Annotated in this window: 50 protein-coding genes and 1 tRNA gene (2 of these 51 only partly in view); 27 read left to right on the top strand and 24 right to left on the bottom strand. The window is 67.8% G+C overall.

Annotated elements, in window-relative coordinates:
* On the top strand, positions 1-1,225 hold the 3' portion of the coding sequence (locus QRN67_RS17415) for an AsmA family protein (RefSeq protein WP_285412840.1). It extends 809 nt beyond the left edge of the window; 1,225 of the gene's 2,034 nt are visible here — the last part of the coding sequence; its start codon lies off the left edge, out of view; its stop codon occupies positions 1,223-1,225.
* 7 nt (positions 1,226-1,232) lie between these two features.
* Here the strand turns inward: QRN67_RS17415 and QRN67_RS17410 are convergent, their stop codons facing one another.
* From QRN67_RS17410 to gpmA, 3 genes are all read right to left on the bottom strand, one after another.
* On the bottom strand, positions 1,233-2,000 hold the full coding sequence (locus QRN67_RS17410) for a HesA/MoeB/ThiF family protein (RefSeq protein ID WP_285412839.1): 768 nt from the start codon (positions 1,998-2,000) through the stop codon (positions 1,233-1,235).
* 12 nt (positions 2,001-2,012) lie between these two features.
* A complete protein-coding gene (locus QRN67_RS17405) occupies positions 2,013-3,455 on the bottom strand; it encodes a S41 family peptidase (RefSeq protein WP_081266027.1) in 1,443 nt (480 codons plus the stop codon).
* Between the two features lie 103 nt (positions 3,456-3,558).
* Positions 3,559-4,302, bottom strand: coding sequence for a 2,3-diphosphoglycerate-dependent phosphoglycerate mutase (gene gpmA / locus QRN67_RS17400; protein WP_081265992.1), 744 nt, complete (start codon positions 4,300-4,302; stop codon positions 3,559-3,561).
* A gap of 105 nt (positions 4,303-4,407) precedes the next feature.
* Here gpmA and QRN67_RS17395 point away from each other — a divergent pair, with 105 nt between their 5' ends.
* The 6 genes from QRN67_RS17395 (at position 4,408) to nadA (ending at position 8,774) form a co-directional block, all read left to right on the top strand.
* Complete coding sequence (locus QRN67_RS17395) at positions 4,408-4,791, top strand: rhodanese-like domain-containing protein (RefSeq protein WP_409196369.1); 384 nt, start codon at positions 4,408-4,410, stop codon at positions 4,789-4,791.
* 20 nt (positions 4,792-4,811) lie between these two features.
* The gene (gene grxC / locus QRN67_RS17390) at positions 4,812-5,072 is read left to right on the top strand and encodes a glutaredoxin 3 (RefSeq protein ID WP_106937051.1); all 261 of its coding nucleotides are present in this window, start codon (positions 4,812-4,814) and stop codon (positions 5,070-5,072) included.
* A 127-nt stretch (positions 5,073-5,199) separates the two neighbouring features.
* Positions 5,200-5,664, top strand: coding sequence for a protein-export chaperone SecB (secB, locus tag QRN67_RS17385; protein WP_285412837.1), 465 nt, complete (start codon positions 5,200-5,202; stop codon positions 5,662-5,664).
* A 24-nt stretch (positions 5,665-5,688) separates the two neighbouring features.
* Complete coding sequence (locus QRN67_RS17380) at positions 5,689-6,723, top strand: NAD(P)H-dependent glycerol-3-phosphate dehydrogenase (RefSeq protein ID WP_285412836.1); 1,035 nt, start codon at positions 5,689-5,691, stop codon at positions 6,721-6,723.
* 24 nt (positions 6,724-6,747) lie between these two features.
* The gene (nadC, locus tag QRN67_RS17375; RefSeq protein WP_285412835.1) at positions 6,748-7,626 is read left to right on the top strand and encodes a carboxylating nicotinate-nucleotide diphosphorylase; all 879 of its coding nucleotides are present in this window, start codon (positions 6,748-6,750) and stop codon (positions 7,624-7,626) included.
* Positions 7,627-7,637: 11 nt separating this feature from the next.
* Entirely contained in the window at positions 7,638-8,774 is a 1,137-nt protein-coding gene (gene nadA, locus QRN67_RS17370; RefSeq protein ID WP_285412834.1) for a quinolinate synthase NadA, read from the top strand.
* Positions 8,775-8,898: 124 nt separating this feature from the next.
* Here nadA and QRN67_RS17365 read toward each other — a convergent pair whose 3' ends face one another.
* The 6 genes from QRN67_RS17365 to QRN67_RS17340 all read right to left on the bottom strand — a co-directional run bounded on the left by QRN67_RS17365 (position 8,899) and on the right by QRN67_RS17340 (position 13,671).
* Positions 8,899-9,261 carry a 6-pyruvoyl trahydropterin synthase family protein gene (locus tag QRN67_RS17365; RefSeq protein ID WP_285412833.1) on the bottom strand — a complete coding sequence of 121 codons (363 nt, stop codon included), beginning with the start codon at positions 9,259-9,261 and terminating at the stop codon, positions 8,899-8,901.
* A gap of 39 nt (positions 9,262-9,300) precedes the next feature.
* On the bottom strand, positions 9,301-9,939 hold the full coding sequence (gene queE / locus QRN67_RS17360; RefSeq protein ID WP_285412832.1) for a 7-carboxy-7-deazaguanine synthase: 639 nt from the start codon (positions 9,937-9,939) through the stop codon (positions 9,301-9,303).
* Positions 9,936-10,778, bottom strand: a complete 843-nt coding sequence (gene panC, locus QRN67_RS17355; RefSeq protein ID WP_285412831.1) for a pantoate--beta-alanine ligase — start codon at positions 10,776-10,778, stop codon at positions 9,936-9,938. Before panC ends, queE begins: the two co-directional genes overlap by 4 nt.
* Positions 10,779-10,941: 163 nt before the next feature.
* Positions 10,942-12,516: an L-aspartate oxidase gene (gene nadB, locus QRN67_RS17350; protein WP_285412868.1), complete on the bottom strand. Its 1,575-nt coding sequence runs from the start codon at positions 12,514-12,516 to the stop codon at positions 10,942-10,944.
* A gap of 33 nt (positions 12,517-12,549) precedes the next feature.
* Positions 12,550-13,386: a segregation and condensation protein A gene (locus tag QRN67_RS17345; RefSeq protein WP_081265981.1), complete on the bottom strand. Its 837-nt coding sequence runs from the start codon at positions 13,384-13,386 to the stop codon at positions 12,550-12,552.
* A 78-nt stretch (positions 13,387-13,464) separates the two neighbouring features.
* Positions 13,465-13,671: a DUF3460 family protein gene (locus QRN67_RS17340; RefSeq protein ID WP_081265980.1), complete on the bottom strand. Its 207-nt coding sequence runs from the start codon at positions 13,669-13,671 to the stop codon at positions 13,465-13,467.
* 69 nt (positions 13,672-13,740) lie between these two features.
* On the opposite strand from QRN67_RS17340, the gene QRN67_RS17335 reads away from it, so the two are divergent.
* Positions 13,741-14,217, top strand: coding sequence for an outer membrane protein assembly factor BamE (locus QRN67_RS17335; RefSeq protein WP_285412867.1), 477 nt, complete (start codon positions 13,741-13,743; stop codon positions 14,215-14,217).
* A gap of 13 nt (positions 14,218-14,230) precedes the next feature.
* Here QRN67_RS17335 and QRN67_RS17330 read toward each other — a convergent pair whose 3' ends face one another.
* Together QRN67_RS17330 and metG are read right to left on the bottom strand one after the other, a co-directional pair.
* On the bottom strand, positions 14,231-15,910 hold the full coding sequence (locus QRN67_RS17330) for a SulP family inorganic anion transporter (protein WP_285412830.1): 1,680 nt from the start codon (positions 15,908-15,910) through the stop codon (positions 14,231-14,233).
* Between the two features lie 62 nt (positions 15,911-15,972).
* Positions 15,973-18,072 carry a methionine--tRNA ligase gene (metG, locus tag QRN67_RS17325; RefSeq protein ID WP_285412829.1) on the bottom strand — a complete coding sequence of 700 codons (2,100 nt, stop codon included), beginning with the start codon at positions 18,070-18,072 and terminating at the stop codon, positions 15,973-15,975.
* A gap of 225 nt (positions 18,073-18,297) precedes the next feature.
* Here metG and QRN67_RS17320 point away from each other — a divergent pair, with 225 nt between their 5' ends.
* The 4 genes from QRN67_RS17320 (at position 18,298) to QRN67_RS17305 (ending at position 21,456) form a co-directional block, all read left to right on the top strand.
* Positions 18,298-19,332: an isocitrate/isopropylmalate dehydrogenase family protein gene (locus tag QRN67_RS17320; RefSeq protein ID WP_285412828.1), complete on the top strand. Its 1,035-nt coding sequence runs from the start codon at positions 18,298-18,300 to the stop codon at positions 19,330-19,332.
* Between the two features lie 86 nt (positions 19,333-19,418).
* Positions 19,419-20,105 (top strand): YceH family protein, encoded by a 687-nt coding sequence (locus tag QRN67_RS17315; protein ID WP_285412827.1) that lies wholly within the window; start codon positions 19,419-19,421, stop codon positions 20,103-20,105.
* An 88-nt stretch (positions 20,106-20,193) separates the two neighbouring features.
* Positions 20,194-20,658, top strand: a complete 465-nt coding sequence (locus QRN67_RS17310; protein ID WP_285412826.1) for a hypothetical protein — start codon at positions 20,194-20,196, stop codon at positions 20,656-20,658.
* 201 nt (positions 20,659-20,859) lie between these two features.
* A complete protein-coding gene (locus tag QRN67_RS17305; RefSeq protein ID WP_106937068.1) occupies positions 20,860-21,456 on the top strand; it encodes a DUF4337 domain-containing protein in 597 nt (198 codons plus the stop codon).
* Here the strand turns inward: QRN67_RS17305 and QRN67_RS17300 are convergent.
* Positions 21,453-22,667 (bottom strand): patatin-like phospholipase family protein, encoded by a 1,215-nt coding sequence (locus QRN67_RS17300; RefSeq protein WP_285412825.1) that lies wholly within the window; start codon positions 22,665-22,667, stop codon positions 21,453-21,455. The genes QRN67_RS17305 and QRN67_RS17300 overlap by 4 nt on opposite strands.
* 76 nt (positions 22,668-22,743) lie before the next feature.
* Between QRN67_RS17300 and apbC the strand changes: the two genes are divergently transcribed.
* The 4 genes from apbC (at position 22,744) to QRN67_RS17280 (ending at position 27,044) form a co-directional block, all read left to right on the top strand.
* The gene (gene apbC, locus QRN67_RS17295) at positions 22,744-23,835 is read left to right on the top strand and encodes an iron-sulfur cluster carrier protein ApbC (RefSeq protein ID WP_285412824.1); all 1,092 of its coding nucleotides are present in this window, start codon (positions 22,744-22,746) and stop codon (positions 23,833-23,835) included.
* A 2-nt stretch (positions 23,836-23,837) separates the two neighbouring features.
* On the top strand, positions 23,838-24,782 hold the full coding sequence (locus tag QRN67_RS17290; RefSeq protein WP_285412823.1) for a LysR substrate-binding domain-containing protein: 945 nt from the start codon (positions 23,838-23,840) through the stop codon (positions 24,780-24,782).
* Between the two features lie 127 nt (positions 24,783-24,909).
* Complete coding sequence (locus QRN67_RS17285; RefSeq protein WP_081265965.1) at positions 24,910-26,607, top strand: OFA family MFS transporter; 1,698 nt, start codon at positions 24,910-24,912, stop codon at positions 26,605-26,607.
* Between the two features lie 89 nt (positions 26,608-26,696).
* Entirely contained in the window at positions 26,697-27,044 is a 348-nt protein-coding gene (locus tag QRN67_RS17280) for a winged helix-turn-helix domain-containing protein (protein ID WP_081265964.1), read from the top strand.
* Positions 27,045-27,130: 86 nt separating this feature from the next.
* On the opposite strand, the gene QRN67_RS17275 is transcribed toward QRN67_RS17280, so the two are convergent.
* Positions 27,131-27,361 carry a hypothetical protein gene (locus QRN67_RS17275; RefSeq protein WP_106937705.1) on the bottom strand — a complete coding sequence of 77 codons (231 nt, stop codon included), beginning with the start codon at positions 27,359-27,361 and terminating at the stop codon, positions 27,131-27,133.
* Between the two features lie 110 nt (positions 27,362-27,471).
* Here QRN67_RS17275 and modB point away from each other — a divergent pair, with 110 nt between their 5' ends.
* From modB to QRN67_RS17225, 10 genes are all read left to right on the top strand, one after another.
* Positions 27,472-28,155: a molybdate ABC transporter permease subunit gene (modB, locus tag QRN67_RS17270; protein ID WP_285412821.1), complete on the top strand. Its 684-nt coding sequence runs from the start codon at positions 27,472-27,474 to the stop codon at positions 28,153-28,155.
* Positions 28,156-28,182: 27 nt separating this feature from the next.
* Positions 28,183-28,932, top strand: a complete 750-nt coding sequence (gene modA, locus QRN67_RS17265) for a molybdate ABC transporter substrate-binding protein (protein ID WP_285412820.1) — start codon at positions 28,183-28,185, stop codon at positions 28,930-28,932.
* Complete coding sequence (locus QRN67_RS17260; RefSeq protein ID WP_285412819.1) at positions 28,929-29,720, top strand: ABC transporter ATP-binding protein; 792 nt, start codon at positions 28,929-28,931, stop codon at positions 29,718-29,720. The genes modA and QRN67_RS17260 overlap by 4 nt, the downstream gene beginning before the upstream one ends.
* An 82-nt stretch (positions 29,721-29,802) precedes the next feature.
* Positions 29,803-32,151 carry an FdhF/YdeP family oxidoreductase gene (locus QRN67_RS17255; protein WP_285412818.1) on the top strand — a complete coding sequence of 783 codons (2,349 nt, stop codon included), beginning with the start codon at positions 29,803-29,805 and terminating at the stop codon, positions 32,149-32,151.
* The gene (locus QRN67_RS17250; protein ID WP_285412816.1) at positions 32,148-32,438 is read left to right on the top strand and encodes a hypothetical protein; all 291 of its coding nucleotides are present in this window, start codon (positions 32,148-32,150) and stop codon (positions 32,436-32,438) included. Before QRN67_RS17255 ends, QRN67_RS17250 begins: the two co-directional genes overlap by 4 nt.
* An 18-nt stretch (positions 32,439-32,456) precedes the next feature.
* Positions 32,457-33,335, top strand: a complete 879-nt coding sequence (fdhD, locus tag QRN67_RS17245) for a formate dehydrogenase accessory sulfurtransferase FdhD (RefSeq protein ID WP_285412815.1) — start codon at positions 32,457-32,459, stop codon at positions 33,333-33,335.
* Between the two features lie 219 nt (positions 33,336-33,554).
* Positions 33,555-35,321, top strand: a complete 1,767-nt coding sequence (locus QRN67_RS17240; protein ID WP_285412814.1) for a ShlB/FhaC/HecB family hemolysin secretion/activation protein — start codon at positions 33,555-33,557, stop codon at positions 35,319-35,321.
* 72 nt (positions 35,322-35,393) lie between these two features.
* Positions 35,394-36,239 (top strand): hypothetical protein, encoded by an 846-nt coding sequence (locus tag QRN67_RS17235; protein WP_285412812.1) that lies wholly within the window; start codon positions 35,394-35,396, stop codon positions 36,237-36,239.
* A 94-nt stretch (positions 36,240-36,333) separates the two neighbouring features.
* A complete protein-coding gene (locus QRN67_RS17230; protein ID WP_285412811.1) occupies positions 36,334-45,300 on the top strand; it encodes a hemagglutinin repeat-containing protein in 8,967 nt (2,988 codons plus the stop codon).
* A complete protein-coding gene (locus QRN67_RS17225) occupies positions 45,291-45,701 on the top strand; it encodes a hypothetical protein (protein WP_285412810.1) in 411 nt (136 codons plus the stop codon). Before QRN67_RS17230 ends, QRN67_RS17225 begins: the two co-directional genes overlap by 10 nt.
* 64 nt (positions 45,702-45,765) lie before the next feature.
* On the opposite strand, the gene mnmH is transcribed toward QRN67_RS17225, so the two are convergent.
* Genes mnmH through QRN67_RS17200 form a run of 5 tightly spaced genes read right to left on the bottom strand, consistent with a single transcriptional unit; the run spans position 45,766 to position 50,162 of the window.
* The gene (mnmH, locus tag QRN67_RS17220) at positions 45,766-46,815 is read right to left on the bottom strand and encodes a tRNA 2-selenouridine(34) synthase MnmH (protein WP_285412809.1); all 1,050 of its coding nucleotides are present in this window, start codon (positions 46,813-46,815) and stop codon (positions 45,766-45,768) included.
* A gap of 24 nt (positions 46,816-46,839) precedes the next feature.
* On the bottom strand, positions 46,840-47,649 hold the full coding sequence (gene phnE, locus QRN67_RS17215; RefSeq protein WP_285412808.1) for a phosphonate ABC transporter, permease protein PhnE: 810 nt from the start codon (positions 47,647-47,649) through the stop codon (positions 46,840-46,842).
* Positions 47,646-48,437 (bottom strand): PhnE/PtxC family ABC transporter permease, encoded by a 792-nt coding sequence (locus tag QRN67_RS17210; RefSeq protein WP_285412866.1) that lies wholly within the window; start codon positions 48,435-48,437, stop codon positions 47,646-47,648. The genes phnE and QRN67_RS17210 overlap by 4 nt, the downstream gene beginning before the upstream one ends.
* A 44-nt stretch (positions 48,438-48,481) precedes the next feature.
* Positions 48,482-49,294: a phosphonate ABC transporter ATP-binding protein gene (locus QRN67_RS17205; protein WP_285412807.1), complete on the bottom strand. Its 813-nt coding sequence runs from the start codon at positions 49,292-49,294 to the stop codon at positions 48,482-48,484.
* Between the two features lie 10 nt (positions 49,295-49,304).
* A complete protein-coding gene (locus tag QRN67_RS17200; protein ID WP_106937080.1) occupies positions 49,305-50,162 on the bottom strand; it encodes a putative selenate ABC transporter substrate-binding protein in 858 nt (285 codons plus the stop codon).
* A 74-nt stretch (positions 50,163-50,236) separates the two neighbouring features.
* Here QRN67_RS17200 and selD point away from each other — a divergent pair, with 74 nt between their 5' ends.
* Positions 50,237-51,304: a selenide, water dikinase SelD gene (gene selD / locus QRN67_RS17195; RefSeq protein WP_285412806.1), complete on the top strand. Its 1,068-nt coding sequence runs from the start codon at positions 50,237-50,239 to the stop codon at positions 51,302-51,304.
* A 141-nt stretch (positions 51,305-51,445) separates the two neighbouring features.
* Here the strand turns inward: selD and QRN67_RS17190 are convergent.
* The 6 genes from QRN67_RS17190 to fdxH all read right to left on the bottom strand — a co-directional run.
* Positions 51,446-51,541 (bottom strand) — tRNA-Sec (locus tag QRN67_RS17190).
* Between the two features lie 11 nt (positions 51,542-51,552).
* Positions 51,553-53,460, bottom strand: a complete 1,908-nt coding sequence (selB, locus tag QRN67_RS17185; protein ID WP_285412805.1) for a selenocysteine-specific translation elongation factor — start codon at positions 53,458-53,460, stop codon at positions 51,553-51,555.
* Entirely contained in the window at positions 53,457-54,905 is a 1,449-nt protein-coding gene (gene selA, locus QRN67_RS17180; protein ID WP_285412804.1) for an L-seryl-tRNA(Sec) selenium transferase, read from the bottom strand. Before selA ends, selB begins: the two co-directional genes overlap by 4 nt.
* Positions 54,905-55,933 (bottom strand): formate dehydrogenase accessory protein FdhE, encoded by a 1,029-nt coding sequence (gene fdhE, locus QRN67_RS17175; protein ID WP_285412803.1) that lies wholly within the window; start codon positions 55,931-55,933, stop codon positions 54,905-54,907. Before fdhE ends, selA begins: the two co-directional genes overlap by 1 nt.
* A gap of 10 nt (positions 55,934-55,943) precedes the next feature.
* A complete protein-coding gene (locus QRN67_RS17170; RefSeq protein ID WP_285412802.1) occupies positions 55,944-56,567 on the bottom strand; it encodes a formate dehydrogenase subunit gamma in 624 nt (207 codons plus the stop codon).
* Between the two features lie 10 nt (positions 56,568-56,577).
* Positions 56,578-56,588 carry the 3' portion of a formate dehydrogenase subunit beta gene (gene fdxH / locus QRN67_RS17165; RefSeq protein WP_285412801.1) on the bottom strand. Its footprint extends 949 nt past the window's final position, so the window shows 11 of its 960 coding nt (coding positions 950-960); its start codon lies beyond the right edge, outside the window; the stop codon is at positions 56,578-56,580.

Raw genomic sequence — 56,588 nt, 5'->3', positions numbered from 1 at the left:
CTCGCCCTACGCGCTGAGCGGCGACCTGAGCAAGCGCGGCACGCTCTGGGGCGTGGCCGGCCTCAAGGGCAAGCTGGGCCTGTCCGACATCGCCGGCGACATGCGTTTCGAGCAGTCCGGCAAGCTGCCGTACCTGTCGGGTGAATTGCGCTCGCGCGTGATGGACATGGACGACCTCGGCCCGCTGATCGGCCTGCCGCCCACGGCGCGCACCGCCAACACGGTGGAAGGCGTGGCTCCGCCGCCGACCGTGACGCAGGTCAAGCGGGCCGGCGGCAAGGTGCTGCCGACGGCGCCCCTGGATTTCGAGCGCCTGCGCGCCATGAATGCCGACGTGAAATACACCGCCGACCGCATCCAGAACGTGCGCGAAATCCCGCTCGACCGCGGCAGCGTGCAGGTCAAGCTGGACAGCGGCGTGCTCACGCTCGATCCGCTCGACCTGGGCGTGGCCGGCGGCAAGCTGGGCGGGGCGATCCGCATCGACGCATCGAAGAATCCCGCCGACATCCGCGCGTCGCTGGACGTGCGCGCCATGCAGCTGGCCCGCCTGTTCCCCAAGCTGGAAACCACCGGCAACAGCGTGGGGCGGCTGGACGGGCGCGTGAACCTGTCGGGCTCGGGCAGTACCGTGGCCAACTGGCTGGGCGGCGTCTCGGGCGACGTGGCGGTGATTTCAGGACGTGGCCAGTTCGGCAACCTGCTGCCGGTGTTCGCGACGCTGGTGGGCGGCGACATCATCAAGTTCCTGCTGCGCGGCGACCGCAACGTTGAACTGCGCTGCGCGGCCCTGGCATTCGACGTCAACAAGGGGGTGATGACCGGACGCACGCTGGTGGTGGACACCACCAACGCGGTGTTCACGGCCACCGGGCAGGCCAATCTCGCGACCGAAGGGCTGGACTTCGTGATCCGTCCGGAGCCGAAGAGCAAGAACATCCTGTCGATCCGCACGCCGCTGGTGGTTAACGGTACTTTCGGGTCGCCCAAGGGCGGCCTGCAGGTGGCGCCGCTGGCCGAGCGCGGGCTGGCGGCGCTGGCGCTGGGGGCCATCAACCCGCTGCTGGCGCTGGCCGCGACCATCGAGACCGGTCCGGGCGAGAACGCCGACTGCCAGGGTGTGCTGGGCGATGCGAACCGCCCGACGGCGGGTGCGGCGGCCAACGGCGCCGCGAGGGCCAAGGCTGCCAAGGAGCCTGTGAAACAGCCTGCGAAACAGCCCTGATCGAATCCTAGGCGGGTGCGTGAGCGGGGCGTTGCCCGCAGACGCTGCACTGCGGGTCGCGCGCAACCCGCAAGGTGTCGAAGCTGGTGCTGCGCCCGTCGAACATCAGCAGCTTGCCCGCCAATGACGGACCGATGCCGGCGAGCAGCTTGAGCGCCTCGCTGGCCTGCAGCGTGCCGATCGTGCCGACCACCGGGCCGAATACGCCAAGCACCGCGCAGCGCGTTTCTTCGAAAGTCGCATCGGGCGGGAACAGGCAGGCGTAGCAGGGGGAGGCGGCGTCGCGCGTGTCGTAGACGCTCAATTGCCCGTCGAAGCGGATCGCCGCGCCTGCCACCAGCGGCCTGGCATGGGCCACGCAGGCACGGTTGACGGCCTGCCGGGTGGCGAAGTTGTCGCAGCAGTCGACCACCACGTCGGCCTGGCTGACCAGGCGGGACAGCAATGCCTCGTCGGCGCGCACGGCGTGCATCTCGATGGAAATACCCGGGTTGATGTCGCGCATGGCCTGCGCGGCGGATTCGACCTTGGACAACCCGACGCGCGCATGCGTGTGAGCCACCTGGCGCTGGAGATTGGTGAGATCGACTTCGTCGTCGTCGACCAGCACGATGCGGCCGACCCCTGCGGCGGCAAGGTAGAGCGCCACCGGCGAGCCCAGCCCGCCGGCGCCGATCATGAGAACCCGCCCGGCACTGACGCGCTCCTGGCCGTCGATGCCGAATTCCTCGAGAAGGATGTGGCGCGAATAGCGCAGCAGCTGGCTATCTTCCATGCGCCACCAGGCTCAGTTTTCCTTCTTTTCTTCCTTGTTGTCGACGATGACCTGCGTCTTGCTCACGAGCACCGGCTGGCCCTTCAGGCGGTTGAGCGCCTGCACCAGCGGGAAGTCCTTGTCGGTGCCGAACTCGGGCACCTTGCGGTCCTGCGGCGGCTTCTTGGCTTCTTCCTCGAGGCGCTTGCGCGCTTCGTCGCGGGCCTTTTCGCGTTCCGGGTCCTTGACTTCGGGGCCCTGGCCGCTGGCCAGATGCTTCTCGAGGTCGGCCTCGCGCATGCGCAGGGCCGCGAAGGGGCTGCCCTCGGCGCTTTCGTCGACCAGCACGTTGGGCACGATGCCCTTGGCCTGGATCGAGGTGCCGCTCGGCGTGTAGTAGCGCGCCGTGGTGATCTTCAGGCCGGTGTCCGGGCCGAGCGGGCGAACCGTCTGCACCGAGCCCTTGCCGAAGGTCTGGCTGCCCATGATGGTGGCGCGCTTGTGGTCCTGCAGCGCGCCGGCAACGATTTCGCTCGCCGAGGCCGAGCCTTCGTTCACCAGCACCACCAGCGGCACGGTCTTCAGCGCCGCGGGCAGGCTGCGCAGCGGATCGCTGCCCGAACGGCGCTGGTAGAACTCCGGCGCCGCCTTGTAGATCGACTTGCTCTCGGCCAACTGGCCGTCGGTGGTGACGACCGTGACGTTCTCGGGCAGGAAGGCCGAGGACACCGCCACCGCCGCGTCGAGCAGGCCGCCCGGGTCGTTGCGCAGGTCGAGCACCAGGCCCTTGAGGTTCGGGTCTTCCTTGTACATCTCGTCGATCTTCTTGACGAAGTCGTCGACGGTGCGCTCCTGGAACTGCGACAGGCGGATCCAGCCATAGCCGGGTTCGATGATCTTGCCGCGCACCGACTGCGTGCGGATTTCCTCGCGCGTGATCGTCACCGGGAAGGTGCGGCTCTCGTCCTTGCGGAAGATGGTCAGCAGCACCTTGGTGTTGGCTTCGCCGCGCATGCGCTTGACCGCCTCGTTCAGCGACAGGCCGCGCACGGCGGTGTCGTCGATCTTGGTGATCAGGTCATTGGGCTTGAGGCCGGCGCGGAAGGCCGGGGAGCCCTCGATGGGCGAGACGACCTTGATCAGGCCGTCTTCCTGCGAAATCTCGATGCCCACGCCGACGAACCGGCCGGTCGTGCCTTCCCTGAATTCCTTGAAGGACTTCTTGTCGAAGTACTGGGAATGCGGGTCGAGCCCGGCGACCATGCCGGAAATGGCGTCGGAGATGAGCTTTTTCTCGTCGACCGGTTCGACGTAGTCACTCTTGACCATGCCGAAGACGGCAGCGAGCTGCTGCAATTCCTCGAGCGGCAGTGGCGCAAGCGAACCGCGTGCGACTGTCTGCAACGAGACGGTGGTCAGGACGCCTGCAACGGCGCCGGCGGCGACCCAGCCGGTGATCTTCAGTTTCTGGCCCATCATGAGTGGTTGTCCTTGTCGGCGGCTGTCGAACCAATATACACAGCTTGGAAGCAAATTGCCTGCCGGGGTTCCACGAATGGGCCGGCGGGAGAGGGTTTCTTCAGCCTTTACCCTGCGAGGCCACCGCGGCGGCGGCCTTTTCGGCTGCGGCGGCATCGCCGAGGTAGTAGTTGCGCAGGGGCTTGAGATCGTCGTCCAGCTCGTAGACGAGCGGAATGCCGTTCGGAATGTTCAGCCCGACGATCGCGTCGTCGGAAATGCCGTCCAGGTACTTCACGAGAGCGCGGATCGAGTTGCCGTGGGCCGCCACCACCAGGCGGCGCCCGGCGCGGATGGCCGGCGCCATCGATTCGTTCCAGAACGGCAGCACGCGGGCGACCGTGTCCTTCAGGCATTCGGTCAGGGGAATCTGCTCGGGCGACAGCTTGGCGTAGCGCACGTCGGAGCGCTCGCTGCGCGGGTCGTTGGCTTCCAGCGGCGGCGGCGGGGTGCCGTAGCTGCGGCGCCAGACCAGCACCTGCTCGTCGCCGTATTTCTTGGCGGTTTCGGCCTTGTTCAGGCCCTGCAGGCCGCCGTAGTGGCGCTCGTTGAGGCGCCAGGAATGCACCACCGGCAGCCAGGTCCGGTCGAGCTCGTCGAGCGTGTGCCACAGGGTGCGGGTGGCGCGCTTGAGCACGCTCGTGTAGGCGACGTCGAAGTCGTAGCCCTCTGCCTTGAGCAGCCGGCCGGCCTGCTTGGCCTGCTCCACGCCGGTCTCGGTGAGGTCGACGTCCGTCCATCCGGTGAAGCGGTTTTCAAGATTCCAGGTCGATTCACCGTGACGGATCAATACCAGTTTGTGCATGTGGGAGGCCTTTGGCTGCGCTTGCGAAACCCCGCATTCTAAAATCCCCGGTTTGCCATTCAAGGAACCCCCGTGAAATTGATCGAATTCGTCACCGCGAACTGGATGCTGATCCTGATCGCGCTCAGCTCGGGTGCCATGCTGGCCTGGCCGCTGGTGCGGGGGGCGGGCGGCGGAACGCTCACCGCGCAGGGCGCCGTGCAACTCATCAACCGCGAGCGTGCGGTGCTGGTCGACGTGCGCGAACCCGAAGAGTTTGCCGCCGGCCACATGATCGGCGCCAGGAACGTGCCGCTGAACCAGCTCGAGGAAAAGCTGACCGGCGCGGTCAAGAACAAGAACGTGCCGCTGCTGCTGGTCTGCGCCACCGGTGCCCGCGCCCAGCGCGGCGTGGCCATCGCCAAGAAGCTCGGTTACGAGCAGGCCCAAGCGGTAGCCGGCGGGCTGAAAGCCTGGAAAGAGGCTAACCTGCCGGTTGAAAAGGCCTGAACCTCCCCGAGATGAATCGTATGCAAGCAGTCAAGATGTACACCACCGCCGTTTGCCCCTACTGCACGCGTGCGAAGCAAATCCTCAAGTCCAAGGGCGTCGAGCAGATCGAAGAGATCCGCATCGACACCGACCCTCAGGCGCGCAACACCATGATGGAAATCACCCAGCGCCGCACGGTGCCGCAGATCTTCATCGGCGACACCCACGTGGGCGGCTGCGACGACCTCATGGCCCTCGACAGCCGCGGCGGCCTCGTGCCCCTGCTGCAGGGCGCCTGAAACAGAAAGCAACCGGCGTCGCGGGAGCGACCCGGGCGTCGGGCGATAATCGTTCGCCTATTCATCTGCAGCCCGCTGCGGGAACCTCTCCCCGGCGGGCATTGTTTTGATCCTCGAAAGTTCAGCCATGGCCGACCAGCAAGCCCAAGATCCCGTTTTCCAGATCCAGCGCGTCTACCTCAAGGATCTGTCGCTCGAACAACCCAATTCGCCCGCCATCCTGCTGGAGCAGGAACAGCCCACCGTCGACATCCAGCTTGGCGTGGACGCCCAGCCCGTGGCCGACGGCATCTTCGAGATCACCGTGTCGGCCACCGTGCAGACCAAGATCCAGGACAAGACCGTGTTCCTGGTCGAAGCCAAGCAAGCCGGCATCTTCGAGATCCGCAACCTGCCCGAAGAGCAGATGGGCGCCATCCTCGGCATCGCCTGCCCGCAGATCGTGTACCCCTACCTGCGCGGCAACGTGGCCGACGTGATCCAGCGCGGCGGCTTCCCGCCCGTGCACCTCGCCGAAATCAACTTCCAGGCGATGTACGAGCAGCAGCAGGCACAGGCCTCCGGCCAGGCCGCGCCCACGCTGGAACAGTAAACCGGCACGACGCCGCCAACGCCGATGAAGATCTGCGTTCATGGCGCCGGTGCCTGGGGCACGGCGCTCGCCGTCAATGCGGCGGGCCGCCACGAGGTCACGCTCTGGGCCCGCGACGCGGCCCAGGCCGACGCCATCTCGAAGGCGCGGGAAAACACCCGCTACCTGCCCGGGCTGGCACTGCCGGCCTCGCTCGCCGTGCGCGCGGGCGACATCGGCCAGGCACGGGCCGGCGCCGACCTCGTCATCGTGGCCACGCCCATGGCCGCCCTGCGCGAACAGCTTGTTGCACTGCGCGGCACCACCGCGCCGGTGGCGTGGCTGTGCAAGGGCGTCGAGCCCGCGCTCGACACCTCTCCCGAATCCTTCGGCCTGTTCGCCCACGAGATATGGGCGCAGGTCGCACCCGACCTGGCCGCGGGCGTGCTCAGCGGTCCCAGCTTTGCGCAGGAGGTCGCCGAAGGGCGGCCGACCGCACTGGTGGCCGCCAGCCCCCATGCCGCCGTGCGCGATGCGCTCGTCGAGGCTTTCCACGGACCGGCGCTGCGCGTCTATGCCAACGAGGACATCGTGGGCGTGGAAGTGGGCGGCGCCGTGAAGAACGTGCTGGCCATCTCCACCGGGCTTTGCGACGGCCTCGCACTCGGGCTCAACGCCCGGGCGGCGCTCATTACGCGCGGTCTCGCCGAAATGACGCGCCTGGGCCTGGCGCTCGGCGCCCGTGCCGAGACCTTCATGGGGCTTTCCGGTCTGGGCGACCTGGTGCTGACCGCCACCGGCGACCTGTCGCGCAACCGCAAGGTCGGCCTGCTGCTGGCCCAGGGCCGCACGCTGGCCCAGGCGGTCGATTCGCTGGGCCATGTGGCTGAGGGCGTGTACTGCGCCCGCACCGTGGTGCAGCGCGCGCGCGGCCTCGGCATCGAGATGCCGATCTCCGAGAGCGTGGTTGCGCTGCTCGACGGCCGCGTGGGTCCGCAGGACGCCGTCGCGGCGCTCACCGGCCGCGACCCGGTGCCGGAATCCGTGCCGCCCGCGCCGTCCCCCCGCCATTCCTCCTGAAAAAGACTGAAGACAGAAAGAGCCATGAGCCTTCGCTTTGATTTTTCAGCGTCGGCCGTGGCCGCGCTGGCCCGCTCCGATGCCGCTCGTGCGCTGCAGGAAGACGTTGCCGACGGCGACCTGACCGCGTCGCTGGTCGATCCCGCCCGCCGTGCCCGCGCCCGCGTGCTGGCACGCGAAGCCGCCGTGGTGTGCGGCGCGCCGTGGGTCGAGGCCACACTGCGGCAGCTCGACCCCGATGTGCGCATCGAGTGGCGCTGCGCCGAAGGCGAGCGCTGCGCGGCCGACCAGGTCGTGCTCGAGATCGAAGGCGCGGCCCGCGCGCTGCTGACGGCCGAGCGCACCTCGCTCAACTTCCTGCAACTGCTGAGCGCGGTCGCCACCAAGACCGCCCTTTACGCCGAGGCGGTGCGCGGGACGCGCGCGCGCATCGTCGACACGCGCAAGACCATTCCGGGCCTGCGCCTGGCGCAGAAGTACGCGGTGCGCACCGGCGGCGGCCTGAACCACCGCATCGGCCTGTACGACGCGGTGCTCATCAAGGAAAACCACATCGCCGCCGCCGGCGGCGTTGCCGCGGCGCTGCGTGCGGTCGCGCCGGTGGCGTCGCGGGCCGCTTTCGTCGAGGTCGAGGTCGAGACGCTGGCCCAGCTGCACGAGGCGCTGGAAGCCGGCGCGCGCATGGTGCTGCTCGACAACATGGACCTGCCCACGCTGCGCGAAGCCGTGCGCATCAACGACGCCGTGGGCGACGACCGCAAGGCAGTGCTGGAAATTTCCGGCGGCGTCACGCTCGACGGCCTGCGCGCCCTGGCCGAGACCGGCGTCGACCGCATTTCCGTCGGCGCACTGACCAAGGACGTGAAAGCCGTCGACTATTCGATGCGCTTCCAGGACAACTGAGCTTTCTTGCCATGACGACCGCTTCCGTCATCGACGTCGACTACGAACAGCCCGCCGGATCGCAGGCGGGCTCCGCCTGCGACACCCGCCACGCCTGGGCCCGTGTGCCGCCCGAGCCCTCGCCCGACGAGCGCATCGCGCTGAAGGAGCGCATCCGCCGCCTGCTGCGCGAACATGACGGGGGAAGAGGCGCGGTGATGGTGTCGCACTTCTACGTGCACCCCGACCTGCAGGACCTGGCCGAGGAAACCGGCGGCATCGTGAGCGATTCGCTCGAGATGGCGCGCTTCGGCCGCGACCATGCCGCGCAGACGCTGGTGGTGTCTGGCGTGCGCTTCATGGGCGAGACCTCGAAGATCCTGTCGCCCGAGAAACGCGTGCTGATGCCCGACCTGGACGCGAACTGCTCGCTCGACCTGGGCTGCCCGGTGGAGCAGTTCAGCGCCTTCTGCGACCAGCACCCCGACCGCACCGTGGTGGTCTACGCCAACACCAGCGCGGCGGTGAAGGCGCGTGCCGACTGGCTCGTCACCTCCAGCTGCGCGCTCGACGTGGTGAACGCGCTGCACGCGGCGGGCCAGAAGATTCTCTGGGGCCCCGACCGCCATCTGGGCGACTACATCCAGCGCCAGACCGGCGCGGACATGGTCAGCTGGAACGGCGCCTGCATCGTGCACGACGAGTTCAAGGCGCTGGAGCTCGAGTTGCTCATGAAGGAGCATCCGAAGGCCAAGGTGCTGGTGCACCCCGAATCGCCCTCGGACGTGATCGCGCTGGCGCACGCGGTGGGCTCGACCTCCGCCATCCTGAATGCCGCCCAGCGCATGGATGCGAGCGAATTCATCGTTGCCACCGACAGCGGCATGCTGCACAAGCTGCGCACGCTGAATCCCGGCAAGACCTTCATCGAAGCACCCACGGCCGGCAACGGCGGCACCTGCAAGAGCTGCGCGCATTGCCCGTGGATGGCGATGAACGGGCTGGTGGAGCTGGCGAACGCGCTGGAAACCGGCGCGGGCGAGATCCATGTCGATCCGGCGCTGGGGCTGCGGGCGCGGGTGCCGATCGATCGGATGCTGGCGTTCACGGCCGGGCTGAAGAACGGCCATGCGCCCGGCAGCCTGATTGCCGGCATCGGCGCCGCCTGATCCCGTCTTGGCTCCTTCCCCCTCTGGGGGAAGGTTGGGATGGGGGCAGGCGGAGCGTGCCCGGTGGTGGCGCCGCTTGCCCCCACCCCGGCCCTCCCCCGGAAGGGGAGGGAGAAAGAAAAAGCTAGAAGTCCACGGTGCAGGAATCGCCCAGCGCTTCGCGCCACACCCGCACCCTTGCCAGCGACGCCCTCAAATCCGGCAACGCCTCCGCAATGAACACGCAAAGGTTCTCCAGCGTCGGCGGATGCAGCCCGGGCACGTCGTCCAGCAGGTGATGGTCGAGCTGCTCGCGCACGTCTTCCAGCCGCCGGCGCAGCAGCCCCAGGTCGATCACCATGCCCGTCACCGGATCGCGCTCGCCGGCAAGCCACACCTCCGCGTGGTACGTATGGCCGTGGATACGGCGGCTGCCTTCGATTTCGATCTCCCGCTTCAGCGTGTGGGCGGCGTCGAAGAAAAAGCGTTGGCTGATGGTGAAGCGCATCGTCAAAAAAGAAACTCTGGGGGAAAAGAGGCGGCCGCTTCAGCGGATGCCGGTGATCTTGTGGGTCTGCACGCTGAGCCGCCACACGGGCTGCTTCATGCATTCGGCAATGCAGAGCTCGGTGTTCGCGACCCGGTCGGGGCCGTCCATCGGCTGCAGGAAACGGTGCGTGAATTCGCCGGTGCGCGCCATCGTGTCGAGGTCGAACGCCGCCTGCGGCCACACCAGCTTCAGTTCCTGGCCGCGCTGCTGCACCCACGGCGCGCCGGCCTTGGGGCTGATGCACAGCCAGTCGATGCCCTCGGGCGCCTCGACCGTGCCGTTGCTTTCCACCGCGATGCGAAAGCGCCGCGCATGCAATGCATCGACCAGTGCCGCGTCGACCTGCAGCAGCGGTTCGCCGCCGGTGAGCACCACCAGCCGGTGGTCGGCATCGCCGATGGGCCATTGCGCGGCGATGGTGTCGGCCAGCAGGTCGGCGGTCTTGAACTTGCCGCCCAGCGTGCCGTCGGTGCCCACGAAATCGGTGTCGCAGAAGCGGCAGACGGCGGAGGCCCGGTCGTCCTCGCGGCCGCTCCAGAGGTTGCAGCCGGCGAATCGGCAGAACACGGCCGGCATGCCGGCCTGGCCGCCTTCGCCCTGCAGGGTGTAGAAGATTTCCTTGACGCTGTAGCTCATGGCGTTGCGAGAGCCTCGATCTCCAGGTTGTCGATCAGCCGCGTGCTGCCCAGGCGCGCCGCGGCCAGTGCCACGAGCGGTTCCCCGGCGGACGGCGCCTGCAGGTCGGAACGGCGCCGCAGCACAAGATAGTCCGGTTGCCAGCCGCGCTGCGCCAGCGACTGCATTGCCCGCGCTTCTATCGCGGCCAAATCGCGCTCGCCCTCGCGCAACGCGTCAGCCATGGCCCGCAGCGCTTTCGACAGCTGCACGGCCTCCGCGCGCTCGTCCTTGTTCAGGTAGCCGTTGCGCGACGACAGCGCCAGCCCGTCGTCGGCGCGGAAGGTCTCGCCGCCCACGATCTCGATGGGCAGCGCGAACTGCCGCACCATGTGGCGGATCATCATCAGCTGCTGGTAGTCCTTCTTGCCGAACACCGCCACGCGCGGCTGCACGCACTGGAAGAGCTTCATCACCACCGTGCACACGCCGATGAAGAAGCCGGGGCGAAAGTGCCCCTCCAGAATGTCGGCCAGCGCCGGGTCGGGGTGCACCTTGCAGGTCTGGGGCTCGGGGTACAGCACCTTCTCGGTGGGGGCGAACAGCACGTCGCAACCGGCGGCGCGCAGCTTCTCGCAGTCGCTGTCCCAGGTGCGCGGGTAGGTGTCGAAGTCTTCGTGCGGCAGGAACTGCAGCCTGTTGACGAAGATGCTCGCGACCGTGGCGTCGCCCAGGGGCCTGGCCTGCTTCACCAGCGCGATGTGGCCGTCGTGCAGGTTGCCCATGGTGGGCACGAAGGCGGGGCGCTTGCTGGCGGACAGGCGGCCGCGCAGTTCTTCGATGGTGTTTGCTATGTACATGGGGAGCTGTTCCTTTGTTCCTTTGTATTTGCCCGGTGTGCAGCGGGTCGTCGGCAGGCTGCCTCAGGGCGAGGCCGGCGGGGTGGTGTTCGACATGGTTGGGTTTCTCCCTGCGGGCGTCGGTGGCCGGGCATCCTTGAGTGAAGAAAACGAAGCGGTGGGGCTAACGGTCGGCCGCAGGCGCCAGCACCGTGGGTGCGGCGCGCTCGGCGAGCGAGGGGTAGTCGCGGCTGAAATGCAGGCCACGGCTTTCGTGGCGGGCCTGCGCGGAGCGCACGATCAGCTCGGCCACCTGAACCAGGTTGCGCAGTTCGAGCAGGTCGCGCGTGACGTGGAAGTTCGCATAGAACTCGTGGATCTCGGCCTGCAGCAGCGCGATGCGGTGGCTCGCGCGCTCCAGGCGCTTGTTGGTGCGCACGATGCCGACGTAGTCCCACATGAAGCGGCGCAGCTCGTCCCAGTTGTGCGAGATGACCACGGCCTCGTCGGCGTCGGTGACGCGGCTGTCGTCCCAGGCCGGCAGCTCGGCGCGCTCGCGCAACGGTGCCGAGGCGATGGCGCCGGCAGCCGCGCGCGCGAACACCATGCATTCGACCAGCGAGTTGCTGGCCAGCCGGTTGGCGCCGTGCAGGCCGGTGCATGCGGTCTCGCCGATGGCATAGAGGCCGGGCACGTCGGTGCGCCCGCTCAGGTCGCCGAGCACGCCGCCGCAGGTGTAGTGCGCGGCCGGCACCACGGGGATCGGCTCGCGCGTGATGTCGATGCCCAGCTCCGCGCAGCGCGCCAGTATGTTGGGGAAGTGCTCCTTCAGGAACGCGGCCGGCTGGTGCGAGATGTCGAGGTACACGCAGTCCAGGCCGTGCTTCTTCATCTCGAAGTCGATGGCGCGGGCCACGACGTCGCGCGGCGCGAGCTCGGCGCGTTCGTCGTGCTTGGGCATGAAGCGCGTGCCGTCGGGCAGCTTGAGCAGCCCGCCTTCGCCGCGCACCGCCTCGCTGATCAGGAAAGACTTGGCGTGCGGGTGGTACAGGCAGGTCGGGTGGAACTGGATGAACTCCATGTTCGACACCCGGCAGCCCGCGCGCCAGGCGGCGGCGATGCCGTCGCCGGTGGCTGTGTCGGGGTTGGTGGTGTACAGGTACACCTTGCCCGCGCCGCCCGTCGCCAGGATGGTGTGCGGCGCGCGGAAGGCCAGCACCTCGTCGGTCTTGTCGTCGAGCGCGTACAGGCCCTGGCAGGCCGGGTCGGCGAGCCCGAGCTTGCGGCCGGTGATCAGGTCGACCAGCGTGTGGTGCTCGAACAGCGTGATGTTCGGCGTGCGGCGCACCCGCTCGATCAGCACCTGCTGCACCGCCGCGCCGGTGGCGTCGGTCACGTGCACGATGCGGCGCTGGCTGTGGCCGCCTTCGCGCGTGAGGTGCAGGCCGCCGTCTTCCTCTGAAAAGGGCACGCCCAGCTCACGCAGCCAGCCGATGGCCTGCGGCGCATGCTCGACCACGAAGCGCGTGGCCTCGGCATCGCACAGGCCGGCGCCGGCCACCAGCGTGTCTTCCACGTGCGCGTCGAAGCTGTCGCCCGCCGCCAGCACCGCCGCGATGCCGCCCTGCGCCCAGGCGCTGGATCCGTCGGCCAGCGCGCGCTTGGTCAGCACGGCCACGCGGTGCGTGGGCGCCAGGTGCAGCGCGGCCGAGAGGCCGGCCAGGCCGCTGCCGACGATGAGGACGTCGAAGTCGCGCACGGCGGAAGTCACTGGGTCGGATAGCCGGTTGGGTCAGCTTGGCGAGTAGGCCAGCCTGACGTAGATGGGAGCGAAGGCTTCCGCCTGCGTGATGTCGATGAGCGTTTCCTTCGCGAGCTCCAGCATCGCGATGAAGGTGACGATCAGCACCGGCGCGCCGCGCGACACGTCGAACAGCTTCTCGAACTCCACGAAGCGCTGCCCCTGCAGGTGGCGCAGCACGATGCTCATGTGCTCGCGCACGTTGAGTTCCTCTCGCGAGATCTTGTGGTGCTGCACGAGCTTGGCGCGCTTCATGATGTCCGCCCAGGCGTCGCGCAGCTCGGCCACGTCGACGTCGGGGAAGCGCGGCTTCAGCGACTGCTCGATGTAGACCTGCCCCTTCCAGAAGTCGCGGCCGTAGGTCGGCATGGCGCTGATGGCGGCGGCCTGCAGCTTGGTCTGCTCGTATTCGAGCAGCCGGCGAACCAGTTCGGCACGGGGGTCTTCGGCTTCCTCGCCGTCGGCCACCTTCTTGGGCGGCAGCAGCATGCGCGACTTGATCTCGATCAGCATCGCGGCCATCAGCAAATACTCGGCCGCGAGTTCGAGATTCGTCTGGCGGATCTCGTCGACATAGCTCAGGTATTGCCGCGTGAGCCCCGCCATCGGGATGTCGAGGATGTTGAAGTTCTGCTTGCGGATCAGGTAGAGCAGCAAGTCCAGCGGGCCTTCGAAGGCCTCGAGGAACACCTGCAGCGCTTCGGGCGGGATGTACAGGTCCTTCGGCATCGCGAACAGCGGCTCGCCATAGAGCCTCGCGAGCGCGACCTGGTCGACCACGTCGGGCATGGCGACCACCAGCGTGCCGTTGTCCTCGTCTCCGTTCATCGGTCGATCGCTATCATTTCAATAGCTGTCGGCGCAATGCTGGCGAGGGTTGGATGCCAATTCGGCGTCACCGATGAATTACTTGGGCTGGGTCTGGTAGACGTACGGCTGCATCGGAACGCGGGCTTCGCTGTATTCCTCGAGCAGGCTGCGGTCGAGGTGCTTGTCCCACAGCAGGGCGCGGCCGGCGCGCTGTTCGGCTTCCAGCGTTGGCTTCTTTTCCTTCATCTCCTCGATGAAGTTCGTGATCTCGGAAGAGTAGTGGGGGCGGCGGAAGATGGACATAGACTGGACCTTTATGGCGCGAATTTTACCGGGGACGGCATGAAGCATCGCAAAGGATGGGGGATCGGCATGTCGGCGGCGTTGCTGGCGACCGTATTGGCGCTCGCGGCTTGCGACTCCAGGAACATCAGCGAACTCGAGGAAGGCGTCTCCACCGAGGCCGACGTGCGTGCCCGTTTCGGCGAGCCCGAGAACATCTGGGACGGCCCCGACCGCGGCCGCATCTTCGAATACAACCGCCAGCCGCAGGGCCAGAAGAACTACATGATCACCATCGGCACGGACGGCAAGATGAGCGCGCTGCGCCAGGTGCTGACGCCCGAGAACTTCGCCAGGGTGCAGCCCGGCATGATGATGGAAGACCTGCGCAAGATGCTCGGCAAGCCCGCCAAGGTCACGCCCTATGCGCTCAGGCGCGAGACCGAATGGGAATGGCGCTGGGTGCAGCCGCCGAACTCGTCCATGGTCTTCACCGCCACGCTGAACGACGACCAGCGCGTGGTGCGCAGCGGCTCGTCGCCCGACCGGGGCACCGAGGCGCCCTGATCCCGAGGCAGCCTCAGGCGCCGTGGGCCGCGGCGGGCCGGCCCGTCACCAGTTCCTCCGCGAAGCCGGAGCGCTCGATCACCTCGCGCGGCTGGGGCTGCAGCGACTCGATGCGCAGCAGCCCGCCGCGCGCCAGCACCGCGCGGTGCAACTGCCGCAGCGCGTCGACGCCCGTGGCGTCCAGGTAGATCAGGTGCGTGGCGTCGAGCACCACCGTCATGCCGCGCGGCGCGCGCTCGGCGGCGTTCACCGCCTCGTCCAGCTTGGCCGCCGCGCCGAAGAACAGCGCGCCGTAGATGCGGTAGGTCAGCACCGGCGGCTGCAGCGTCACCAGCTCCACGCTGAACAGCCCGCTCATGCGCCGGATGAACAGCGCGCAAGCCAGCACGATGCCGACCTGCACCGCCACCGTCAGGTCGAACACCACCGTGAGGAAGAAGGTGCCGAGCATCAGCAGCCGGTAGTGCCGGCTGAAATGCCGCAGCTGCGTCGGCGTAAACTCGCGCCACTCGCCCATGTTCAGCCCCACGAACACCAGGATGCCCGCCAGCACCGCGAGCGGCACATGGCGCGCGAGCGGCGCGGCCAGCAGCACCACCAGCAGCAAGGTCAGCGCATGCACCATGCCCGCGATCGGCGACGTGCCGCCCGAGCGGATGTTGGTGACGGTGCGCACGATGGTGCCCGTGGCCGGCATGCCGCCGAAGAAGGGCGTGACCACGTTCGCGATGCCTTGCGCCATCAGTTCCTGGTTCGGGTCGTGCCGGGGCTGCCCGCTGATCTGGTCGGACACGCGTGCGCAGAGCAGCGATTCGATGGCGCCGAGCAGCGCGATGGTCAGCGTGGGCGTGACCAGCTGCTTCACCGTCTCCCATGAAAAGTCTGGCAGCGCGAAGGCCGGCACGCCTTCGGGAATGCCGCCGAAGCGCGTGCCGATGGTCTCCACGGGCAGCTCGAAGCCCCAGGACACCAGCGTGAGCGTGACCAGCGCCACGATCGGCCCCGGCATGCGCGCGCCCACCTGCACGGCCCGCGTGCGCGCCACCCGGCCGCCCACGCGCAGCAGCGCGGCGCCGATCTTCGACTCGGCGCGCAGCAGCCGCGGCCACAGCAGCAGGCCCGCCACGCAAGCCACGCCCAGCGCGAAGGCGTAAGGGTTGAAGGTGCCGATCTGCAGCGCCATGGCGTGCAGCTGCGAGAACACGTCGGCCGGCATCTTCGCCACCGTCAGGCCCAGCAGGTCCTTGAGTTGCGAGAGCAGGATCAGCACCGCGATGCCGTTGGTGAAGCCCACCACGATCGACAGCGGCACGAAGCGCACCAGCCGCCCCAGCCCGAAGAGGCCCGCCATGAACAGCAGCACGCCCGCGCAGGCAGTGGAGATCAGCAGGTTGGCGACGCCGTAGCGCTCGACGATGCCGTAGACGATCACGATGAACGCGCCCGCCGGCCCGCCGATCTGCACCGCCGAGCCGCCCAGCAGCGAGATCAGGAAGCCCGCGATGATCGCCGTCCAGATGCCGGCCTCGGGCTTGAGCCCCGACGCGATGGCGAAGGCCATGGCCAGCGGCAGCGCCACGATGCCGACCGTCGCGCCCGCGCCCAGGTCCTTGAAGAAACGCGTGCGGTTGTAGTCCGCGAGCGCGTCCATCAGGCGTGGACGAAAGCGGTGGAGGTTCAGCGGGGAATGCATGGGCCCGCCGATTGTGGCCCGCGCGACGCCGCGCCCCGAATCGACCCCGTCCCGCCCGGGGATCAGCGCACGCGCATGCCCGGTGTCGCGCCCGGCCACGGCTCCAGCACGTGGATGCCGGGGTGGGCCTTTTCGTCGCCGTGGCTCGCGGCCAGCACCATGCCTTCGCTGATGCCGAACTTCATCTTGCGCGGCGCGAGGTTGGCGACCAGCACCGTGAGCTTGCCCACGAGCTGCTCGGGCTGGTAGGCCGAGGCGATGCCGCTGAACACGTTGCGGGTCTTGCCTTCGCCCGCGTCGAGCGTCAGGCGCAGCAGCTTGGTCGAGCCTTCGACCTTCTCGCAGGCCACGATCTTCGCGATGCGCAGGTCGATCTTCGCGAAGTCGTCGATGGTGATGGCGGGCGCGATGGCTTCGCCGCCGGGCAGCTCCTGGGCTTCCGGCGCGGCGGCGGGTGCCGCAGCGGGTGCCTCGGGCGCATCGAACAGCTTGTCGACCTGCTTGGGGTCGGCGCGCTGCATCAGGTGCTTGTAGTCGCCGATGGCGTGGCCCGCGGGCAGAGACTGCGCTGCATCGGCCCAGACCAGCGGCGAGGTCTTCAGGAAGGCCTCGACGTTCAGCGCCAGCGCCGGCAGCACCGGCTTCAGGTACAGCGTGAGCAGGCGGAAGGCCTCGATGCACACGGTGCACACGTCGTGCAGGCGCGCCTCGGCGCCTTCCTTCTTGGCCAGCTCCCAGGGCTTGTTCTGGTCGACGTACTCGTTCACCTTGTCCGCCAGCGCCATCACCTCGCGCAGGGCGCGGGCGTAGTCGCGGCCGTCGTACAGCGTGTGGATCTGGGTGGCCGCGTCGCGCAGCGTGAACAGCAGCGCGTCGCCGTCGGCCGACACCTCGCCCAGCCTGCCGCCGAAGCGCTTGCCGATGAAGCCCGCCGCGCGGCTGGCGATGTTGATGTACTTGCCCACGAGGTCGCTGTTGACGCGCGCCACGAAGTCCTCGGGGTTGAAGTCGATGTCTTCGTTTCGGCCGTTGAGCTTGGCGGCGATGTAGTAGCGCAGCCATTCAGGGTCGAGCCCGATCGACAGGTACTTGAGCGGGTCGATGCCGGTGCCGCGGCTCTTGCTCATCTTCTCGCCGCTCACCGTGAGGTGGCCGTGCACGTACACGGCGTCGGGCGCCTTGCGGCCGCTGAAGTGCAGCATCGCGGGCCAGAACAGCGTGTGGAAGGTGATGATGTCCTTGCCGATGAAGTGCACCTGCTCGAGGTCGGGGTCGGCCATGTACTCGGTGTACGAGATGCCGTCGCCGCCGAGTTCGATGCAGCGCTTGTCCAGCAGGTTCTTCAGCGAGGCCAGGTAGCCCACGGGCGCGTCGAGCCACACGTAGAAGTACTTGCCCGGCGCATCGGGGATCTCGATGCCGAAGTACGGCGCGTCGCGGCTGATGTCCCAGTCGCCGAGGCCGCCCTTGCCCTCGTCGTCCTTGTAGAGCCATTCGCGGATCTTGTTCTGCACCTCGGACTGCACGTGGCCGGGGGCGGCGGTCCATTCCTTCAGGTAGGCCTCGCAGCGCGGGTCGGAGAGCTTGAAGAAGAAGTGCTCCGAGCTGCGCAGCTCGGGCTTGGCGCCCGACAGGGCCGAGTAGGGATTGATCAGCTCGGTGGGGGCGTACACGGCGCCGCACACCTCGCAGTTGTCGCCGTACTGGTCCTTCGAATGGCAGTTGGGGCACTCGCCCTTGATGAAGCGGTCGGCCAGGAACATGCCCTTTTCGGGGTCGTAGAACTGCTCGACGCTCTTGGTGCTGATCAGGCCGTTGGCCCGCAGGTCGCGGTAGATGTCCTGCGCGAGCTGGTGGTTCTCGGGCGCGTCGGTCGAGTGCCAGTTGTCGAAGGAGATGTAGTAGCCGTCGAGATACGGCTTGCGCCCGGCTGCAATCTCGGCCACGAAGGCCTGCGGCGTCACGCCGGCCTTGTCGGCCGCGATGGTGATGGCCGCGCCGTGCGCGTCGTCGGCGCAGACGAAGTTGACCTCGGCGCCGTTCATTCGCTGGTTCCGCACCCAGATGTCGGCCTGGATGTATTCCATCATGTGGCCGATATGGAACTTGCCGTTGGCGTACGGCAGGGCGGTGGTGACGAAGAGCTTGCGCGGGGCGGACATCGGGAAGGGCGCTTTCGGAGTGGCTGACGGGTAACCGGGCATTTTAGGTGGCCGCGTCCGGCCAGGGGTTGGACGCCGGCATCGCCCCCACGCCTTGCGCCGCTCCACCCCCTTCGCGCACCACAAACACCTCAGGCAAACAGTGCCTTGGGTACATCGGCCCCCAGCACTGTCGCGCACGCGACGTATGCTCCAGCCCCCGATACAGAAAGTGAGACACCGCCGATGACCTCCCCTCGCATTCCCGCAACCCTGATCCCCGGCGACGGCATCGGCCCCGAAATCGTCGACGCCACGCTGGCCGCGCTCGATGCGCTGGGCGCGCCCTTCGAATGGGACCGCCAGATCGCCGGCCTGGGCGGCGTGGTGGCCGCCGGCGACCCGCTGCCGCTGGCCACGCTGGACAGCATCCGCCGCACCCGCCTCGCGCTGAAGGGGCCGCTGGAAACGCCCTCGGGCGGCGGCTACCGCTCGTCGAACGTGCGGCTGCGCGAGGAGTTCCAGCTGTACGCCAACCTGCGCCCCGCGCGCACAATCATTCCGGGCGGCCGCTTCGACAAGATCGACCTGGTGGTCGTGCGCGAGAACCTCGAAGGCCTGTACATCGGCCACGAGCACTACGTACCGATCGACGGCGACCCGCACGCCGTGGCCATGGCCACCGGCATCAACACCCGCCAGGGCAGCCGCCGCCTGCTGGAATACGCCTTCGAGACGGCCGTCGCCACTGGCCGCAAGAAGGTCACGATCGTGCACAAGGCCAACATCATGAAGGCGCTCACGGGCATTTTCCTGGAGACCGGCCTGGACCTGTACGAGAAGAAGTACAAGGGCAGGTTCGAGCTCGACACGGTCATCATCGACGCCTGCGCCATGAAGCTGGTGCTGAACCCCTGGCAGTTCGACATGCTGGTCACGACCAACCTGTTCGGCGACATCCTGTCCGACCTGGTGGCGGGCCTGGTCGGCGGCCTGGGCATGGCGCCCGGCGCCAACATCGGCGCCGACGCCGCGATCTTCGAGGCGGTGCACGGCTCCGCGCCCGACATCGCCGGCAAGGGCATCGCCAACCCGACCGCGCTGCTGCTGGCCGCCGCGCTCATGCTCGACCACGTCAGGCTGCCCGAACTGGCCACGCGCCTGCGCACGGCCATCGACGAGACGCTGAACATCGACAAGGTGCGCACCGGCGACCTGGGCGGCACGGCGGGCACCGAGGCGTTCACGAAGGCGCTCGTCGCCCGCATCAACGGCGGCTGAGTTTCGCCGCATGGGGCTTGCGACGCGGTCGCGCCCCGTGCCGTGCCGTGCCTTGCGTTTTCATTTCCGAGAATTTCCGTCGAGCCATGTCCAATCCGTTGCCCGTCCTGTCCCTCCTCGAAACCCGTGTCCTCGGCGTGCTGGCCGAGAAGCAGCGCACCGTGCCCGACAGCTATCCGCTCACGCTCAACTCGCTGGTGTCGGGCTGCAACCAGAAGACCAGCCGAAACCCGGTGCTCGAGCTCACCGAGTCGCAGGTGCAGGCCGCCATCGACAGCCTGAAGGGCTACAGCCTCGTCGCCGAAACCAGCGGCGGGCGCGCCTACCGCTACGAGCACAACATCGACCGCGTGCTGCGCATTCCGTCGCAGTCGGTCATCCTGCTGACCGTGCTGATGCTGCGCGGCCCGCAGACGGCGGGCGAGCTGCGCATCGCCTGCGACCGCATGCACAACTTTGCCGACATCTCGTCGGTCGAGGGCTTCCTCAACGAACTGGCGGAACGCCCGGCCGGTGCGCTGGTCGTCAAGCTCGCGCGGCTGCCCGGTGCGCGGGAAAGCCGCTGGGCGCACCTGTTGAGCGGCACGCCGGCCGAAGAAGTCGCGGGCCCGGGGAGCGCATCGTCCGACGCCGCCCATGCGCCGCACGACGTGTCGCTGGGCGAGGTCGCGGCGCTCAAGGCCAACGTGGCGCGGCTCGAAACCGAGGTGGCGTCGCTCAAGGCGCTGCTCGGGCGCGTGTGCTCCGAGCTGGGAATTTCCGAAACGGACTGATTCCGGTACTTCACACGGGCTTCACGCAGCCCGCGCATCGGCTGCCTAACTTCGTGCCCATTGCCAACTCTTCAATGGAGCACCGGACATGGACCACGGACAGATCGCCGAATGGCGCGATCACATGCCTTTCGACGACGTCAGCCGCCGCCTGCTCGGCTGGCTCGCTGCACTGGCCGGCATCGCAAGCCTCTATGCGTTCTTCTGGTGGGCCGCCTCGGCCACCGGCTTTCTTCTGTTCGACGGCTGGTGGCACACCTGGCGCGGCCTGGGCACCGCGCTCGCGTTCCGCGATGCGGATTCGGCCGTCTACCTGCTGAGCTGGGTGCTGTCGGTCTTCGGCGGCCTGTTCGGCTGGGTCGCGCTGATCGGCTTCGCGGTGGCGCACCGGCGCGGCTGGGAGGCGGTGCCGGCGTGGGTCAAAGCCGGCTGCCTCGTCGGCGCGGTGGCCGGGCTGGCCTTCGAGCCCGGACGGCTGCTGGCGCTGGCGCCAATCGTGTGCGCGGTGCTGATGCTGCTGCGCTCGATGTTGCCGGTGCAGCCTGTGCGTTGAGGGTTGCGCACTTCTGGCGCTTCCTGCAGCCTGCCGTCGACCTGTTCATGACGGTGATCGACGCCCAGGCCGTGCAGGCAAGTGGCTGGCGAGAGGGAGCACCGGTAGGCGCAAGCGCGTCCCGGCGCGTTGAGGCAACTGTCATCGGCGGGCGTGCATACTCGCGCGCCCCCACCCCAGCATCGCTTCAACAAGGATCCCATGTCAGGACACGGCTTTCACGTGCACGGCCCGCACGATCACGAACTCGAACACGCCGCATCGGGCGGCGGCCACGGCCAAGAGGCCGGCGGCATGAGCATGACCAGCAAGATCGCGATGTGCACCGCGGTGATCGCCACCTTCGGCGCGATCTTCTCGTACATGGGCGGCGCCACGCAGGCCAACGCCGGGCTCTACAAGAACAATGCCGCGATCAAGAAGACCGAGGCGTCCAACCAGTGGAATTACTTCCAGTCGAAGAGCACCAAGCAGGCGCTGGCCGAGTTCGCGCGCGACACCGCGACGGACGACAAGCGCCAGGGCTGGCAGGTCAAGGTGAGCCGCTACGAGCAGGAAAAGACCGAGATCCAGGCCGCCGCGAAAAAGCTTGAAGAAGAGGCGAGCCGCTGGGACGCCCAGTCGGAGGAGCAGATGCACCAGCACCACCGCTGGGCGCAGGCAACCACCGTCCTGCAGGTTTCGATCGCGCTGGCCGCCATTGCGCTGCTCACAAGGAAGAAATGGCTGGAGCGCGCGATGTTCGGCGTGGCCGCCGCGGGTTTCGCGGTGGGCGTGCTCGCCGCGCTGCACATCTAGGCCGCGCTTGCGGGGCTGCTCCAGCCGAAGAACCGCAGCACCTCGTCGCGCTGGCTCATTGCGTCGGCGCGGCCCAGCGCCATCAGCTCGCGCGTGTAGGCCGACTCGAACAGCAGGTAGCTCGCAAGCGCGCCGCCCTTCACGTCGGCCGCCACCTTCGAGCCGCCCAGCAGGTATCGCACCGCGCCGGGCAGGGCGTCGACGTGGCGCGCCGCGATCACGTCGAGGCGCTCCGACGGCGAGATTACCAGCAGGTCGAGCGGACGCAGCCTGCTCGCCGCCCGCGCTGCCTCGGGAATGAGGCTCAGCGTGTGGTTGACGCGGTGCAGCCGCTCGATGTCGACCGCCAGCGCATCCAGGAAGATGCTCGACAGCGCATGGCCCGCGATCTGCGCCATCGTCGGGTAGCCGGTGTGGGTGTTGGGGCCAGGCGCTTCGCGCGGCTCGTGCATGCGCCCGGCGCCGATCACCACGATGCGCTGCGCGCCCAGGTGGATGGCCGCTGCAATCGGTGCCGACTGGCGCATCGAGCCGTCGCCGAAGTACTCGATGTGGTCCTGCTGCATCGGCAGCGCGGTGGCCGGGAACACGAACGGAATGGCCGATGAAGCCAGCAGGTGCGCATGGGTGATGCGGTCGCGCACCGAGATCCGCTGCGAACGCACCCAGGGTTCCATGGGCACGGCCGCCTCGAAGAAGGTGACGTGCTCGCCCGAGCTGTAGCTCGAGGCCGTCACCGCCAGCGCCTGCACGTGGCCGTCTTTCATGAGCTGCGGCAGGCGGTCGAGCTGCACCAGGCGCTGCAGCAGCTCTGCCAGCGGCGAGTTGTCCAGCAGCGACCTGGGCTTCACGCGCATCCAGTTGGCCGCGAAGCGCCCGAGCCCGAGCAACATGCGCCATCGCGCGCCGCTGCCGACGACGGAAAGCGAGTCGGCCTTGTACACCTGCTCGGCGCGGAACTGGCTCCAGACTTCGGCGATGTGCGCCACCACGTGGTCGAAGCTGTCGGCGCCGCAGGCCAGCGCGGCCGCGTTGATGGCCCCGGCGGAGGTGCCGGTGATGACCTGGAAGGGACTGCCGGCGCCGGTGCCGGCGGCGGGGCCGGCGCCGCGCCGGATCTCGGCGATGGCCTCCAGCACGCCCACCTGGTAGGCGGCCCGGGCGCCGCCCCCGGTGAGCAGGAGGCCGGTGACGCGGCTTGTCTCTGGCATTTTTTGGTTATTGAGGAGCTGTTCGATGAAGGCCCGGAGAGCGCACTAGACTACCGGCCATTCAGGAGTTTGATCAATGGCACTCACCCCAGAAGGGCTGACGGACGCGCTCAAGGCCGTCGCGGACCCTAACACCGGCAAGGAATTCGTGGCGAGCCGGTCGCTCAGAAACCTCCAGGTCTCGGAGGGCGACGTGTCCTTCGACATCGAGCTCGGCTACCCCGCCAAAAGCCAGCACGCGGCCATCCGCAAGGCGCTGGTGGCGGCTGCCAAGACGGTGCCGGGCGTGGAGAACGTGTCGGTCAACATCGTCACCAAGGTCATCAGCCACGCGGTGCAGCGCGGCGTGCAGCTGATGCCCAACGTCAAGAACATCATCGCGGTGGCCTCGGGCAAGGGCGGCGTGGGCAAGAGCACCACGGCCGCCAATCTGGCGCTGGCGCTGGCCGCCGAAGGCGCCACCGTGGGCCTGCTCGATGCCGACATCTACGGCCCGAGCCAGCCCATGATGATGGGCATCGAAGGCCGCCCCGACAGCGCCGACGGCAAGACCATGGAACCCATGGAACGCCACGGCGTGGAGGTCATGTCGATCGGCTTCCTGGTCGACCAGGACCAGGCCATGATCTGGCGCGGCCCCATGGCCACGCAGGCGCTGGAGCAGCTGCTGCGCCAGACCAACTGGAAAGACCTGGACTACCTGATCGTCGACATGCCGCCGGGCACCGGCGACATCCAGCTCACGCTGAGCCAGCGGGTGCCGATGACGGGCGCGGTGATCGTCACCACGCCGCAGGACATCGCGCTGCTCGACGCCAAGAAGGGCATCAAGATGTTCGAGAAGGTGGGCGTGCCGATCCTGGGCATCGTCGAGAACATGGCAGTGCACATCTGCTCGAACTGCGGCCATGCCGAACACATCTTCGGCGCCGACGGCGGCAAGAAGATGGCGGCCGAATACCAGATGGAATACCTCGGCGCGCTGCCGCTGGACATCAAGATCCGTCTGCAGGCCGACAGCGGCTCGCCGACGGTGGTGTCCGACCCCGAAGGCGACGTGGCGGGCATCTACAAGGCCGTGGCGCGCCGCGTGGCCGTGGGCATCGCCGAGAAGGCGAAGGACTTTTCCTCCAAGTTCCCCACCATCTCGATCAGCAAGAACACCTAGGCATGAACCTGCTCGCCTCGATGCGCTATCTGGTTGCGCTCAGCGAGCACAAGCACTTCGGCCGCGCCGCGCAGGCCTGCCACATCACCCAGCCGGCCCTTTCCAACGCGCTGCGCGCGCTGGAAAGCGAGTTCGGCGTCGTCATCGTCAAGCGGGCCCGGGTGTACGTGGGCCTCACGCACGAAGGCGAGCGCGTGCTGGCCACCGCGCAGCGCATGCTGCGCGAGAACGACGTGCTGGTGCAGGAGCTGCGCAGCACGCAGGGCGACCCGCACGGCCGGCTGAGCATGGCGGCCGTGCCCACGGCCATTCCCATGCTGTCGCGCTTTGCGGCCATGCTGCAGCAGCGGCATCCGGGCATCGTGCCCGCGGTGCTGTCGATGAGTTCGCAGGAGCTGGAGACCGGGCTCGAAAGCCTGTCGGTCGACCTCGCGCTCGGCTACACCGAGCGCATGCACCTGCCGGGCATCAAGCTCAAGGCCTGGCCGCAGAGCATCGAACACTACTTCCTGCTGCGGCGCGCGAAGAAGGCGTCGGCCGACCATCTGCGCATCGGCAAGCCCATGCCGTGGGCCGAGGCCGGCAAGCTGCCGCTGTGCCTGCTCACGCCCGACATGCACAACCGCGCCATCATCGATCAGGCGCTGCGCGAGGCCGGCGTGCCGGCGGCGCCGGCCATCGAGACCAACTCGGTGCTGACGCTCGCGCTGGCGGTGAGCGTCGGCACGGTCAGCAGCGTGCTGCCGGGCGCGATGGTGGCGGCGGTGCGCAGCCACCGCGAGCTGGAAGCGCTGCCGCTAGTGTCGCCCGAGGTGCGCACGCCCATCGGCTTCATGACGCAGGACGGCGTGCGAAGTTCGCGCGCGCTCGACGCCGCACGGGCTTTCCTGCAAACGCCCGAGTGGCAGGCACAGGTGCAGCAGCACAGCGGCACGCTCGGCGCCTAGCGCATCGATCATTCAAAAATTGAATCGGGGCATGCGCTGATCGAATTTGACGGCGCATGAAGCGCTCACTCACACTCCGCGGCCAACATTCGGCAACAAATTACACATCAGGCGAACAAGGAGAAACATGGCAGGATCATCTGCAGGCGTTCTTGAAGGAGAGCGCATCGGTGGAGGCGGATCGCAACGGCAACCCGGCTTCCTGGAAAAAGAACGCATCATCGCGGGCCCCGGTTTCAACCGCTGGCTGGTACCCCCGGCCGCACTGGCCATCCACCTGTGCATCGGCATGGCCTACGGCTTCTCGGTGTTCTGGCTGCCGCTGTCGAAGGCGCTGGGCACTGCCGGCACCGGCGCACAGGCCTGTGCCAAGGACATGAGTTTCTTCGCGGAGCTGTTCGCCACCAACTGCGACTGGCGCGTGGCCACGCTCGGCTGGATGTACACGCTGTTCTTCGTCTTCCTGGGCTGCTCCGCGGCACTGTGGGGCGGCTGGCTCGAACGGGCGGGTCCGCGCAAGGCCGGCGTGGTGTCGGCGCTTTGCTGGTGCGGCGGCATGCTGCTGTCGGCACTGGGCATCCACCTGCACCAGTTCTGGCTGATGATCCTCGGCTCGGGCGTGATCGGCGGCATCGGGCTGGGCCTGGGCTACATCTCCCCGGTGAGCACGCTGATCAAGTGGTTCCCCGACCGCCGCGGCATGGCGACCGGCATGGCCATCATGGGCTTCGGCGGCGGCGCGATGATCGGCTCGCCGCTGGCGGTCGACCTGATGAAGCGCTTCTCCACCACCACCGACGTGGGCGTGATGCAGACCTTCGTGGTCATGGCCATCGGCTACTTCGTCTTCATGATGGCCGGCGCGCTGGGCTACCGCGTGCCGCCCTCGGGCTGGAAGCCCGAAGGCTGGACGCCGCCCCCGGCGCAGACCAGCAACACCATGATCACGCAGCGCCACGTGCACGTGAAGAAGGTCTGGGGCATTCCGCAGTTCTGGCTCGTGTGGCTGGTGCTGTGCATGAACGTGAGCGCCGGCATCGGCGTGATCGGCATGGCTTCTCCGATGCTGCAGGAAGTGTTCGGCGGCGCGCTGATCGACCTGCCGGCCAAGTACGGCCAGCTCGACAAGACCCAGCTGGCGGCCATCGCGGTGGTGGCGGGCGGCTTCACGGCGCTGCTGTCGCTGTTCAACATCGGCGGGCGCTTTGTGTGGGCGAGCCTGTCGGACAAGCTGGGCCGCAAGCTCACCTACACGGTGTTCTTCGTGCTCGGCGCAGTCTTGTACGCGAGCATTCCCTCGTCGGCCGGCGCGGGCAGCAAGCTGCTGTTCGTGGGCGCATGCTGCGTGATCGTGTCGATGTACGGCGGCGGCTTCGCCACCGTGCCGGCCTACCTGGCCGACCTGTTCGGCACGCAGTTCGTGGGCGCCATCCATGGCCGCCTGCTTACCGCGTGGGCCACCGCGGGCATCCTCGGCCCGGTGGTGGTGAACTACATGCGCGAATACCAGCTGGGCCTGGGCCTGCCGCGCGAGCAGGTCTACAACCAGACCATGTACATCCTGGTGGGCATGCTGGTGATCGGCTTCATCGCCAACCTGCTGGTGCGCCCGGTGGCCGACAAGCACTTCATGACCGACGCCGAACTGGCGGTCGAGAAGAAGCTGGCGCACGAGAAGGCCTCCGCGGCCGAAGTCGGCAGCGGCTCTGGCCGTGCCGACACGGTGAGCCCGCTGGTGGTGGCGCTGGCCTGGGTGGCGGTGGGCATTCCGCTGGCCTGGGGCGTCTACAAGACGCTGGTGAGCGCGGCCAAGTTCTTCAACTGACCGCGGCTGTCCGGGCGACGCCGCCGCGCTTGGGCGGCTCGCACCGGGCAGACAATGGCGCTCCGCATTGGTTTACGCTTCGCGCCAACATGAAATCCAAAGTCCAGTTCCGCCTGCGCATCTACCGGGACGACGCCATTGCCATCGGCCCCGGCAAGATCGCGGTGCTCGAGGCCGTGGCCGAGACGGGGTCGATTTCCGCGGCGGCCCGCTTGCTCGGCATGTCGTACCGCCGCGCCTGGATGCTGATCGACGAGATGAACAAGGCGCTGGTCTCGCCGGCCGTGAACACCGCCGCCGGCGGCTCGCGCGGCGGGGGCACGGCGCTGACGCCGGTGGGCGAGGAAATCGTCAAGCACTACCGGGCCATCGAGAACGCCGCGCGCCTCGCCGCATCGGCCGACATTCGCGCGCTGACGCGTCTGCTCGCGCCATGAAGCCCGAGACCCTCGAGCGCGCCGGCTGGTTCGGGGCCGGGCCCGATCAGCTGCCAGGCACGCGATCCGGCGACAGGATCGGCTGATCAGGGCGCAGCATGCGCTGCATTGCGGCGCAATACTTCGCCGATGTCGTTGGCGTCGGCCTCGGCCACCAGGAAAGACTGGCTCTCGCCGTCGGGCGCGGTGATGGACAGCACGAAGCCGGCGGCGTCCATGGCGCGCTCGATGCGCCACTCCTGCACCTGCGTCACGTGGCGAAGCTCCGGCCTGCCGGAGATCGAACGGACAACGGTGTCGTGGGCGGATGGGCGCATGGGTTCCAGGGTCTCCAACGCTATATCCACCAGTATATGAAGACTCGTCTCTTTGCGCACCCCCGTGACAACCTTGCGGCTGCGCGTGCAACAATCTCCGCCGTATTCCAATGAACACGACGAATTCACTCATCGCCTCGACCGACTGGTTCCCGCTGGTGCTGTCGCTCAAGGTCGCCGCCGTGGCCACCGTGCTGGCGCTTGTCGCCGGCGTGGCGCTGGGCTGGATCTTCGCCCGCAAGAAGTTCTTCGGCAGCAGCGTGCTCGAGGCCGTGTTCATGCTGCCGCTGGTGCTGCCGCCCACCGTCATCGGCTATGCCATCCTGGTGGCGGCCGGGCGCCGCAGTCCGCTGGGCGCATGGCTGCGCGAGCACCTCGACTACACCATCATCTTCAGCTGGCACGCTGCCGTGGTGGCGTCCGCCGTGGTGGCGCTGCCGCTGGTGCTCAAGTCGGCCAGCGCCGCGTTCGCCGGGGTGGACCGCTCGCTCGAGGCGGCGGCCAGCACGCTGCGGCAATCGCCGTTCTCCGTTTTCCTGCGCGTCACGCTGCCGCTGGCGTGGCCCGGCATCCTGGCCGGCACGCTGCTGGCCTTCGCGCGCGCCATGGGCGAGTTCGGTGCCTCGCTGATGGTGGCCGGCTCCATTCCCAAGCAGACCCAGACGCTGTCCATGGCCATCTACGACGCGGTGCAGGCGGGGCATGACGATCTCGCGCTGCTGCTGGTCATCGTGACTTCGCTGCTGTCTATCACCGTGCTGGTGCTGTCGAACCGCTTCTTTTCTCTTCGCTGATTTCGTTTCAACCATCTGGAGTTGTCCATGCGTCCGTTTCGCCTTCTGTCGTTGGTTCTTGCGCTCGCCTTGCCGCTGGTTGCGGGCGCGCAGCAGATCACCGTGTCCGCCGCCGCCAGCCTGACCGACGCATTCAAGGAAATCGGCCCCAAGTTCGAGGCCGCCAAGCCGGGCGCCACCGTGCGCTTCAACTTCGCGGCCTCGGGCGTGCTGCTGCAGCAGATCGGGCAGGGCGCGCCGGTGGACGTGTTCGCCAGCGCCGACCAGGAAACGATGAACCGCGGCGTCGAGCAGAAAGCCATCGACGCCGCCACGCGAAAGGACTTCGTCACCAACAGCCTGGTGCTGATCGAGCCCGCCACGGGCGCCGTGGGCGTGAAGACCCTGCAGGACCTGGGCGGCGCGAGCGTCAAGAAGATCGCCGTGGGCAAGGTCGCGACCGTGCCGGTCGGCCGCTACACCAAGCAGGTGCTCGACGGCGCCAACCTGTGGACCACGCTCGAGCCCAAGTTCGTGCAGGCCGACAGCGTGCGCCAGGTGCTCGACTACGTGAGCCGCGGCGAGGTCGAGGCCGGCTTCGTCTACCGCACCGACGCGGCCGTGGCCGGCAACAAGGTCAGGGTCGCCTTCACGCCCACCGGCCACACGCCGGTGACCTATCCGATCGCCGTGGTGGCCGACAGCAGGCAGAAGCCGCTGGCCGGCGACTTCATCGCGTTCCTGTCGACGCCCGCCGCGCAGGAAGTGCTCACGCGCTACGGTTTCGGCAAGCCATGATCGACGTCGATCTGAAGCTCTCGGTGCAGGACGGGGCACGCCGCTTCGACCTGGCCGTGCGCTTTCAGACCGACGTGCCCTTTGCCGCGCTCTACGGCCCGTCGGGCGCGGGCAAGTCGCTCACGCTGCAGGCCATCGCGGGGCTTCTGCAGCCGTCGGCCGGCCATGTGCGGCTCGACGGCCGCACGCTGTACGACGCGGCCCGGGGCATCGACGTGCCCGCGCCGGAACGCCGCATCGGCTACCTCTTCCAGGACTACGCGCTGTTCCCGCACCTCACGGTGCGCCAGAACGTCGGCTTCGGCCTGACCGCGTGGCACCGCCGCAAGCCGTCCGCAAAGGATGCCGAGCGCGTGCAGGCGCTGCTGGAGAGCTTCGGCCTTGCGGCGCTGGCCGACAGCCGCCCGCGCAACCTCTCGGGCGGCCAGCAGCAGCGCGTGGCGCTGGCGCGCGCGCTGGCCTGCGAGCCGCAGGTGCTGCTGCTCGACGAGCCCTTCGCCGCGCTCAACCCCATGCTGCGCAGCGAACTGCGCAACGAACTGGCCCAGGTGCGCAAGCAGTGGGGCATTCCGGTGCTCATGATCACCCACGACATCGAGGACGTGCTCGCGCTGGCCGACGTGGCCTTCGTCTACAGGGACGGCCAGGTGGTGCGCGAAATCGATCTGCACAACGCCGAAAGCCGCGAATTCGCGCTGCATGACATCGCAGGCGCGCAGGTTGTCGAAGAGACGCCGCTGCGCAGCAAGCTGCGCGGGTTGCTGATGCAGGACGCGCGCGGCGCCTGAGGCCTCGCTTCATTTCCATTTTGAATCGCTGCATATGCCGATCCAATTTGACGGCGGGCCCCCGCGCGCGAACACTCCCGGCATGAGCGAGCAGAAGATCGAGTTTTACAAGGGCCCCGCCGGCGGGTGGGGCGCTTTGCGCAGCGTCACGAATGCACTGCTGCGGCAGGACATTCCCATCAAGGGTGCGAAGACGCTGCTGTCGGCCAACCAGCCCGACGGCTTCGACTGCCCCGGCTGCGCCTGGCCCGACCGCAACCACGCCTCCACCTTCGAGTTCTGCGAGAACGGCGTCAAGGCCGTGGCCGCCGAAGCCACCGCGCGCCGCGCCGGCCCCGAACTGTTCGCGAAGCACACCGTGGCCGAACTGGCCCAGCAGAGCGATTTCTGGCTCGAGGACCAGGGGCGCCTGACGCACCCCATGGCCTACGACGCGGGCAGCGACAAGTACGTGCCCATCGAATGGGACGACGCCTTCGCGCGCATCGCGCAGCACCTGAACGCGCTGCCCGACCCGAACCAGGCCATCTTCTACACGTCGGGCCGCGCGAGCAACGAGGCCGCCTTCCTGTACCAGCTGTTCGTGCGCGAATACGGCACCAACAATTTCCCCGATTGCTCGAACATGTGCCACGAGCCCAGCGGCAGCGGCATGCGCCCGCAGCTCGGCGTGGGCAAGGGCACGGTCACCCTCGACGACTTCGAGAAGGCCGACGCGATCTTCATCTTCGGCCAGAACCCCGGCACCAACCATCCGCGCATGCTGGGCGAGCTGCGCGCGGCTTCCAGGCGCGGCGCGCGCATCGTGAGCTTCAACCCGCTGCGCGAGCGCGGCCTGGAGCGCTTTGCCGATCCGCAGGACAAGCTCGAGATGGCGACCATGGGCTCCACGCCCATCAGCACGCACTACTTCCAGCTGCGCGTGGGCGGCGACTTCGCCGCCATCAAGGGAATGATGAAGCACGTCATCGAGCGCGAGGACGCGGCCGTGGCGCGCGGCGAGCCCTCGGTGCTCGACCATGAATTCATCGCCGCCCACACCGTCGGCTTCGAGTCGCTGGCGGCCGACCTGCGCGCCGAGTCGTGGGACATCCTGGTGCGCGAGTCGGGCCTGAGCGAGGCGCAGATCCGCGCCGCCGCCGACGTGTACCTGGGCGCCAGGCGGGTCATCGCCTGCTGGGGCATGGGCATCACGCAGCACCAGCATTCGGTGGCCACCATCCAGATGATCGGCAACTGGCTCATGCTCTGCGGCCACATGGGGCGCGAGGGCGCGGGCGCCTGCCCGGTGCGCGGGCACAGCAACGTGCAGGGCGATCGCACCATGGGCATCTGGGAAAAGCCGCCGGCCGCGCTGCTCGACCGGCTGCAGCAGGTGTTCGGCTTCGAGCCGCCGCGCCAGAACGGCGTCGACACCGTCGAGGCCATCCGGCTCATGCTCGACGGCAAGGGCAAGGTGTTCTTCGCGCTCGGCGGCAACTTCGCGGCCGCCACGCCCGACACCTACCAGACCTGGAAGGGCCTGCAGCAGTGCGACCTCACGGTGCACGTGACCACCAAGCTCAACCGCAGCCACGTGATCCACGGGCGCGAGGCGATCATTCTTCCGTGCCTGGGCCGCACCGAGATCGACATGCAGGCCAACGGCCCCCAGGGCGTGACGGTGGAAGACTCGATGAGCATGGTGCACATCTCGATGGGCATCAACCCGCCCGCGTCGGAGCACCTGCTGTCCGAGCCGGCCATCGTGGCGCGCCTGGCGGCCGTCACCATCGGCGCGCGCAGCAGGACGCCGTGGCTCTGGCTGGTGGAAGACTACGCGCGCATCCGAGACAAGATCGAAGCCGTGTTCGACGACTTCAAGGACTTCAACACGCGCGTGGCGCACCCCGGCGGCTTCCGCCTGCGCAACACTGCGAGCGAGCGGGTGTGGAACACCGCGTCGAAGAAAGCCGTTTTCTTCACGCACGCGGTGCCGCTGGACACCCATTCGCACCGCGCCCGCGCGCGCTTCGTGAAGAAGGGCGACACCATCGTCTTCACGCTGCTCACCACGCGCTCGCACGACCAGTACAACACCACCATCTACGGCATGGACGACCGCTACCGCGGCGTGTTCGGCCAGCGCCGCGTGGTCTTCATCAACAAGGAAGACATCCGCCAGCTGGGCATGAAGGACGGCGACTGGGTCGACATCCAGACCGTGTGGAGCGACGGCCAGGAGCGCCGCGCCGACCGCTTCAGGCTGGTGGCCTACGACATCCCTCGCGGCAACCTCGCGGCCTACTATCCCGAGACCAATCCGCTGGTGCCGTTGTCGTCGGTGGCCGAGAACGCGGGCACGCCGACCTCCAAGTCCATTCCCGTGGTGCTGTCGTTGCATGTGGCGCCTGCTCCGGCCCCGTCAGACGCTGATACCGTGGCGGCATGACCGCCGCTTCCTTCGACGCCGATTCCTTCTCCATCGCCATCCTGCGCGCCCTTGCCGATGCGCCGGGCGAGGGCGGGATGTCGCTGCCGCGCCTGGGCAAGCGGCTGGGGCAGGGCGCGAGCGTGGTCATGCGCCAGCTCACCCTGATGGGCGATGCCGCCATCGGCGGCGTGCGCGGCCCCGGCTGGGTGCGCGTGGTGCAGCTGGACGACCGCTGGGTCGCGCACCTCACCGACGCCGGGCGCGCACGGGTCGACGCCCTGCCGGCTGACGAAAACCCCGGCTGAGCGGACAATGGCCGCGGCATGCAAGACGACCCCATCAACGAATCCGATTCCCTGCCGCCACTCGCGCGGCACGCGGTGCATGTCTTCGGCGAGCGCGGCCTCGCGCCCGAGGGCGTGGTGCGCGACGACACGCTGGCGTCCGAGGTGCCGGTGGCGCTGGTGTTCAACGGCGTCTCGCACGCGGTGATGATGGCCACGCCGCAAGACCTCGAAGCCTTCGCGCTCGGCTTCGCGCTGAGCGAAGGCATCCTCGACGCAGCAGCCGATTGCCGGGGCATCGACTTGCGGACGATCGATGCCTCCGATGCCGGCTTGCCCCAAGGCATGCCCGGCATCGAAGTGCAACTGGAGATCTCCACACGCAGCTTCGAGCGCCTGAAAGACCGCCGCCGCAGCCTCGCGGGCCGCACCGGCTGCGGCGTGTGCGGCGTCGAGAGCTTCGCGGGGCTTGACCTCACGCCGCAGCGTGTGCCGCCACGCGACTGGATCGAACGCATCGACCTGGCGACAGTGCTTCGCGCCTTCGCCGCCATGCCGCCGCGCCAGACACTCAACGCCGAAGCCGGCGCAATCCACGCTGCAGCGTGGGCGACGGTCGACGGCGAGCTCACCGATCTGATGGAAGACGTCGGGCGCCACAACGCGCTCGACAAGCTGCTCGGCAAGCTCGCGCTGGCGGGGCGGCTCGAGGAGCCGGGCTTCGTGCTGATGTCCAGCCGCGGCAGCCACGAACTCGTGCGCAAATGCGCGCGCCTGGGCATCGCCGCGATGGCGACCATCTCCGCGCCGACCTCGATGGGCGTGCGCATGGCCGAACTCAGCGGCCTGCGCTTCTGGGGGTTGTGCCGGGCGCCGCGTGGGGTGCTTTATGCCGATGGGCTGAGCCCCGGCAACTGAAGTGCCGCGAGCGCCCGACCATCGCGCGCTGATAACAAGTGGTCGAATCCTGTTAATTCCAATGCCGTTGAGCAGCGCAACGGTGTTGCATATCTAACGAAATCTCCAGGAAATCTCCAGGAATTCTGCAAGTCACTTTTGGCCACAAATGTGCAGCCAAATGCGACATGACAATCCGCGCCCCGCAACGTATTCCTCGTTGCATTCGTCCGGGTTGTCATGCTCCTTCGATCACGCTTTCTCGCGCCGCCATCACTGCGCGCAGTTTCTGTCGCTTGCCTGTGGCTGGGTGCTGCGTCAGGCGCTCTGGCTCAAGCCAACCCTTCGGCACCCCATCCTTTCGTAGAGCAACTGCGCCAGCAGCAGCGTGAGCGAGCCCTGCGGGAGCAGCAGGAGAAGTCGGTCGACAGCCATCTTCGGCAATCGACGCAAAAAGATTCGGGCCGGTTGGCCGAGTCAGAGTCGCCGTGCTTTCGCGTCGAACGTCTCGCCCTGTCTGGCGAGCGTTCCGCGGACTTCCAGTGGGCGCTGGATGCCGCCGCGGGCCCGGATGCGAACGACAGCCCGCTTGGCCGCTGCCTGGGCACGCAGGGCGTCAATACCGTCATGGCGCGGCTCCAGCAGGCGATCATCGCAAGGGGCTTCGTCACCACCCGTGTGCTGGCGGCGCCGCAGGACCTGTCCACCGGGCTGCTGACCTTCACACTGGTTCCCGGACGCATCGCCGCCGTCCGCGCCACTGCGGATTCGAGCACTCGCTTCGGCGGCAATCGTCTGCTGCTCGAAAGCGCGATTCCTGCGCATCCTGGTGACCTGCTCAACCTGCGTGACATCGAGCAGGGCCTGGAGAACCTCAAGCGCACACCCACCGCCGAAGCCGATATCCAGATCGAGTCTTCGACCGCGCCCGACGCCCGGCCGGGCGACAGCGATCTGGTCGTCAAGTACACGCAGGCCCGCATGCTGCGCGGCACCCTGAGCCTGGACGACAGCGGCACCGAAGCCACCGGCAGGTACCAGGCAGGCGCCACGGTCTCGGCCGACAACCTCTTCGGCCTCAATGATCTTTTTTACGTCAGTGCCAATCACAGCGTGGACGGGCACGTCCTGAGCAACCCGCGCCGCGGCACGGAGGGCCAGACCGCTCACTACTCGCTGCCCTGGGGCTACTGGCAACTCGGCTTCACCGCTTCGAACAGCCGCTACCGGCAAACCGTGGCCGGCCTGAACCAGGACTACATCTATGCAGGCAAGGCCGACAACGCCGAAGTGAGGCTATCGCGCCTGGTCTACCGCGACCAGCGGCGCAAGACCACCGTTGCGATCCGCGCCTTTCGCCGCGAGTCGCGCAGCTTCATCGACGACACCCAGATCGAGAACCAGCACCGCGTGGTCGGCGGCTGGGAGGCCAGCCTGAGCCACAAGGAGTTCATCGGCGAAGCCACGCTGGACGGCACCTTCGCCTTGCGCCAGGGCACCGGCGCCTTCGGTGCCAAGCGGGCACCCGAAGAGGCCTTCGACGAGGGCACCAGCCGCTTCCGGCTCATGACGGCAGACGTGAGCCTCAACCTGCCTTTCAAGCTCGGCGAGCAGAAGCTGCGCTATGCCGGCCAGTGGCGAGCGCAGTGGAACCAGACCCAGCTCACGCCGCAAGAACGCTTCGGCATCGGCGGGCGCTACACCGTGCGCGGCTTCGACGGCGAGACCAGCCTGCTCGGCGAGCGGGGTTGGCTGCTGCGCAACGACGTCGGTTGGGCCGTGGGCCAGGGCGGGGCCGAGCTCTATGCGGGCATCGACTACGGCCGCGTGGCCGGGAGGTCGGTCGCATGGCTGCTCGGAAATCACCTGGCGGGCGGCGTGATCGGCGTGCGTGGTGCATGGCAGGGGCTGAACTACGACGTCTTCATCGGTGCTCCGATCAGCAAGCCCGAGGGTTATCGCACGGCCGGGGTCACGACGGGGTTCAACCTCAACTTCAGCTTTTGAGGAGGAAGGCGCAACAGAGAAAAAGCTACATCGCATCACCCAATCAATCGCAATCACATCACACAAGATCCCATGAAAAACAAGATTCTCTTTTCGTTCTCATTGCTGTCACTTGGCCTGCTTCACGCTTGCGGTGGAGGCAGCGGCGGTGGAGGCGGCGGCATGCCGATGGGCGCCATTCCAGCCGTTGCTCCGTCGGCGACCGCAGAAGCGGCTGCAGCAGCGCCCGCAGCAGTCGATTCCGGCTCCGTCTCCACACCGTTCGCTCGCGGCGAGCGCGCGCGCTACCTGCTGCTGGGTGTGGGTGCGCAGTCGTTCGGTGTGCTGTCGCAAAGCGAGCAGGCGGCCAGCGGCGTGATGACCCGCCTGAACGACAACACGCTGACGGGGTCGAGCGCGACGAAGGAAATCAACGGTGACGCGAACTTCGCGATCGGCCGTTGGACCGCCGGCACCGTCACGCGCAGTTCGGGCGCGGAAACCCTCACTGGCGGCGACAACCGTGCGTATCACTACCTTGCACTGAACGAGCTGAAGACCCTGCCTGAGAGCGGAAGCCCCACCTGCGATGCGGGCGTCTTCACCAATCCCACCTATGTGGGCGGCGGCAGCGGCGCCGCTGCCAACAGCGGCGCGGCCAGCGGATCTTCGACGCTGGCATTCGGCAGCGAAGGCGCTGCCGTCAAGGGCGCGGTGAAGGTGACGGTCGGCGACGCCGTCGGCACGGTGAATTTCGATACCAAGGTCAAGTCCCCATCCAGCACGTCCGTGACCGGCAGCTTCCTGAGTGCGGGTGCGGGCGCCGGCATCACGCTGGGCGATCACGGCAGCGGTGCCTATGCGATTGCCGTGGGTTATTCGGCCACCCTTCCTTCCGGCGCGCGGTACATGGGCGTCGCGAAATTCCGCTGCGCTTGAGATCGTGAGCACGGAGCCGGAGTGACCGCGTCGCGGCGGTCATTGCCGGCTTCATTCAGAGGCCGAATTGCCAAGCCACCAGGGAGAGAAAAAAATGAACAGGCATCTTCACCGGATCATCTTCAACGCCGCGCGCGGCATGCGCATGGTGGTTCAGGAAACGGCCACCAGCATCGGCAAGGGTGCCTCCAAAGGCACCGTGGCCGCAGTCGCGCTCTTCGGCCTGTCGCTCGCAGGCGCCGTTCGGGCACAGATCGTCGGGGCGCCCAACGTCCCCGGGCATCTTCGGCCGACCGTACTCGTCGCCCCCAACGGCGTGCCGCTGGTCAACATCCAGACGCCCTCGGCCGCGGGCGTGAGCCGCAACGTCTACAACCAGTTCGACGTGATGCGCAACGGCGCCATCCTGAACAACAGCCGGGTGAACGTGCAGACGCAGCTCGGTGGCTTCGTCCAGGGCAACCCGTGGCTCGCGAGAGGTCCGGCGCGCGTCATCCTCAACGAGATCAATGGCGGCAACCCGACGCAGTTGCGTGGCCACGTCGAGGTGGGCGGGCAGCGCGCGGAGGTGATCATCGCCAATCCGGCGGGCATCTCCGTGGATGGCGGCGGCTTCATCAACGCATCGCGCGCGACCCTGACCACCGGCGTGCCGCAGCTCAGTGCGCTGGGCGGGCTCGACGGGTTTCTCGTGCGCGATGGCATGGTGAGCGTCGAAGGCGCCGGGCTCGACGCCGGCAAGACGGACTATGCGGCGATCCTTGCGCGGGCCGTGCAGGTCAATGCGGGCATCTGGGCGAACGAGCTCCAGGTGGTCGCGGGCGCCAACCAGGTCAGCGGCGATCACGGCAGCGCTGCGCCCATCGCGGGCAACGGGCCCGCGCCTGCCTTTGCGCTCGACGTTGCCGCGCTGGGCGGCATGTACGCCCGGAAGATCACGCTCATCGGCACCGAGACGGGACTTGGTGTGCGCAACGCGGGCAACGTCGGCGCGGGTGCGGGCGGCCTTGTCGTCACGGCGCAGGGGCGACTGGAAAACACCGGGACGCTCGAAGGCGCGCGGGTTCAGCTCACCAGCGGCGCGGACATCGACAACCGCGGCGGCACCGTCCGGCAGACGAGCATGGCCGGTCTCACGATTGATTCGCCGGTGCTCAGCAATACGAATGGGGGCGCGATCGGCGCGGAGCCTTTTGCGCCGGCAGCGGGTGAGGGCGGTGTGTCTTCCGTCCTCGCCGGGGCACCTGGCGCCATCACCGCCGCAGGCACGGTCCGGAACGACGGCGGCCGCATCTACGCCGGCGGCCCGATCACGCTCAAGACGCCGCAGATCGACAACACGGGAGGCACTCTCAGCGTGGCGACCATGGCCGTGACCGGTGCCAGGTTCAGCAACGCGGGTGGCACGCTCGACGTCAGCCGAAGCTTCAGCGCGAACGTCGGCCAGTTCGACAACACAGGCGGCAAGCTCAATGCGGGCAGCCTGCAGATCTCCACCAGCGGCGACCTGATCAACGTGGGCGGCACGCTCACCAGCGCCGGCGATGCGAGCCTCGCCGCCGGCGGCCGGGCCGACAACACGCGCGGGATCATCACGGCGGTTGGTCGACTGACTGCCAATGTGGCGAAGGCCGTCGACAACAGCGCCGGTACGCTGGTTGCAAATGAAGGGCTGTCGCTCGACGCGGGCGTGCTGCGCAACAGCGGGGCGATCCGCGCGGGCAACGACATCAGACTCGCTGTCGCTGGTGCGCTTGTCAATGACGGCGGCATCACCGCCGGCGGCAACACCGCGATCACGGCTGGCAGCCTGGCGTCAAGCGGCGGCAGCTTGCTCGGTGCCGGCGTTCAAGGCGACGGCAAGCCGGGCCTTGCAGGTGAACTGAGCGTCGCAGCCTCGGGTTCGCTGGTTGCAAATGGCGTGAACCTGGCTGTAGGCGACGCAACGCTGCGAGGCGCGAGCGTCGACCTCTCGGGAAGCCAGACCGGCGCGGCGAACATCTCGGTGACTGCGACGCAGGGCAACGTGAAAACCAGCGACAAGGCGAAGGTGGTGACGCCGGGCGCCTTGAGCATCACTGCCAACGCACAGGCGGACCAGGCCTTGCTCAACGACGCCGGCGTACTCAATGCCGGCCGGCTTAATCTGCGGGCATCGAACATCGCCAACACCCGCGGCGGCGAGATCGTGCAGACCGGTGCCGAGGCCACCACGCTGGCCGTCTCCGGCATCCTGAACAACGATGGCGGGCTCATTGCCAGCAACGGCCGCGACCTGACGCTGAGTGCTGCCAGGCTGGGAAATGCCGGCGGCGTGGTCGAGCATGCGGGCGAGCATGCGCGCACCGGCACCTTGCGCATCGCGGGTGGCAGCTTCAGCGGAGCCAGCGGCCGCATCGCCGGCAATGGCGCTCTCGCCATCGACCTGAAGAACGGTTTCGAGCAAGACAACGGCCGTACTGAAGCCAGGCAGATCAGCATCGAGGCCGGTTCATTGAGCAATCGCGCCGGCAAGATCTTGGGGCGCTCGCTGTCGGTCGATACACGCGGCGGGGACCTCGACAACGGCGCCAAGGGCACCATCGCCGCATCGGGAGCGCTCGTGCTGCGATCCGGCGCCTTGAACAACGACTCGGGCTTGATCCAGTCGGGCGAGTCGCTGCGCATCGACACCAACGGCCGGGTCCTCGTCAACACCAACGCGGCCGGCTACCGGACTCCACCGGCGGATTTGGCCGGAGGCATCACGAGCGGCGGCACGCTCATCCTGAAGACGGGCGAAGTCAAGAACACGGCTGGTTCCATCGACTCGAAGGGGGCGTTGATTGCCGAAACCCAGGCGTTCACCAACGCCGGCGGCAAGACGCTGGCCGTGGGCAGCCTGGCCCTCGATGCCGGCGATGGAGCGATCGACAACACCGGCGGATTGATCCGCGCGAACGGAGCGGCCCGGCTCGGTGCCGGCAGCGTCGTCAATGCCAACACCTCAGGCGACGAGCAAGGCATCGAAGCAAGGAACGTCACGGTTCTTGGCGGGGCGGAACTGAACAACATCTCGGGGCGGATCGCCGCCGTGGAGGCGCTTGACGTCAAGGATCGGAACGCGGGCAACTCCGCGGCCAGGGGCCTGGCCATCACCAACACCGATGGCGTGCTCAAGGGCGGGATACCTGCTGCGCCCGGTGCGGACGGCAAGATGCGCAGTGGTGTCGGCGGCGTGTTCATCGACGCGAAGTCCTTCAGCGGCGACGGCCGGATTGCCTCCGCCAACGACCTGAACGTTGCGCTCGTGCAGGACGTCACGAACAACACGAAGATGGACGTCGATGGAAACCTGAACTTCAGCACCGCCGGCAAGTTCACCAACAACACGAAGTTGTCGGCAGGGCGCAAGCTCACGGTCGATGCAAGCGTCATCGACAACGCGGCGGACGCCGAGATGTCGGGCAGGGACACCGCAGTGAAGGCGGCGACGACACTGACCAATCGAGGCTTGATAGACAGCCAGGGCGCGACACAGATCGACGCGGGCACGCTGCACAACATCGGCACGGGCCGCATCTACGGCAACGCGGTGTCCGCTGCGGTGGGCACGCTCGACAACTCTGCTGAAACCGTCAATGGCATCGCCAAGGCCGCGACCATCGCGGCACGCGAGTCGCTGAACATCGGTGCCGACATCGTCCGCAACCGCGAGCACGCGCTGATCTTCAGCGCTGGAACGGGCGCGAAGGCACTGAACATCGGCGGCGGGCTCGACGGCAACCGCGAAGCCGCGACCAGCGGCAGTGCCCTGGAAAACCTGAGCGCGCGCATCGAGTCGCTGGGTGACATGACTGTCTCGATGAGGCGCATCGACAACCTGGACACGCGCATCAAGCTCGGGCCGAAGACGACGACCCAGGTGTTCTCCAGAACCATCGGCGTGGAAGGCATCGGCCACTTCAAGCCGGAGGATGTTGTCTACACCCCGGGCAAGGCCAACCTCTTGCTGCGCAACCCCGATGGAAGCTGGAGGCCAGCCAATGGCCATGTCTGGGGACTTTGGGACAAAACCGTTCTCACGACGACCGATACGGCCATCGACGCCGACCCGGCCGCCATCGTCGCCGGCAGGGACATGACCCTCATTGGCAACGGGCTGAACCGCGACAGCCGGATCACCGCCGGCGCTGTGCTGGACGCGCCCGGCATCAGGAACGAGGCGCTACAGGGGGAGGTCACCACGCAGACCGGCTCCATCGTCCATTGGCGCGCCACCCGGCGGCAGCCGGATGTCATCGAACCCGTGTCGAGAGTGAGCAGGGATGTGGGCGCCTACGAGAAAACAGGCAACTTCAACGCCACCAAGGGATACGACGCGGGCAAGGGCTCCGCCGGTGCGAGCGGCCCGAGCCCTGTGGCGACAATCGTCGAGGTGCCGGCCAACGTCGGTGGCGTCGTGAATGCCGGAGGACGCTCGGTCGATGCCGCCATCACCCAGGCAAGCAACGCCAAGGTGGGTGCCGGCCAGACCGTGCCCATGGTCGTGCGCACCAGTTCGCCTCGCATCGATATTCCCCAAGCCAGTCTTTTCAATCTGAATGGCGGGCCGCGCGGCTATCTCGTCGAGGCCGACCCGCGCTTCGCCGGCTACCGGAACTGGCTCAGCAGCGACTACCTGCTGAACAACCTCGGCCAAGACCCCGGCAACGCGCTCAAGCGCCTGGGCGACGGCTTCTACGAGCAGAAACTCATTCGCGAGCAGGTCGCGCAGCTCACCGGCTATCGCTACCTGGGTGGCTACTACAACGACGAGGAGCAGTACACGGCGCTGATGAACAACGGGGCCACCTTCGCGCGGCAGCATGGCTTGCGGCCGGGCATCGGCCTGTCGGAAGTCCAGATGGCGCAGCTCACCAGTGACATCGTCTGGCTGGTCGAGAAGACGGTGACGCTGCCCGAGGGAGTCACCCGGCAAGTACTGGCGCCGCAGCTGTACGTGCGCGTGCGACCCGGAGACATCGACGGCTCTGGTGCACTGCTGAGTGCCGACGCCACCGTCATCAAGGGCGATGGCGATCTGGTCAACACAGGCACCATCGCCGGGCGCACGCTGGTCAAGATAGACAAGGACAACGTCAGGAACCTTGGTGGCCGCATTGCGGGCGGCGACCTTGGAATCCACGCCAAGACCGACCTTGACAACATCGGCGGCACCATCACTGCCAGCGACTCCGCGACATTGACGGCCGGCAACGACATCAACCTCGTGACGACCACCCGCACGCAGACCGGAGTGCTGACCAGCCGGACGAACATCGACCGCGTGGCGGGGGTCTATGTGAATAATCCAGAAGGCATCCTCGTGGCTTCGGCCGGGCGGGACGTCCGCCTTGCCGGCGCCATCCTCGCGAATAGCGGCAAGGACGGCAGAACGCTGCTGAAGGCCGGGCGGGACATCAGTGTTTCGACGGTCAAGGAAGAGGAGCGTCAGGAGCGAGGCAGCGGCCCGCGCAACTTCTACAGCCAGAGCAGCAGCCGGGAGGTCGGCAGCCAGATTGCCGGCGGCGGCAATGTGACCCTCGACGCCGGAAACAACATCCGCATCCGCGGATCCGTCATCGACGCCGAGGGTGACCTGGCAGTGAAGGCCAGAGAAGGCGATGTGCGCATCGAGACCGGGCGTGCCACCGTCTCGGTCGACTCCGCGAGTGAAGCGAAAAAGAAAGGCTTTCTCTCCAGCAAGACCACCACGCAGCGCGACAGTTCGCGCGAGGACACCGCCACCGGCAGCTCGCTGGGCGGGCGCAACATCATCGTGTCGGGTCGGGACGTCACCGTGTCGGGCAGCGAGATCATTGCCGACAAGAATGCGTCCATCGTCGCCAGGCGCGACCTCACCGTCGAGGCCGCGCAGGACAGCCGCTCCGAGAGCGCCTATCGCGGCACCAGCCAGTCCGGACTCATGGGCTCGGGCGGCTTCGGCTTCACCATCGGCAGCCGCAGCCAGAGTACCGACACCCGAAGCGAGAACACCAGCGCGGTGCGCAGCACGGTGGGCAGCATCGGCGGCAACACGACGCTCATTGCCGGCAATCGGTACACGCAGATCGGCAGCGACGTAGTCGCTCCTGACGGAGACGTGACCATCGCCGCAAAGAGCATCGCGGTCCGCGAGGCACGTGAAACCAGCCGGACCGAGACCGAGCAGAAGCAGAAGACCGGTGGCCTGACCATTGCGCTTACCGCACCCGTCATCAGCGCGGTGCAAAGCATCGGCAACACGGCCAAGGCCGTCCAGCAAACCAGCAGCGGACGCATGCAGGCGCTGGGTGCCGCCTCCATGGCCGTCGAGGCCAAAGGCATGGCGGATGCCCTGGCCAACGCCAGTCTCACCAATCCGGCGCAGTCCATGGGTGTCAACCTGTCGATCAGCCTCGGCGGCAGCCAGAACAAGAGCAACCGCACCGAAACCAGCGACACCGCGGCCGGCAGCCGCATCGAGGGCAAGAACGTCAGCCTGCTCGCGATCGGCGGCGGCAAGGACAGCAACATCCTGGTGCAAGGCAGCGACATCGTCGCGCGCGACACGGCGACGCTCGCTGCGGAAAACCGCATCGATGTTCTCGCGGCCCAGAACACCAGCGAGCGGCATGGCACCAACAAGGGCAGCGGCGGCAGCGTGGGTGTGAGCGTCGGCACCAGCGGCCTGCTGTTCAACGTCGGCGCGAACGCCAGCCGGGGCAAATCGGACGGCACCGATTCGACCTACACCAACAGCCGCGTGAGCGCCGGCAACAAGGTGAACCTCGCGAGCGGCGGCGACATGACCATCAAGGGCGGCGTGATCGAAGCCGACCGTGTGGCCGCCAAGGTGGGCGGCGACCTGAAGATCGAGAGCCTGCAAGACACCGGCACCTCGGCCAGCACGCAGCAGAGCCTGGGCGGTTCCTTGAGCGTGGGGGTGGGCGTGTGGAGCGCAGGCGTGAGCGCAAGCAGCGCCAAGGCCGGCGGCAACTTCGCGAGCGTGAAGGAGCAGTCTGGCATCAAGGCGGGCGACGGCGGCTTCGACGTCGACGTGAAGGGCCGCACCTACCTCAAGGGCGCGGTGATCGAGAGCACGCAGGCGGCAGTGGACAACGCGAGAAACACGTTCAAGTCCGCCAGCCTCACCACCAGCGACATCCAGAACTTCGACAGCTACAAGGCCAGCGGTGCGAGCCTGGGCCTGAGCGTTTCAGGACAGCAGTCCAAGGGCGAAGACAAGAAACCCATCCCGGGCTCGGACTTCAAGGTGGGCTCAGGCGGCAGTGCGGGCGTGGGCAGCGCGTCGGGCTCGCAATCGAGCGTGACCAAGGCCGGCATCAGCGGCATTGCGGGTGACCAGAGCGTGCGCACCGGCGTGGACACCACGAATGCGCTGACGAAGAAATGGGATGCCGACAAGCTGGTCGCCGATGTGCAGGCGCAAGTGCAGATCACGCAGGCTGCAATGCCGAAGGCCGCCAAAGCTGCCGGAGAGTACGCGGAACGTCAGACCCGGAAATACGAGCAGGCGCAACTCCAGGCTTCGGTGGCGCAGCAGGTATTGAACGATCCGGGCGCGAGTGACGAGCAAAGGGCGCAGGCGACTGCGGCTTTGGCGAACGCCGGTAGCACCCTCGCGGCGGAGCGGCAGAACTACGAAAACTGGAAGGAAGGCGGTGCTTCACGCGTGTGGGCGCATGCCTTGGTCGGCGGGCTTGCGGGCAACCTGCAGGGGGCGGTGGGCGCGGCGCTGGCGTCGGCTGCGGCACCGGTCATCGATGAGCTGACGCGCGACCTGCCCAGTGGCGTCAAAGAGGCAGTTGGCGCTGGTTTGGCGGTCGGATTAGGTGCAACGGCCGGTGGTGCGGCCGGTGCGACGACTGCATTCAATGCCGACGTCAACAACCGCCAGTCCAACGCAGCACAGCGAGATGCGCTCGCCCGCTTGCAGAAAAACAAGGGCGAGGCCGATCAGAAAAAGCTGGCCGATGCGATGTGCGCGCTTCTGAAGTGCGCGGCAGGCGCGGACCCGAACAGCGCCGGCTACGCTGCAAAGGTCTCTTCGCAAAACAGAGGGACTGACTACAAGGATGAGCAACAGTTGCTGCTCAAGACCGGGGTGTTCTCGGAGTACGGATGGTCCGATGGCGCCATTGACATCGCGAGCACGCTTTTGCACAACGCCAAGGACGGGATGCAAGGGGCGGCCAGTGGTGCTGGCTATCTTGGGAATGCTTTGGCTCGGGACTTTCAACTGGCGGTGGCTGGGGCGAACCCGCCGGATACTCCGCCTGACCTGGATAACGGTGGCGAGCCACCTGCGGCGGGAGGCAGTTCGGTCTTAGTCGGAATGGCGCCGACGGTTTGGTGCGCAGTCCCACCGACTTGCGTTCCTGTCTTGGCGCCAATTGCGTCGGGAGGGCGACTTGGGTATGCGCCTGGCAATTGGACGTTGTCCAGTGAATCTGAAGCGGGAGGTGGTGGAGTTGCAGATGGACCCGGCAACCTGCCGGTAGGAAACGGTCCGCGCCCTGCAGATGCCCCAGGCATCGGATTCAATGGCTACGCGCCACCAGCAAGTGCTACGCCGCATGCTACGGGCACCGTGCGTCTTGGTAATTCATCGTTGGACACGCACCTGACTGACGAAGGGCGTGCAGCGTATTCAGGAACGGGGAAGAATATTTATGGCACGCATGATTTGATCGCTTTCGAGACGGCGTTGAGAGCCAACAATGGAGTTCTTGTAAGTTCGACAAAAATTGCCGGAACGGATGGGATCTATCAAGTGCAATATCGTTTGCCTGGACAAAGTGTTGCAACCAAGACTGTTTTTGACCCCAAAATATATCCTCACAAAGAGATGACAAAAATGGCCCAATCGGCCAGTCAATTGGCCATTGATAAATACATATCCTCCGGTGCAACCGGACCGATGGCGGTCAGCGTTGACGTGGGCGGTCTAAAATGGACTGTGGGCATTGGCGCAGGTCCAGGCGGAATTCCCAATGTCAGAACAGCTTATCCAACAGGAGGTGCCTCGTGGCCATGAATAAATTTAGATTTGCATGCGACAGTAAAAAATTAGAAGATCTTCTTGGATTTGCCTTGTCGGTAATTGTTCGGGATGATCTCGATAGATTTGATATGCCTGGCATCGCACTAAATCTGGATGTTTTATATGCAGAGCGCGGAGTGGGGCATGAAGTTTGTATTGAGATTGATTTTTTGCCTTCGCTCAAAACGGGCAAGGCATTGCCCATTGATTTTGTAGTTATTAGCTATAGAGACTGTAATCCTGGCGAGGAAGATGCTGGACTTTACGCATACGGTGAATTCGCCAGGGGGTTGAACGAAGAACTGTTAAAGCAAAGCGAGGGTGATGCCGTGCTCAGAGAAAGAGCATTGAGATTGATTGAAAAATACGATCTAAAAAAATATGAAAACATCTGAGCAGGAGCCCTGTCCTGTTCTTGTGCCTGCTGACGTATCCATCCCCGATCTCAGCACCATGCCCTCACCCCAACCTCAACACCGCCTCAGCCACAGCCCCAATCCCCTGATCCGACAGATCAACCACACCCACGCTCCGGCGCCGCCCCCACGCCCGAAAGTGCAGCTCCTGCGACTTCTCATAGTGCGGGTCGTAATGCAGCGCCATCAGCTCCGCAAACAGATGCGGCAGATCGCCTTCATGCGCCCAATGCTGCCAGCGCGCCACTGTCTCCTTGCCCTGCAGTTCCTTCAGCGCTCCCAGCTTGTCGGCCAGCGCGTCGCGGTCATCGCCCAGGTAGGCGTAGTCGCGCAGCAGATACGCCAGCCGTGCTTCCGGCGTAGCGCACACCTCAATGCACGGCGCCGCGCGCATCCGCGCCACCAGCGACAAAGGCAGCGACAGCCGTCCGATGCGGATGCTCTCTCCCTCGACATACAGCGGGCGCGAGAGATCGACGGTTTCCAGTACCGCTGCGATCAGGGTCTCGAAGTGCTTCTGCGAAGGCTGCGGCACGCCCGGCAGCGAACCGAGCAGCGAGCCCTTGTGGCTGGCGAAATCTTCCAGATCGAGCACTTGTGCGCCGCGCGCGGCAAGCGCATGCAGCACGCGCGTCTTCGCACTGCCGGTGGCGCCGCAGATCACGCGCAGGTCGAGTTTCGGGGTCAGTGCGTCGATCTGCGAAATGACGTGCCGGCGAAAGCTCTTGTAGCCGCCCGCGAGTTGCTGCGCGTCCCAGCCGACGAGGCGCAGCCACGTCACCATGGAGCCGCTGCGCATGCCGCCGCGCCAGCAGTAGACCAGCGGCTTCCAGTTCTCGGGCCGGTCGGCCAGGGTTTCGCGCAGGTGCCGCGCGATGTTGGCGGCGACCATCGCGCCGCCGATGCGCCGCGCCTCGAAAGCGCCGGTCTGCACGTAGACGGTGCCGACGATGCGGCGCTCCTCGTCGTCCAGCACCGGGCAGTTGATGGCACCGGGAATGTGGTCGAGCGCGAACTCGGCCGGTGAGCGGGCGTCGATCAGCGTGTCGAAGGCGTGGCGGTCGGCGACGCGCACGGGCTGGCGATGACTCATGGCGGGAACCTCATGCCCCGATTGTCAGGCGTATGCAGGTCCGAGGCCACGGCGCAAGCGAGCGCTCGCAAAATCGACAAAGGTCACCAGCACGAACATCGCGATGAGCACGGTCATTGCCTGCTGCTGCTGGAAGATCGACAGGTGGAAGTACAGCAACTGCCCCAGCCCGCCCCCGCCCACGAAGCCCAGCACGGCGGCCATGCGGATGTTCATTTCCCAGCGGTAGAGCGCGTAGGCCACCCACTGCGGCAGCACGATGGGCAGGCTGGCGTAGCTGAAGGCGGTGACGGGGTTGGCGCCCGAGAGCGCCAGCGCATGTTCCGGCTCGCGCGGCGCGTTTTCCAGCGCCTCGGCGAAGAGCCGGCCCAGCACGCCCGTGGTGTGCAGGGCCAGCGCCAGCGCCCCCGCGAAGGGGCCGATGCCTGCGGCCAGCACCATCAGCGCGGCCCATACCAGTTCAGGCACGCTGCGCAGGAAGTTCAGCACGAAGCGCGAGCCGTGGCGCAAGGCGCCGCCTGCGCGGCCCGAAGCCGGCAGCGCCAGCACCGCGCCGGCAACGGCCGCCAGCACCGTGCCGAGCGCCGACACCGCCAGCGTCTGCAGCGCGCCATGGCCGACCTTCGAGAGAAAGTCGGGCGACAGGTCGGGCGGGAAGAACTCGGCGATGAACTTGCCCATGAGCCTGAGAGACTCGGAGGAGCCCAGCGCGCGGTAGTCGATGCCCAGGTAGGCAAAGCTCGCCACCACCGCCGCGCCGATCAGCAGCAAGGCGATGCGGCAGCGCCAGCAGGGCGGCGGGCGCGGAGGAAACAGCGCGCGGTTCGCCGTCATGCCAGCAGCCTCCGCAGCGCATTGCTGAGCAGGTCGGCCAGCAGCACCAGCGCCAGGAACACCAGCAGGATGCTGCTGGCCTCGCCGCCGTTGAGCATCTTCATCGACTGGTCCATCAGCTGCCCCAGCCCGCCCGCGCCGACGAAACCCATCACCACCGACGCGCGCACCGCGCATTCCCAGCGGTACACGGTGTAGGAGGCCAACTCCTGCGCGGTGTTCGGCAGCAGGCCGTAGCAGAGCGCCGCGAGCCGGCCGCTGCCGCTTTCGAGCAGGGCGCGCGCCGGACGCGTGTCGGTCGATTCGAGGATCTCGGCGTAGACCTTGCCCAGCATGCCGCCGTAGGTGATGGCCAGCGCCAGCACGCCCGCGGCGGGGCCGAGCCCGAAAACGCGCACGAACAGCAGCGCCCAGACGATCTCCGGAATGGCGCGCAGCACCATCAGCAGCCAGCGCGCGGCCTGCCGCACGATACCGGCCCGCACGCGCCCCGGGCCCGGGCCGATGCGCGAGACGGAGAGGGCGCGTGTGGTCACGAAGCCCAGCGGCGCGCCGATCAGCAATGCCAGCGCGGTGCCGGCTGTGGCCATGGCCAGCGTCTCGAGCGTGGCCTTGAAGAGCAGCGCGAGAAAGGCCGGCGAACCGTCGGGCGGGAAGAAGCCCGCCAGGAAGCCGCCGATGACCGCGAGATTGCCGCCGGTCAACAGCGCCCGCGGATTGAATTCGGACAGCGCCAGCATCGGCCATGCGATGACGAGCGCGGCGACGCAGCCGGCCAGCCGCCGCATGGCTTGCGGGTCGCGTCGGACGGCGGCGGCGGATGCAGCGGCGTTCAAGGGCAGTCCGGCCGAGTGAACGCAGCCTCGGCCGCGACCGGCTGAGCCGACTTCTGCACCGCCACGCCGCCTTCGCTCGCATAGAGCGCGTCGAGCATCGCGGCCGTCACCTGCGCCGCGGGCAGGTCGAACATCACCAGCCCGTTGCGCATGCCGACGATGCGTGGAAACCAGCGCAGCGCCAGGTCCACCGCATGCAGCGAGGCCAGCAGCGTGGCCCCGGTCGATTCGCTCTGCGCGACGAGCTGGCCGATGGCGGCGTCGGCCAGCGTGGGGTCGAGCGCGGATACAGGCTCGTCGGCCAGCAGCAGGGCCGGGCGCTGGTACAGCACCCGCGCAATGCCCACGCGCTGCAACTGGCCGCCCGAGAGGCGGTCGCAGCGCTCGAACAGGCGGTCTTCCAGCGACAGGCGCGACAGCACTTCGTGCGCGCCGGCAATGTCCGACGGATGGAAGAGCGAGCCCAGCGCGCGCAGCGTCGACCACCCGCCGAGCCGGCCCGCGAGCACGGCTGTGACCACGCGCAGGCGCGGCGCGATGGGCGGCGCCTGGTGCACGGTGCCGATGCGGGCACGCAGCTTCTTCAGCGCCGCGGCCGGCAATTGCCACGCCTTCGCGCCAAGGGTCTCGACCACGCCTTCCGTAGGCCGCAGCGCCGCGCCGAGCACACGCAGCAGCGTGGTCTTGCCGGCGCCCGAGGGCCCGATGACGGCGATGCGCTCGCCGTCGCGCGCGGCCAGCGTCACCCCGGCCAGCGCTCGCTGGCCGTTGGGGTGCACGACACCCACGCCTTCCAGCGAAAAACTCATTCGCGCAGGCTCACTTGATCAGGCCCGCCGACTTGCCCGCCGTCTCGATGCCGTCGTAGTTCGACGACTTGGTCGGAATGAACTTGCTCGCACGCTGCAGCGCCATGATTTCCTTCTGCGCCGGGTTGGCCGGGTCGAGCTTCAGGAACGCGTCGGTCAGCTTTTTGGTGATGGCCGGATCGAGGCCGGGGCGCACCGTCCAGTTGTAGTCGTAGTAGGTCGGCGTGGTCGCCAGCACGCGCACCTTGGCGGCGTTGGGGTTCTTGGCCTCGACCAGCTTGTCCCACACCGATGCGTTGAGCACGCCGGCTTCGGCGCGCGACGCGGCCACGAAGGCCACCGTGGCGTCGTGCGCGCCCGAGAACGCGACCGTCTTGAAGTCTTTCTCGGGGTTGATGCCGGCCTGCAGCAGGAAGTAGCGCGGCATCAGGCTGCCCGAGGTGGACGAGGGCGCGCCGAACGCGAAGGTCTTGCCCTTCAGGTCGGCCAGCGTCTTCGCGGTGCTGTCCACCGGCACGATGAACTTGCTGGTGAACACCTCGTCTTCCGCGCGCTGCACGATGGGCACCGCGCCGCCGTTGGTGCGGATGCGCGCCTGCACGTAGGTGAAGCCGCCCAGCCATGCCAGGTCGATCTTGTTGGTGGCCAGGCCTTCGACCACCGCGGCGTAGTCGGTCACGGGCGTGAACTGCACGTCCATGCCGGTTTCCTTCTTGAGGTAGTCGCCCAGCGGCGTGAACTTGCGCTGCAGTTCGGTGGGCGCCTCGTCGGGAATGGCCGACACGCGCAGCACGCCCTGGGCGAAGGCGCCGAGGCTTGCGACGGAGAAGGCCAGTGCCAGGGTCAGTCGGGTGAGATTCTTTTTCATGGTTGCGCCTCGGTGAAGTGCGGGTTTGGAAGGGACGGGATTGTAGAAAGCCGGGGCGATTCGATAATCGCCGCATGAACCCAACGCTCATGAACCCGCTCGCGCCTTTGCGCCTCACGAGTTTTTCGCATGGCGGCGGCTGCGGCTGCAAGATCGCGCCCGGCGTGCTGTCGCAGATTCTCAAGAACCACGCGGGCGGCATGATCCCGCCCGAGCTCATGGTGGGCATCGAGACCGCCGACGACGCGGCCGTCTACCGGCTCAACGACCAGCAGGCGCTGATCGCGACCACCGACTTCTTCATGCCCATCGTGGACGACCCCTACGAGTTCGGCCGCATCGCCGCCACCAACGCCATCAGCGACGTGTACGCGATGGGCGGCCGGCCGATCATGGCGCTGGCGCTCGTCGCCATGCCGATCAACCAGCTGCCGGTGGAAGTGATCGCCGAGATCGTGCGCGGCGGGCAGGACGTGTGCCGCGCCGCCGGCATCCCGATTGCCGGCGGCCACACCATCGATTCGGTCGAGCCGATCTACGGCCTCGTCGCCATGGGCCTCGTGCACCCCGACCGCGTGCGCCGCAACGCCGATGCGAAGGCCGGCGACGTGCTGGTGCTGGGCAAGCCGCTGGGCGTGGGCGTGCTGTCGGCGGCGCTCAAGAAGGAGCAGCTGTCGGGCATCGGCTACCGCCAGCTGATCGAGAACACGACCAAGCTCAACACCCCCGGCATCGCCCTGGCGGCGCTCGACGGCGTGCATGCGCTGACCGATGTGACCGGCTTCGGCCTGGCCGGCCACACGCTCGAACTGGCGCGCGGCGCGAAGCTCAAGGCGGTGATCGAGTGGTCGAAGGTGCCGCTGCTCGACAACGTGGTGGTGATGGCCGCCGAGGGCATGGTCACCGGTGCCTCGGGGCGCAACTGGGCCGGCTACGGCGCCGACGTGGAGCTGGCCGCCGGCCTGCATCCCACCGCGCAGAACCTGCTGAGCGACCCGCAGACCTCGGGCGGCCTGCTCGTGAGCTGCGCGCCGGAAGCGGTCGATGCGGTGCTGAAGATCTTCCGCGACGAAGGCTTCGGGCAGGCGGCGGTGATCGGCCGTGTCGAGGCGGGAGAGCCTTCGCTGCGCGTGGTGCCGTAGCCCCCCGAATTTCTCCCTCCCCTTCCGGGGGAGGGCAGGGGTGGGGGCAAGCGGCATTCGATGAAGCACTGCGCTAACCCCACCGCCGCTTGCCCCCATCCCAGCCTTCCCCCAGCGGGGGAAGGAGCAAGACAGAAAAAATGGCGGAAGGGGGAAGGAGTCGAACCTTCCCGGCGACGACTGGCGCCACCAACCGGGTTTGAAGCCCGGCCGCCCCACCAGGGACGATCCCCTCCCATGAACGCTGTTCAAGGCCTTGCCCCGAACAACGACGTATCGGGCCGCAGCAGATGCGCATCTTTCACGCGCCGCGTCAGCCCCACACGGTCGAAAAACTCCAGCAGCTGGATCGCGCGCTTGCGTCCCAACCCCGTCGCATCCCTGAAGCTCGCGGCCTGCAGCCCTTGCGGGCCTTCGAGGCAGTCGCGCGCAATCGCAGCCAGCCGCTCGACGGTCGCCAGCGGATAGTACAAGTCCTTCACCACCTGGAAGGCCTCGCCCCGGCGCGCGAGGCTCGCGAGCGTCTGCCGCACCATCGCCTCGCTCGCCGCGCAGTCCTTCGCGAGATCGCGCACCCACGGCGGATCGAAGCCGCCATCGGCCAGCCGCGGCAGCAGCTTCTGCGCGAGCTTCTGTTCGGCCTCACCGAGACGCGCCGCATGGTCCGGCAGATGCAGCCAGGTGCCGCTGCGCACCAGCGCACCGCGTGCGGCCAGCGCGTCGAGCGCATGGCGCCACAGCGCATCGTCCGTGCGTGGAGCGGCCAGCCGCTTGAGGCGGCGCGCATCGGGGCCGACCTCATCGGGCGCCGTGCGATGGAAGTCCGCGAGCCGGCCGGTGATCTGCGCCTCGAGCGCATCCAGGTGCCGCTGCGCGATGGCCGTGTGCTCGATGCGCACCGCATCCGCAGGCAGCGGCAGGGCGGTTTCGCCGGGCAGCGACAGCGCACGCGCCAGCCGCGCGGTGTCGATGCCCAGCGGCGCGTTGTCCAGCAGCGCGGCCACGCGCGCTGCCCGGTCGTCGATGGTCCAGGCGGCCAGCGTGTGAAGCCGCTCGGGCGTGCGGCGGTAGCGCACCGGCGCGAACGGGTCGAGCACGCGCACGCCGGCCATGGTGCGCGTGGCCGAGGCATCGCGCAGCACGCCCCGGTCGCCATGCCACGCGCCGACGCTTTCCTTCGTCACCAACTGCGCCAGGGCGGTTTCGCCGGGCGCGAGCACGTCGCGGTCGAGCAGTGCGAGCGAAGCCATCACGTCGCTCGCCCCGAGGTGCGCGTGCACCGTGGTGCCTGAGCGCAGCGGCTTGGCCTCGTCGGGCCACAACGTGAGCAGCACGTCGATGCGGTCCGTGGCAAGCGCGATGGCGGGCGTGCAGACCCAGTCGCCGCGATGCATCTCGTCCTTGGTGGCCCCGGCCAGCGCCAGCGCGCAGCGCTGCCCCGCATGCGCCGATTCGGCCTTCTGGTTCTGCGCATGGATGCCGCGCACGCGCACCGTGCGGTCGCCGGGCACCACGCGCAGCTCGTCGCCGATGCGCACCGTGCCGCTGAAGACCGTGCCGGTGACGACCGTGCCCACGCCCGAGAGCGTGAAAGCCCGATCGACCGCGAGGCGAAACGCCAGGCCGTCTTCGCGCCCATGCTCCCTGCGCGCCACGTCGAGCAGGCGTTCGCGCAGCGCATCGACGCCGTCGCCTGTGGTCGCCGACACCGCGAGCATCGGCGCGCCCGCGAGCGGCGTGGGCGCCAGCAGCGCGGCGATGTCCGAGCGCACCTCGGCCAGCCGCGCATCGCGCATGGCCTCGTCGATGCGGTCGATCTTGGTGATGGCCACCGTCGCCTCGCGCACGCCCAGCAGCGCCACCACCGCCAGGTGCTCGCGCGTCTGCGGCATCACGCCGTCGTCGGCCGCCACCACCAGCAGTGCGTGGTCGATGCCGGTGGCGCCGGCCAGCATGGTGTGCAGCAGGCGTTCGTGGCCGGGCACGTCGACGAAGCCCAGCGACACGCCGTCGGGCGCATGCAGGTAGGCATAGCCGAGCTCGATGGAGATGCCGCGCCGTTTTTCCTCGGGCAGCCGGTCGGTGTCGACGCCGGTGAGCGCGCGCACCAGCGTGGTCTTGCCGTGGTCGATGTGGCCTGCGGTGCCGATGATCATTGCAGTCGCTCGCGCAGCAGCGCCAATTGCGCGACGAATTCGGCGCTGTCCTCCAGGCAGCGCAGGTCGAGCAGCAGTCGGTCTTCGGCGATGCGGCCGATCACCGGCAGGGGCAGGCCGCGCAGCGCGGTGGCGAGGGCATCGAGCGCGGTGCCCGTGCCCTTCTTCGACGTGCCGGCCGGCGCGAGCGCGAGCCCGGCCGAGGGCAGCCGCTCGACCGGCAGCGAGCCCGAGCCGATCTGCCCGAGCAGCGGAACGACCTCGACGGTGAAGCGCGGCGACACGGCCGCTTGCACCGGTGCCTTCAAGCGCTCGGCCATTTCGCGGATCGCATCCGCGGGCCGCGTGAGCAGCCGCAGCGTCGGCAGGTCTTGCGCGAGGCGCTCGGGCCGCAGGTACAGCGACAGCGTGGCTTCCAGCGCCGCCAGCGGCAGCTTGCTCATGCGCAGCGCGCGCTTCATCGGGAACTTGCGGATGCGGCCGACGGCCTCCCTGCTGCCGACGATGAGCCCGGCCTGCGGACCGCCCAGCAGCTTGTCGCCCGAGAAGGTGACCACGTCGCAGCCGGCCGCAAGCATCTCCTGCGGCAGCGGCTCGCGCGGCAGGCCGTAGTGGGCCAGGTCGATCAGCGAGCCGCTGCCCAGGTCGGTGGCCAGCGGCACGCCGCGCGCGTGCGCGATGCCGGCGAGCGTGGCTTCGTCGACCGCGGCAGTGAAGCCCTGCACGGCGTAGTTGCTGGTGTGCACCTTCATCACGAGCGCGGTGTGCTCGTTGAAGGCGCGTTCGTAGTCCTGTGGATGCGTGCGGTTGGTGGTGCCGACCTCGACCATGCGCGCGCCCGCGCTGGCCATCACGTCGGGCATGCGGAAGGCGCCGCCGATTTCCACCAGTTCGCCGCGCGAGACGATCACCTCGCGCTCGCGCGCCAAGGCCGCGATGGTCAGCAGCACGGCGGCCGCGTTGTTGTTGACCACCGTGGCGGCCTCGGCGCCGGTGATGCTGCAAAGCAGTTCTTCGACCAGCGAGTCGCGGTCGCCGCGGCTGCCGGTGGCGAGGTCGTACTCGAGGTTGTTGGGCGATGTCATCACCGCAAGCAGCCGCTGCAGCGCCGCGTCGGCCAGCAGCGCGCGGCCGAGGTTGGTGTGGATGACGGTGCCGGTGAGGTTCAGCACCGCGCGCATGCGCGGCGCGAGGCGGGCGCGGACGCGCGCGGCGAGTGCGTTGCCTAGCGCCTCTTGCTCGATGTCGGTAGCCGCCAGCTTGCCCGCCACGGCCCGCGCGCGAAGCCCCTCGAGCAGCGCGCGCGCTTCCTTCACCACCAGCGTGCGGCCGTGCTCGGCCAGCAACGCGCCCGGCACGGCGAGGCGCAGCAGTTGATCGACAGAAGGCAGATCCTGGGGCCTTGCCGTCGAGCCGTGGACCACGGACTCTTTCGGCGCTGCCATCAGCCGCCTCCGCCGTCGTCGGGGATCTCTGGCTCGCCGAACAGCAGCATCAGGTTGTGGCCGCTGCGCTGGTGGCCGGCTTCGGAGACGAGCAGGTCGAGCGTGACGCTGGCGAGGTCGTCCGCGACGGGCTCGACCTCGGGGTCTTTCTCCATCGCGACCTGCTTGAGATAGTGGCCGCACGTGTCGCAGCACTCGGCCTTGACCGCGCCTTCGCGCGCGCCGGTGGCCGGCAGTTCCACGCCGGGCTGCGGCGACAGCGATTCGAAATGGATGCCCTTGGTGCTTTCGCAATGCGTGCACTTGATGCGCACGTAGTGCCACTCGGTGCTGCACAGCGAGCAGTGCAGATACCTGAAGCCCGCTTCGTCCGCGCCGATGCGCGTGATGCTCACGGTGGGTGCGCTGCCGCAGCAGGGGCATTCGTTGCCGGGGTCGGTGCGGCCGAAGATGTTCTCGCCTTCGCGGCCGGCCACCTGCAGCACGAGCTGCGTCCAGTAGGCCTGCAGCCCGGCGGCGATCAGCGGCGCGGCCGCGAGGTCGAGCCCGAACATGATGCGGCGCGAGAGGCGGTCGGCCTGCTGGTCGATCCATGCGTCGTCGGCCGCAGCAACGCGGTCGAGCGTGTCGCGCGCCGGGCCTTCGGGCAGCCGGGCGCGGAAGAGGCCGAGCAGGCGGCGAAGCTCCTGCAGCCACACCGGGTCGCGCGTCCATCCGAAGGCGGGCATCGGCGGCTTCAGCACCTTGGCGGCGGCTTCGAGCGCGTCGGATTCGGGCAGCGCGACGGGCGCATAGTCCTGCAGCACCTGGTGCTGCGCCTGAGCGAGGTCGGCAATGAAGATCAGGTACTCGCGCATCGGATGCGAAGCCGCGAGCTGGCGCAGTCGAAGCTGCCGGTCGGAGAACGCGAGGGAGCGCACCGGGAGGCGCAGGAACGGCATCTGCCGCCCGGCCTGCATTGCAATCTGCTCGGGATCGAGAACGCGCGTGGTCCGGATCGGCGGCGGGGTGCCGGTTGAACTCGTCATCGGATCAGTATCACTCACCTCGCGTCATTTTGCGATGCCAGAGTGGGTGGTTGAGCTTGGCCCATCCCTCGGTCACGGTGCCGCGCGTCATGGCGCGCAGCGTGCCCTTGACCCAGATGGCCGCATAGATGTGCGTGATGACCGAAAGAATCAGCACCACCGCCGACACCGCATGCACCACCACCGCGATGCGCCGCAGCAATATCGGGAAGAAGCCGACGAACCACGGGCTCCAGAACATGAAGCCCGTCACCAGCAACAGCAGCAGGCTGGCGCCGAAGGCCCAGAACACCAGCTTCTGCCCGGCGTTGTACTTGCCCACCGGCGGCATGCCCGACTTGTCGCCCTTGAGCATCTTCGGCGCGTTGGCGATCCATTCGCGGTCTCCCTTGTCGAGGATGTTCTCGCGCCACATCGTGAAGAACAGGAACACGAAGCCCAGCACCATCAGCAGCCCCATGAACGGATGCAGGATGCGCGTCCACGGGCCGCCGCCGAACAGGTTGGTCAGGAAGAACAGGGCAGGGTGGAAGAAGGCCAGGCCCGAGAGCGCGGCCGCGAAGAACATGATCGCGACGAACCAGTGGTTCATGCGCGTGGCGTCTCGGTAGCGGCGAAGGTAGTAGCGTGTCATCGCAATCTCCTCATGCACGGG

The sequence above is a fragment of the Variovorax sp. efr-133-TYG-130 genome (assembly GCF_030208835.1).
Taxonomy (GTDB): Bacteria; Pseudomonadota; Gammaproteobacteria; order Burkholderiales; family Burkholderiaceae_C; genus Variovorax.
This window is presented reverse-complemented; position numbering and strand designations above follow the sequence as displayed.

Bases quoted from the DNA above. Each gene is read 5' to 3' on its own strand.
- QRN67_RS17305 (WP_106937068.1), top strand. From the start codon at position 20,860: ATGTCAGGACACGGCTTTCACGTGCACGGCCCGCACGATCACGAACTC.
- QRN67_RS17275 (WP_106937705.1), bottom strand. From the start codon at position 27,361: ATGCGCCCATCCGCCCACGACACCGTTGTCCGTTCGATCTCCGGCAGG.
- QRN67_RS17405 (WP_081266027.1), bottom strand. From the start codon at position 3,455: ATGGGCCAGAAACTGAAGATCACCGGCTGGGTCGCCGCCGGCGCCGTT.
- fdhE (WP_285412803.1), bottom strand. From the start codon at position 55,933: ATGACGAGTTCAACCGGCACCCCGCCGCCGATCCGGACCACGCGCGTT.
- QRN67_RS17230 (WP_285412811.1), top strand. From the start codon at position 36,334: ATGAACAGGCATCTTCACCGGATCATCTTCAACGCCGCGCGCGGCATG.
- QRN67_RS17410 (WP_285412839.1), bottom strand. From the start codon at position 2,000: ATGGAAGATAGCCAGCTGCTGCGCTATTCGCGCCACATCCTTCTCGAG.
- QRN67_RS17395 (WP_409196369.1), top strand. From the start codon at position 4,408: ATGCTGATCCTGATCGCGCTCAGCTCGGGTGCCATGCTGGCCTGGCCG.
- QRN67_RS17315 (WP_285412827.1), top strand. From the start codon at position 19,419: ATGTCCAATCCGTTGCCCGTCCTGTCCCTCCTCGAAACCCGTGTCCTC.
- selA (WP_285412804.1), bottom strand. From the start codon at position 54,905: ATGGCAGCGCCGAAAGAGTCCGTGGTCCACGGCTCGACGGCAAGGCCC.
- nadA (WP_285412834.1), top strand. From the start codon at position 7,638: ATGACGACCGCTTCCGTCATCGACGTCGACTACGAACAGCCCGCCGGA.
- mnmH (WP_285412809.1), bottom strand. From the start codon at position 46,815: ATGAGTCATCGCCAGCCCGTGCGCGTCGCCGACCGCCACGCCTTCGAC.
- QRN67_RS17235 (WP_285412812.1), top strand. From the start codon at position 35,394: ATGAAAAACAAGATTCTCTTTTCGTTCTCATTGCTGTCACTTGGCCTG.
- modA (WP_285412820.1), top strand. From the start codon at position 28,183: ATGCGTCCGTTTCGCCTTCTGTCGTTGGTTCTTGCGCTCGCCTTGCCG.
- modB (WP_285412821.1), top strand. From the start codon at position 27,472: ATGAACACGACGAATTCACTCATCGCCTCGACCGACTGGTTCCCGCTG.
- QRN67_RS17280 (WP_081265964.1), top strand. From the start codon at position 26,697: ATGAAATCCAAAGTCCAGTTCCGCCTGCGCATCTACCGGGACGACGCC.
- QRN67_RS17340 (WP_081265980.1), bottom strand. From the start codon at position 13,671: ATGTCCATCTTCCGCCGCCCCCACTACTCTTCCGAGATCACGAACTTC.
- QRN67_RS17300 (WP_285412825.1), bottom strand. From the start codon at position 22,667: ATGCCAGAGACAAGCCGCGTCACCGGCCTCCTGCTCACCGGGGGCGGC.
- QRN67_RS17255 (WP_285412818.1), top strand. From the start codon at position 29,803: ATGAGCGAGCAGAAGATCGAGTTTTACAAGGGCCCCGCCGGCGGGTGG.
- grxC (WP_106937051.1), top strand. From the start codon at position 4,812: ATGCAAGCAGTCAAGATGTACACCACCGCCGTTTGCCCCTACTGCACG.
- secB (WP_285412837.1), top strand. From the start codon at position 5,200: ATGGCCGACCAGCAAGCCCAAGATCCCGTTTTCCAGATCCAGCGCGTC.
- QRN67_RS17205 (WP_285412807.1), bottom strand. From the start codon at position 49,294: ATGAGTTTTTCGCTGGAAGGCGTGGGTGTCGTGCACCCCAACGGCCAG.
- queE (WP_285412832.1), bottom strand. From the start codon at position 9,939: ATGAGCTACAGCGTCAAGGAAATCTTCTACACCCTGCAGGGCGAAGGC.
- phnE (WP_285412808.1), bottom strand. From the start codon at position 47,649: ATGACGGCGAACCGCGCGCTGTTTCCTCCGCGCCCGCCGCCCTGCTGG.
- QRN67_RS17240 (WP_285412814.1), top strand. From the start codon at position 33,555: ATGCTCCTTCGATCACGCTTTCTCGCGCCGCCATCACTGCGCGCAGTT.
- fdhD (WP_285412815.1), top strand. From the start codon at position 32,457: ATGCAAGACGACCCCATCAACGAATCCGATTCCCTGCCGCCACTCGCG.
- QRN67_RS17250 (WP_285412816.1), top strand. From the start codon at position 32,148: ATGACCGCCGCTTCCTTCGACGCCGATTCCTTCTCCATCGCCATCCTG.
- gpmA (WP_081265992.1), bottom strand. From the start codon at position 4,302: ATGCACAAACTGGTATTGATCCGTCACGGTGAATCGACCTGGAATCTT.
- QRN67_RS17320 (WP_285412828.1), top strand. From the start codon at position 18,298: ATGACCTCCCCTCGCATTCCCGCAACCCTGATCCCCGGCGACGGCATC.
- selB (WP_285412805.1), bottom strand. From the start codon at position 53,460: ATGATCATCGGCACCGCAGGCCACATCGACCACGGCAAGACCACGCTG.
- QRN67_RS17285 (WP_081265965.1), top strand. From the start codon at position 24,910: ATGGCAGGATCATCTGCAGGCGTTCTTGAAGGAGAGCGCATCGGTGGA.
- selD (WP_285412806.1), top strand. From the start codon at position 50,237: ATGAACCCAACGCTCATGAACCCGCTCGCGCCTTTGCGCCTCACGAGT.
- QRN67_RS17365 (WP_285412833.1), bottom strand. From the start codon at position 9,261: ATGCGCTTCACCATCAGCCAACGCTTTTTCTTCGACGCCGCCCACACG.
- QRN67_RS17170 (WP_285412802.1), bottom strand. From the start codon at position 56,567: ATGACACGCTACTACCTTCGCCGCTACCGAGACGCCACGCGCATGAAC.
- apbC (WP_285412824.1), top strand. From the start codon at position 22,744: ATGGCACTCACCCCAGAAGGGCTGACGGACGCGCTCAAGGCCGTCGCG.
- panC (WP_285412831.1), bottom strand. From the start codon at position 10,778: ATGTACATAGCAAACACCATCGAAGAACTGCGCGGCCGCCTGTCCGCC.
- QRN67_RS17380 (WP_285412836.1), top strand. From the start codon at position 5,689: ATGAAGATCTGCGTTCATGGCGCCGGTGCCTGGGGCACGGCGCTCGCC.
- QRN67_RS17345 (WP_081265981.1), bottom strand. From the start codon at position 13,386: ATGAACGGAGACGAGGACAACGGCACGCTGGTGGTCGCCATGCCCGAC.
- QRN67_RS17290 (WP_285412823.1), top strand. From the start codon at position 23,838: ATGAACCTGCTCGCCTCGATGCGCTATCTGGTTGCGCTCAGCGAGCAC.
- QRN67_RS17335 (WP_285412867.1), top strand. From the start codon at position 13,741: ATGTCGGCGGCGTTGCTGGCGACCGTATTGGCGCTCGCGGCTTGCGAC.
- QRN67_RS17210 (WP_285412866.1), bottom strand. From the start codon at position 48,437: ATGCGGCGGCTGGCCGGCTGCGTCGCCGCGCTCGTCATCGCATGGCCG.
- QRN67_RS17260 (WP_285412819.1), top strand. From the start codon at position 28,929: ATGATCGACGTCGATCTGAAGCTCTCGGTGCAGGACGGGGCACGCCGC.
- QRN67_RS17310 (WP_285412826.1), top strand. From the start codon at position 20,194: ATGGACCACGGACAGATCGCCGAATGGCGCGATCACATGCCTTTCGAC.
- nadC (WP_285412835.1), top strand. From the start codon at position 6,748: ATGAGCCTTCGCTTTGATTTTTCAGCGTCGGCCGTGGCCGCGCTGGCC.
- metG (WP_285412829.1), bottom strand. From the start codon at position 18,072: ATGTCCGCCCCGCGCAAGCTCTTCGTCACCACCGCCCTGCCGTACGCC.
- QRN67_RS17200 (WP_106937080.1), bottom strand. From the start codon at position 50,162: ATGAAAAAGAATCTCACCCGACTGACCCTGGCACTGGCCTTCTCCGTC.
- QRN67_RS17330 (WP_285412830.1), bottom strand. From the start codon at position 15,910: ATGCATTCCCCGCTGAACCTCCACCGCTTTCGTCCACGCCTGATGGAC.